The organism is Streptomyces sp. NPDC049954 (genome assembly GCF_040656295.1).
GTDB lineage: Bacteria > Actinomycetota > Actinomycetes > Streptomycetales > Streptomycetaceae > Streptomyces.
On sequence record NZ_JBFALS010000004.1, the window covers coordinates 1 to 57671 of the forward strand.

The window sequence follows — 57671 nt, forward strand, 5'->3', positions numbered from 1 at the left end:
CCCCCCCCCCCCCCCCCCGCCCCGCACCCCCCCCCCCCGCCGACGACCGACGGCCCCCCCTCCCGCGCCCGCCGCCCCAACCACGGCACGCCCTCGCCGGCCATCCAGGCCAGATCCTGCCGCCAGCTCGTCGGCAGCCCGCCGCTCGGCTCCAGCGACGGCGGCTCGAAGGTGAAGCCATGCGACACCAGCTGCTCCCCGAACGCACGGGCCATCCGCCGATGGCCGAGCTCGGAGGGATGCAGCCGGTCGGCGGCCCAGAACCTCCGCTCGTGCAGGTCGGGCACCGCACCCAGGTCGAGCCGCAGACCCCCGTAGGTGGCATGGGCCTCGTCCCAGATGGCGTTGAGATCAGCGGTCCGCCGTTGGATCGACCGCTTCATCCAGCCCGGCATCGGCCACATCACCGAGTGGTCGTGGAAGCGCGCCGTCATCAGCAGCGCACCCTGGCCGGCGAGCGCGTCGGCGCAGGTCATCAGGTCGTCCCGCAGCCGCACGGTGTCCCAGGACGAGCGCATCACGTCGTTGACCCCGACGATCAGCGAGGCCACGTCGGGCCGGTGCGCCACGGCATCGGCGAGCAAACATCGACCGCATCGACCACCTCTCAGAGCGCTCTGCGTCCCCCCGGTCGCGGCAGCGATACGAGCCGTCCTGGGCGCCCTGGCCCTGGAAGAGCGCCCAGGGCTCGTCCGTCCGTGCGCCGGCACCGCCGTCGCCTGGCCATCGGCGGGGTGGCGGCTGCCGCCCTCGGTTTCGGATCCCTCCTCGTCACATCGCTCATGGGTAATGACGAGCCACCCGCTGGACGGCCTTCCGCGCAGAGCCCGCTGTTCTCGGGGCGGTCCCTGCACTCACGAGTCGACTCGATGCTGCGCGAGACCGCCCCACTGCAAACGCCTCCGGACAGCGGCAGCGGTTCAGCCGGGACAGCTCCGGACAGCAGCACCAGCAAGACCGATGGTGCTCCGGAACCCGGCATGGCCAGCAACACACCCATGCGGGCTCTGACGCCCCAGGTTCCCTCGTGCGTCATGGTCGGCATTGGCCGCAGCGAGTCGGCTCTGGCCGTGGACAAGGGCACGTATCACGGCCGTGGCGCCTACCTCGTGCTGTTGCCCCATACCTCCGATGCCACCCGGGTCGCCGCCTACGTCGTGGACGCGTCCTGCGTACGCAACCACACGACCACCCCGGGCAAGGTCCTGCTCTCCGCCTCCTACACGCGTCGCTGACGACACGGGCTGCTTCGCAACGGCGGGCTCTCACAGCGCTTCGGCGCACCTCCTCGGCGTCCGTCATCGTGGACTGGTGCCTGCGCGATCTGCGAGCACCGTCGGCGTGCGTGGCGAAGCCCGTGAGGCACGGGCTTCGCGGGAATGTGGGCCCCGTAGGATCGGTTGGGTGGGATAGGAGGCTTGAGAAAGCCTCCTTCAGGCAGTAGGAAGCAGTCGGCAGAGACGAGGAAGCAAGCCGTGAGCGACGTGCGAAACGTGATCATCATTGGCTCGGGGCCCGCCGGTTACACCGCGGCGCTGTACACCGCCCGTGCGTCGCTCAAGCCGCTGGTGTTCGAGGGCGCGGTGACAGCCGGTGGGGCACTCATGAACACCACGGAGGTCGAGAACTTTCCCGGCTTCCAGGACGGGATCATGGGTCCGGAGCTGATGGACAACATGCGGGCGCAGGCTGAGCGCTTCGGCGCGGAGCTGATCCCCGACGATGTCGTCTCGGTCAACCTGACGGGTGAGATCAAGACCGTCACCGACACCACCGGCACGGTGCACCGCGCCAAGGCCGTCATCGTGACGACGGGTTCGCAGCACCGCAAGCTCGGTCTCCCGAAGGAGGACGAGCTGTCCGGACGCGGCGTCTCCTGGTGCGCCACCTGCGACGGCTTCTTCTTCAAGGACCAGGACATCGCCGTGATCGGGGGTGGCGACACCGCGATGGAGGAGGCGACCTTCCTCTCCCGGTTCGCCAAGTCCGTCACCATCGTCCACCGTCGTGACACGCTGCGTGCCTCCAAGGCCATGCAGGAGCGCGCCTTCGCCGACCCGAAGATCAAGTTCGTCTGGGACAGCGAGGTCGCCGAGATCCACGGAGAGCAGAAGCTCTCGCACCTGACCCTGCGGAACCTCAAGTCGGGCGAGACCTCCGAGCTTCCTGTCACGGGTCTGTTCATCGCGATCGGCCACGACCCTCGCACTGAGCTGTTCAAGGGCCAGCTGAACCTGGACGACGAGGGCTACCTCCGCGTCGAGGCGCCCTCCACCCGCACCAACGTCACCGGCGTCTTCGCCGCCGGCGATGTCGTGGACCACACCTACCGCCAGGCGATCACGGCTGCCGGGACGGGGTGCTCTTCCGCCCTGGACGCGGAGCGCTACCTGGCAGCTCTCTCCGACGCGGAGGAGACCCCCGAGCCGGAGAAGACTCCCTCGGCCGAGCAGACCGCCGCCGTCTGACCTCTCCCTCCCCCGACCGCACCACCAAGCAATGAAGGAGCCCGCTGTGGCCGGCAATCTCAAGAACGTGACGGACGACAGCTTCGAGCAGGACGTCCTGAAGAACGACAAGCCCGTACTGGTGGACTTCTGGGCCGCGTGGTGCGGTCCCTGCCGTCAGATCGCCCCCTCCCTGGAGGCCATCGCCGCCGAGTACGAGGGCCAGATCGAGGTCGTCAAGCTCAACATCGACGAGAACCCGGCGATCGCTGCCAAGTACGGCGTCATGTCGATCCCGACCCTCAACGTCTACCAGGGCGGCGAGGTCGCCAAGACGATCGTCGGCGCCAAGCCCAAGGCGGCGATCCTGCGTGACCTTGATGGCTTCATCGGGGACGCCAAGACTGCCTGACGGATGCCACAGACGGCATCACGTCCGTCGTGCCGATGTTTCACGTGAAACATCGCGTGGATGTTTCACGTGAAACATCGCGTGGATGTTTCACGTGAAACATCGCGTGGATGTTTCACGTGAAACATCAGGGGCTGCCCACCAGGGCAGCCCCTTTTCGTTTCTGTGCCGACGTCCGCTTCTGTGCCCGCCATCCGCCGAGCGAACCTCGCCGAACGTCCCTGCCTCAGAGCGGCCGCAAGGAGGGTTCCTTCTGGACGGCGCCGAGGAGACGGTCGAGCGCGATCTCCATGTCTTCCTTCCAGGAGAGCGTGGTGCGCAGTTCCAGACGCAGCCGCGGGTGCACGGGATGTGGCCGCACTGTCTTGAACCCCACCGACAGGAGATGGTCCGCGGGAAGCAGACAAGCGGGCTTCTCCCAGCGGGCCTCTCCAAAGACCTCGATCGCTTTGAAGTGTCGACGCAGGAGGTCCTTGGCGACGGCCTGCACCAGCACGCGCCCCAGCCCTTGCCCCTGGAACTCCGGGGTGATCCGGGCAGTCATGAGCTGCACAGCGTCCGGGCTCACCGGGCTGGTGGGAAAGGCCGTGGAGCGAGCCACATAGGCCGGCGGCGCGTACATCACGAAGCCTGCCGGCGTCTCGTCCACATAGACCACTCGACCGCAGGAGCCCCACTCCAGCAGCACAGCCGAGATCCAGGACTCCTTCTCGGACGGAGCGCTGCCGTCCCGGACCGCAGCCTCGCCGCGAACAGGATCCAGTTCCCAGAAGACACAACCCTGGCAGGGCGCAGGAAGGTCGGCCAGGTTGTCGAGTGTGAGCGGTACGAGCCGGCGCCCCATGAAGGCTGTTCCTCACTTCCTCGGCTATCGCTCGAAGGCGAGTGACAGGGCATCACGTTTCCTGCGCGGTCACTGACAACGCATCTTCCGGCGCCTCCGGCGCAGCGCTCCAAGCGCACCTGCTGCGACGCTCCACCTGGAGGCCGTCAGGCCTTCCTGTCCAGCCTGTCCCGGGTGCCTCGCCCGGCGCCACCAGGCAATAGCCAAGACCCGATCGCATCGTATCCACGATGCGATCGGGTCGATACCGCGAGAGGGCAAAGAGCGGCTCAGGCTTCGCTGTTCTCCTCGGCGCTGTTCTCTCCGTCGCTCTCCTCCGCCTCACCGGCGGGGAGAACAGGGCCTTCGCCCGGTGCGAGGGAACCCAGGATGCGCTGAAGATCATCCATCGAGGCGAACTCAACGACGATCTTTCCCTTCTTCTGCCCCAGGTCCACCTTTACCCGCGTCTCGAAACGGTCCGAGAGACGGTCAGCGAGTTCGGTCAGGGCCGGTGCGATACGCCCGCCCGCGCGAGGGCCCTTGGCCCTGACGCTGCTCTTGGGACGCGAGCGCATGAGATGAAGGATCTCTTCGACAGCGCGCACCGTGAGCCCCTCGGCCACGATCCGATGAGCGAGCCGGTCCTGTTCCTCGGTGTCCTCCACGGACAGCAGCGCCCGAGCGTGCCCGGTGGAGAGCACCCCCGCCGCAACCTTCTTCTGCACCGAAGGCGAGAGCTTGAGCAGCCTCAGCGTGTTGGTGACCTGCGGCCGTGAGCGACCGATGCGGTCCGCGAGCTGGTCATGCGTGCAGTTGAAGTCCTGGAGGAGCTGGTCGTAGGCAGCCGCCTCCTCCAAAGGGTTCAGCTGTGCCCGATGAAGGTTCTCCAGAAGGGCATCGAGGAGGAGCTTGTCGTCCTCGGTGGCGCGCACGATTGCGGGGATCGCTTCCAGCCCCGCTTCGCGGCTGGCCCTCCAACGCCGCTCCCCCATGATCAGTTCGTACTCGGCGTCCGCCACCTGGCGCACGACGACCGGTTGGAGCAGTCCCACCTCCTTGATGGAGATGACCAACTCCGAGAGAGCCTCGTCGTCGAAGATCTGTCGCGGCTGCCGCGGATTGGGCTTGATCTCGTCGATCGGAATCTCGGCGAAGTGTGCACCCATCGGCGCCGGAGGAAGTCCGTTCTCCTCAGCGGGCGCCGATGTTTCACGTGAAACATCGCTGTCGGAGAGCCCAGCCACCTTGGCTGCGGCCACTCCCCGTTCAGCCACCAGTACAGGGCCGGCGGCGGCGGGCACCCTGGGTCCGCCATGGTTTGCGGACGGGCCCACCTTCTCGCCGGTGGGCGCTGCCGGGATCAGCGCACCCAGCCCCCGGCCGAGCCCCCTTCGTCGTTCGCTCACTGTGTCCCCTCCACCATCGTGTGCTGGTCAGTCGGTACACCCACGGCGTGGGCGTATGTCGAGTCGTAACGCGCCCCCACCCCGCGCAGAGCGATCTCCTTCGCCGCTTCGAAGTAGGAGAGGGCGCCGCTGGAGCCCGGGTCGTAGGTCAGTACGGTCTGCCCGTAACTCGGAGCCTCGGAGATCCGCACGGACCGCGGGATGCTGGTCCGTAGAACCTCCTCGCCGAAGTGGCTGCGCACCTCGTCGGCGACCTGCGATGCGAGCCGGGTCCTGCCGTCGTACATCGTCAGCAGGATGGTGGACACATGCAGGGCCGGGTTCAGATGCCCTCGCACCAGATCCACATTGCGCAGAAGCTGCCCCAAGCCCTCCAGCGCGTAGTACTCGCACTGAATAGGGATCAGCACCTCCGCACCGGCCACCAAGGCGTTCACCGTCAGGAGGCCGAGGGAGGGAGGGCAGTCGATAAGGATGTAGTCGAGCGGCTGCTCGTAGGACTCGATGGCTCGAAGGAGACGGCTCTCCCGGGCCACGAGTGACACCAGTTCAATCTCCGCACCCGCCAGGTCGATCGTGGCAGGAGCGCAGAAGAGCCCCTCGACATCGGTGACCGGCTGGACGACCTCGGAGAGCGGCTTGCTCTCCACCAGGACGTCGTAGATGGACGGGACTTCGGCGTGGTGGTCGATCCCGAGCGCTGTGGAGGCATTGCCCTGCGGATCGAGGTCGATCACGAGGACTCTGGCCCCCAACAGGGCGAGCGATGCGGCAAGATTGACCGTGGTGGTGGTCTTCCCAACCCCACCCTTCTGATTGGCCACCACCATGATCCGAGTGCGCTCGGGTCGTGGCAGACCATCGCCGGTGCGTCCCAGGGAGTCCGCAGCCGCTTGGGCGGCAGCTGGATCAATGGGGGTGTCGTCTACCGGGGGCAATGTTTCACGTGAAACATCGTCCCCCGATTCAGTGCGGGGACCGGGGACCGGTTCGGTCATCGGTCCTGCGATATGGGCGTCGGACCGCAAGGATTCACTCTCCTCGGCTTCAGGCTCGCGATGCACAGAGCCTGCCATGCCATCGGGGTCGTGAACCAGCGAGGCCCTGTCTTCTGTGGATGAACGTGCCCTGACGGAAAATCCCGCCCCCCTTTCGGGGGACTTCTGCGGGGTTTTCCCCAGGGGCTTGCGGTCACGCGGATCTGCCGCTGTGCGACCGCGGCTGATGATGCCCTGCAGTAGTGAGCGACGTTTCACGTGAAACACGATGCCGAGCGCGGTCCGTCCTGGACGGAAGACACTCCGACGGGCGCACCCCGGCAGCTTGGCTGGAGTACACCCGCCGGTCGGCGGTGCCCCCGAATCGGATCAACGAGTATCGCCGGGATGGACCAGCGTCATCACCAGGACGGCGCAGGCGGCGGCCCTCCGGGCGGAGGACCGGACAAAGCGTGGCGCCTCCGGCGGCACCACAGATCCCGGCAAGCCGGCCCGTTCCGCAGATCGCCATCCCGATAGCGCCCACACAGCCGCGTCCCCAGAGGCGCTCCACCAGAGCTTCGACAACCGCTCGGACAACCGCACTTGAGCGACCACTCGGACAACCGTCTGCCACCGTCCCGAAGAAGGCCACGAAGAGAGCGAGTGCCACGAAGAGAGCGAGGAAGCAGAGGTTATCCAGCCGGCAGAGCGCCCCAGCCGAGGAACCGCTGACAGCCGAGGGACTGCCGACAGCCGAGGAACCGCTGACAGCTGAGAACTGCCGGCAGCCGAGGACCGTCGGTAGCCGGGCCCACCCGGATCAACGGCGGCGTCGGGTCCTTCCGGTACGGGCGGCCTTGGCCCTCTTCGCCGCGAAGCGCACCCCGCCCGGACTCTCGCCCACCTCGACACGGACCACGGTGGACAGCGGGTCCACGAGGCCCTCGCCGACCTGGACGACCGAGGTCCGCACCGCGCCCAGCTTGCTGAGGGCCGCGCCCGCGTTCTTCACCTCTTCCTCCGCCGTATCGCCCTTGAGCGCCAGCATCTCCCCGTAGGGACGCAGCAGAGGCACCCCCCAGGCCGCGAGCCGGTCCAGAGGAGCGACGGCCCGGGCAGTGACCACGTGAACCGGGGGGAGCGTGCCAAGAACTTCCTCGGCGCGGCCGCGCACCACGGTCACGTGGTCCAGGCCCAGGAGCTCCACGACCTCGGTGAGAAACGTGGTCCGCCGCAACAGCGGCTCCAGGAGCGTGATCCGCAGGTCAGTCCGCACAAGCGCCAGGGGAATGCCGGGCAGCCCCGCCCCGGAGCCCACATCGCAGACCGTGACTCCTTCGGGGACGACCTCGGAGAGCACCGCGCAGTTGAGGAGGTGGCGCTCCCACAGACGCGGGACCTCGCGGGGACCGATGAGCCCACGCCGCACCCCCGCGTCCGCGAGCAGTTCCGCGTAGCGCACCGCATCGGCGAAGCGCTCACCGAACACCTTTGTGGCTTCCTCCGGGGCCGGGGGGAGCTGTGCTGCCTCCGTCACGGGGACCGTCCTTCCGTACCGCGATGGGGGAGCGCCTTCCGAGGACCTGCCCCGGGGACACTCACTTGCTGAACAGCTTCAGTGATCATGCACGGCATCCGTGGGATGCCCCACACAGACCGGCCCCGTCTGAGAACAGACGGGGCCGGGTGCGCTTACTCCGGTCGGCTCCGGCGGACGATGGCCCTCCGGAGCGGCTGCCGGTTCAGGCGGGCAGAACGACGACGAACCGCTGCGGCTCCTCGCCCTCGGACTCACTGCGCAGCCCCGCCGCCTTCACCGCGTCATGCACGACCTTGCGCTCGAAGGGCGACATCGGCTTCATCCGGACCGGTTCACCGGAGTCCCTGGCCTCCTCGGCGGCGCGGGCCCCCAGTTCGGTCAGTTCCTGCCGCTTCCCGGCCCGGTAGCCGGCGATGTCGAGCATCAGCCGACTGCGGTCACCGGTCTCCCGGTGGACCGCAAGGCGCGTCAGCTCCTGCAGAGCCTCCAGGACCTCTCCGTCCCGGCCCACGAGCTTCTGGAGATCGCGGCTGCTGCTGTCGCTGACGATCGACACAGCGGCGCGGTCGGCCTCGACGTCCATGTCGATGTCGCCGTCGAGGTCGGCGATGTCGAGCAGACCCTCGAGGTAGTCCGCTGCGATCTCCCCTTCCTGTTCGAGACGGGTGAGGGAGTCGCCACCATCGATGGTGGCTTCCTCAGGGGCGGCGGAGGTGGCTTCCGTCACGGGCTGGGCTCCTTCTTACTTCTTGGACGGGTGCTTGGGCCGCTGCGGGCCCTTGCGCTGCCCCGACTTGGCTTGGCCTGCGTTACCCGACGCGGACTTGCTGCTCCCGCCGCCCGACGTCGACTTGCCCTTCGCGGCTGAACCCTGTGCGGGCTTGCCGCTGTCCTTCTTCTCCAGCGAGGGCTTGGCCTCCCCGGAGCCGGAGCCGGTGCCCGTGGCAGCGGCGTCGGAACCCGTACCACCGGTACCCGCGGTACCCGCTGCGGACTGGCGCTGCGACTTGCTCTGCCGCTTCGGCTGCTGCCGACGCGGGGCGCCGCCGACACCCGGGGCGCCGTCCTCGGTCTCCGCCGTGGCCACGGAGCTCTCGCTCTTCTGGACGGTGCCGTCGGCCTGGGCGGCGAGGCCCGCCTTGGTGAGCCCGTTGATGAACTTGCGCTCAGCCTCGTTGCGCTCGCGGCCCTTGGCGACGATGGCCTTCACGGCGCCACGCTCACGCTTGTTGCGGATCTTGCCGGTGTGCGAGACGTGCTTGAGCAGACGCTCCAGGAACGCGGCCTGGGCCTTGGAGCCGGGCGTCGGGTTCTGCCGGATCACGTACATCTGCTGGCCCATGGTCCACACGTTGGTGGTCAGCCAGTAGATGAGGACACCCACGGGGAAGTTGATGCCGAAGACGGCGAACATCACGGGGAAGACGTACATCAGCATCTTCTGCTGCTGCATGAACGGCGTCTTCACGGAGGTGTCGACGTTCTTCGTCATCAGCTGGCGCTGCGTGAAGAACTGCGAGGACGACATCAGGACGATCATGATGATCGTCACGACGCGCACATCCGTCAGCGAGGCGCCGAGCTGCTCGACCTTGTCCGCGCTGGTGGTGAACTTCGCGGCCAGGGGAGCACCGAAGATGTGTGCCTTCTGCGCCGAGGCCAGCAGATCGCCGTTGATGACCCCGATCTGCTTGTTCGAGGCGATGCCGTCGAGCACGTGGTACAGCGCGAAGAAGAACGGCGACTGCGCGAGGATCGGAAGGCACGAGGAGAGCGGGTTGGTGCCCGACTCCTTGTACAGCTTCATCATCTCTTCGGACTGTCGCTGCTTGTCGCTCTTGTAGCGCTCCTGGATGCGCTTCATCTCGGGCTGGAGGGTCTGCATCGCCCGGGTCGCCTTGATCTGCTTCACGAAGAGCGGGACCAGGCAGATACGGATGAGCACCACCAGCGACACGATGGACAGGCCCCAGGCCCAACCCGTGTCCGGACCGAAGATCCACCCGTACAGCGTGTGGAACTGCACGATGACCCACGAGACGGGTGTCGTGATGAAGCTGAACAAACTGGCAATGCTGTCCACTAATCAGGCTCCTTGAGCGTGGGACGGGGTCTCGGCGACCGGGCTGGGAGAGTCCGGGGCACTGACCCCGGCCGGGGCACCGCCCTCGGTGGGCGAGCTGTCGGCGGCGGGACCGCCCTTGCGGGCACGCCAGGCGGTGCGCAGCGCTTCGTGCCATCGCGGACGCTTGCGCTGCGGTACGTGATCGACTCCACCGAGCGACCAGGGGTTGCAGCGGAGGATGCGCCAGGCGGTGAGCGCCGTCCCCTTGACCGCGCCGTGGCGGTCGATGGCGGTGAAGCCGTAGTGGGAGCACGACGGGTAGTACTTGCACACCGGCCCCAGCAGAGGGCTGATGGTCCACTGGTAGAGCTTGATCAGCGCGAGCAGCGGGTACTTCATCTCTTGCCCCCTCCCAGCAACCGCGCGAGGGCGGCGTCGAGGTCTCGGGCCAGTTGTGCGTGATCGGCGTCGCCCGCCCCGGGCAACGCGCGTACCACTACCAGGCTACCGGGGGGGAACTGGGAGAGCCGGTCCCGCACGAGGTGACGTAGCTTGCGCTTCACCGATGTACGGACCACGGCGTTGCCGACCGCTTTGCTGACGACGAAACCCGCACGCACCGGGAGAGAGCTCTCCCCGGTGGCGTGCGGGTCCGTGGAACCGCTGCGTAGATGGACAACGAGAAGGGAGCGACCCGCTCGGCGTCCTCGGCGTACTGCGGTCGAGAATTCCTCGCGCCGCCTCAGCCTGTTGTCAGAAGGCAGCACGACGTCATGACCTGTACGAGATCAGGCGGACAGGCGGGCGCGACCCTTGCTGCGGCGGGTCGCCAGGATGGCGCGGCCGGCACGGGTACGCATACGCAGGCGGAAACCGTGGGTCTTGGCACGACGACGGTTGTTCGGCTGGAAGGTGCGCTTGCTCACTCGGGGGCTCCAGAGAAGATCGGTGGTGGCGGGGTGCCGGACCTGGCTGTCACCGTGCGCCCACGAGTAGCTCGCTCAACGCCCGAGTGCACCGCTTCCCGATCACCCGTGACCCGCGGCTCGCTGGAGCCGGGAGTTCGGACGCGATCTATGCCCATCGGAGGCAGGCGGCAGCAGCCATCGACAACTCGACCTGGTCACGGTACGCGCGGCCGGGTCCTTCGGTCAAACCCGCTGGAGGTGGTGGACACTGTGCACAGGCTGTGGACAACAACTTGAACCGCACTGGCCGCCCTGACTACCGTGGCTGGACTGGACCCCGTACGTCCTTCGCCTCGCCGTCACCTTCCGGTGACTCCGTGGTCCCCGCCGACCTCCGCCGACCGCCCCGGACACGCCGCGCCCGCCGCGCGACCGCAGCCATGTGTCCCTCTGACCACTGTCTTCGCTGAACTCCGTCTCCCGCTGTCCCCTGCTTCCCGCTGTCTTGTGTCCTCTTGTTCTTCTGATGTTTTCCGGTCGTTTCTGAAATCCGTCCCGGACCCACTGCGAGCAGTGCCCGGAACCCCCGTGAGAGAGCGTGCCCTGTGGCTGATGTACCCGCCGATCTTGCCGCAGTGTGGCCGCGAGTGGTGGAACAGCTCCTCGGGGAGGGGCGGGACGGTCGCCCGCAAGGAGTCGAGGCGAAGGACGAGCACTGGATCAGGCGCTGTCAGCCGCTGGCGCTGGTCGCCGACACCGCGCTGCTCGCCGTGCCCAACGAGTTCGCCAAGGGCGTCCTGGAGGGCCGGCTCGCCCCGGTGGTCAGCGAGACGCTGAGCCGCGAGTGCGGCCGGCCCATCCGCATCGCGATCACGGTGGACGACTCGATGGGCGATCCGCCGCCGTCCGCGGCCCAGCCGTCGCCTCCGCGTTACGAGGAGAACCAGCGCTACGAGGAGCCGCAGCGCTACGAGGACCAGGGCCGCGACTACGGCTACGGCCGCAGGCAGCCGCACGAGGAGGGCCCCTCCGGCAGGCCCGACGGCAGCGGCCGCCCCGACCAGGGCGGCGGTGATCAGCCGACGGCGCGCCCCGCGTACCCCGACTACCAGCGGCACGAACCGCAGGCGCCGGGCGGCTGGCCCCGGCCGCACGAGGACTACGGCTGGCAGCAGCAGCGTCTGGGATACCCCGAACACGATCCGTACGCCTCCCCTTCTTCCGCGATGCCAGGACACTCGGGCCACGACTACCGGCAGCCCGGCGCCGAACGCTCTCCGTACGAGCAGCGCTACGAGGAGCAGCCCCGGTCCTACGAGGAGCAGCGGCCCGAGTACGGACGGCACGACCGCCAGGACCGGCCGGGTGCCGACTACGCGCGGCCGTACGAGGAGCAGCGGGATCCGCGCGCGGACCGCGGGGAGGCCGGCCGCGCAGGCCCCGGCCGGCACCGGGGCCCCGCCGGAGTCCAGATGCCCACGCCGAGCGGCGCTCCGGGACCGCTTGCCGCGCAGCCCGCTCCGGCCACGGGACCGGGGGAGCCGACCGCGCGGCTGAACCCCAAGTACCTCTTCGACACCTTCGTGATCGGGGCCTCCAACCGTTTCGCGCACGCGGCGGCCGTCGCCGTCGCCGAGGCTCCCGCGAAGGCGTACAACCCGCTGTTCATCTACGGCGAGTCGGGGCTCGGCAAGACCCACCTGCTGCACGCGATCGGGCACTACGCGCGCAGCCTGTACCCGGGGACCCGGGTGCGGTACGTGAGTTCCGAGGAGTTCACCAACGAGTTCATCAACTCGATCCGGGACGGGAAGGGCGACAGCTTCCGCAAGCGGTACCGGGAGATGGACATCCTGCTGGTCGACGACATCCAGTTCCTCGCGGACAAGGAGTCGACGCAGGAGGAGTTCTTCCACACCTTCAACACGCTGCACAACGCGAACAAGCAGATCGTGCTGTCCTCCGACCGTCCGCCCAAACAGCTCGTGACGCTGGAGGACCGGCTGCGCAACCGCTTCGAGTGGGGGCTCATCACCGATGTGCAGCCGCCGGAGCTGGAGACGCGTATCGCGATCCTCCGCAAGAAAGCGGTCCAGGAGCAGCTCAACGCGCCGCCGGAGGTGCTGGAGTTCATCGCGTCCAGGATCTCCCGGAACATCAGGGAGCTCGAGGGAGCGCTGATCCGGGTCACCGCGTTCGCCTCTCTCAACCGGCAGCCGGTGGACCTCGGGCTGACCGAGATCGTCCTCAAGGACCTGATCCCGGGCGGCGAGGACGCCTCGCCGGAGATCACCGCACCGGCCATCATGGCGGCGACCGCGGACTACTTCGGGCTGACGGTGGACGATCTGTGCGGTTCCTCGCGCAGCCGGGTCCTGGTGACGGCGCGGCAGATCGCCATGTACCTGTGCCGTGAGCTGACGGACCTCTCGCTGCCGAAGATCGGGGCGCAGTTCGGCGGCAGGGACCATACGACGGTCATGCACGCGGACCGGAAGATCCGCGCACTCATGGCGGAACGCCGCTCGATCTACAACCAGGTCACGGAGCTGACCAACCGCATCAAGAACGGCTGACGGCGCCGGAGTAGCCGCCGCCGACGGGGCGTGGGCCACTGTGGCCCGCGCCCCGTCGCGTTCCTCTCGTTCTCGCCGCCTCTTCGCCGCCGCCGCGTCACTTCTCGTCGCGTCAGTGCGCCTGGGACGGGGCGATAACCCGCACGAAGGCGCGCGAACGCGCCCACAGGCCATCGCCACCGCCACCGCCATCGCCATCGCCATCGCCATCGCCATCGCCACCCAAAGACAAGCGGTCGGGCCGGTTTCGGCCTCCTTCCCCTTCCTTGTGTTCCTTCCTGTGTGCCGGCCGCCCCGCGCCGTCCTCCTCCCGGGCCGCGGCTCCCCCACGCGACGTCAGAAGCGTCTGCCGGCGGGTCACCGGACGCCTCGTCGGGCCTCCTCGGCGCACTCCGGCGGTGTTTCAGGGGTGCTTCCGCCATCCCCGGTAGTCGTGCACACCCGGGGGACAGCCGTTCAGGCCGTTCGATTCCGGTGCAGGTCACGGTGGTTCTCCACAGATGTGCCAACTTTTTTCCCTCCACACCCTGGGGACCGGGAAGTTGTCCAGAATCTGTCCACAGGTCAGGCTGTGCGTGGACAGTCGAAGCAGGTCAGGTGGTTGTGGATTCGTGGACAAACGTTATCCACAGGCTGTGGAGAAAGATTCTGTCCACAGCCCTTGATCAGCGTTGTCCACCGGGTTCGGGGTTCTGCCCACAGGTGGGGCCGTGTTGTGCACAGCTTCTCCACAGCGCTGTCCACTGTTCGGCAACACAACACCCGCTCTCACCGGCGCGAGTGAAAGCCGTCACATCAGGGGGTGGGAGAGGGCTGTGGGAAACCGTCGGAAATCTGGGGACGGTTCTGGGGACAACCGGGGGTTACCTGGGGACGCGATGTGCACAACTTTCGTCCGTCCACAGTTACCGCGGGTTCTCCACCGGTCCCGCCCACAGGCGCGGTGGATAAAAAACAGGCCCTGAGCTGGGGAAACGGGGTTATCCACGGTATCCACAGCCCCTACTACTACTCCCACCTAGAGTTAGCTGGGAATCCGTTTCGAAGTGGGTCCTGTGCACAACTCGCCCTCCGGAGCGTCGAGGGCTCCCCGAGCGATTTGACGGCCGAGCGCACCGAGTGTCGGCGCGGTGCGTCAGACTGGTCCCCGGTGTCCTTCCCCTCCTGGGGCTCTCGGACACCACCGACGAAGACCGAGCAGGGCACAGACAGCCAGCAACAAGCAGGAGGCGGGCTCAGGTGAAGATCCGGGTGGAACGCGATGTACTCGCGGAGGCAGTGGCCTGGGCGGCACGCAGCCTCCCGGCTCGCCCTCCGGCCCCCGTGCTCGCGGGCCTGCTGCTGAAGGCGGAGGAGGGCACGCTGAGCCTCTCCGGCTTCGACTACGAGGTCTCGGCGCGGGTCTCGGTCGAGGCGGAGACCGAGGAGGAGGGCACCGTCCTCGTCTCCGGCCGGCTGCTCGCCGACATCTGCCGCGCCCTCCCCAACCGGCCCGTGGAGATTTCCACAGACGGTGTACGGGCGACGGTCAGCTGTGGATCCTCCCGGTTCACGCTGCACACGCTGCCGGTGGAGGAGTACCCGGCGCTCCCGCAGATGCCCTCCGCGACGGGCACCGTCCCCGGTGACGTCTTCGCCTCCGCCGCCGCGCAGGTCGCCATCGCCGCCGGCCGTGACGACACCCTTCCGGTGCTCACCGGCGTGCGTATCGAGATCGAGGGGGACACCGTCACCCTGGCCTCCACCGACCGCTACCGCTTCGCGGTCCGCGAGTTCCTGTGGAAGCCCGAGGAGGCCGACATCTCGGCCGTGGCGCTCGTCCCCGCTAAGACCCTGCTGGACACGGCCAAGTCGCTGACCAGCGGTGACAGCGTCACGATCGCCCTTTCCGGCACCGGTTCCGGCGAGGGCCTGATCGGCTTCGAGGGCGCGGGCCGCAGGACCACCACCCGGCTGCTGGAGGGCGACCTCCCGAAGTACCGCACGCTGTTCCCGACGGAGTTCAACTCAGTCGCCGTGATCGAGACGGCCCCCTTCGTGGAGGCCGTCAAGCGTGTCGCCCTGGTCGCCGAGCGCAACACGCCGGTCCGGCTGAGCTTCGAGCAGGGCGTCCTGATCCTGGAGGCCGGCTCCAGCGACGACGCACAGGCTGTGGAGCGCGTCGACGCCCAGCTGGAGGGTGACGACATCTCGATCGCCTTCAACCCGACCTTCCTGCTGGACGGCCTGAGCGCGATCGACTCGCCGGTCGCCCAGCTCGCCTTCACGACCTCGACGAAGCCCGCCCTGCTGAGCGGCCGTCCGGCGGTGGACGCGGAGGCCGACGACGCCTACAAGTACCTGATCATGCCGGTACGCCTGAGCGGCTGAGCCCACAGGTGTGCGAGGCCTCCCCGCAGTAGGCTCGGACACCGGTACGAACGCCAGTCGCAACTTAAGGAACAGTGATGGAGCTCGGTCTCGTCGGCCTCGGCAAGATGGGCGGCAACATGCGCGAGCGCATCCGCCGCGCAGGCCACACCGTCATCGGCTACGACCGCAACCCGGACGTCGCCGACGTCCACAGCCTGGAAGAGCTGGTCAGCAAGCTCAAGGGCCCGCGTGTCATCTGGGTCATGGTCCCGGCGGGCGCCGCGACGCAGTCCACCATCGACGAGCTGTCCGTCCTGCTGTCGCCGGGCGACGTCGTGGTCGACGGCGGCAACTCCCGGTGGACCGACGACGAGAAGCACGCCGTCGAGCTGGGCATCAAGGACATCGGCTTCGTGGACTGCGGAGTCTCCGGCGGGGTGTGGGGCCTGGAGAACGGCTACGCGCTGATGTACGGCGGTACCGAGGAGAACGTCGCGAAGGTCCAGCCGGTCTTCGACGCGCTCAAGCCTGAGGGCGACTTCGGCTCCGTCCACGCGGGCAAGGTCGGCGCCGGCCACTTCGCGAAGATGGTCCACAACGGCATCGAGTACGCCATGATGCAGGCCTACGCCGAGGGCTGGGAGCTGCTGGAGGCCGCCGACTCGGTGACCGACGTCCGGGAGGTCTTCCGCTCCTGGCAGGAGGGCACCGTCATCCGTTCCTGGCTGCTCGACCTCGCGGTCAACGCGCTGGACGAGGACGAGCACCTGAAGCAGCTGCGCGGCTACGCGGCGGACTCCGGCGAAGGCCGCTGGACCATCGAGGCGGCCCTCGACAACGCGGTGCCGCTGCCCGCGATCACCGCCTCGCTGTTCGCCCGGTTCTCCTCCCGGCAGGACGACTCCCCGCAGATGAAGATGATCGCCGCGCTGCGCAACCAGTTCGGTGGGCACGCGGTCGAGAAGAACACGAAGTAAGCACGTAGCGTCGCGGGGCGAGGGGCTGCGGCCGCTCGCCCCGCACGCGTCCACGCGCCACCCGCGCACCGGCGTCCGTGAGGTGACGGGGCCGGCGGCTCGCGCGACCGCAGCCGAGGGAGGCTTGCTGTCCCCATGCACGTCACGCATCTGTCGTTGGCTGATTTCCGCTCCTACGCCCGGGCCGAGGTCGCTCTCGAACCGGGCGTCACCGCGTTCGTGGGACCCAACGGCCAAGGCAAGACGAACCTGGTCGAGGCCGTCGGCTACCTCGCGACGCTCGGCAGCCACCGGGTCGCCGCCGACGCGCCGCTCGTGCGCAGCGGCGCCGAGCGGGCCTTCGTCCGCGCCGCCGTCAGCCAGGGCGAGCGCTCGCAGCTCATCGAGCTGGAGATCAATCCCGGTCGCTCCAACCGCGCCAGGATCAACAGGTCCTCGCAGGTCAGACCCCGTGACGTGCTGGGCATCGTCCGCACGGTGCTGTTCGCCCCGGAGGACCTGGCCCTGGTGAAGGGCGACCCCGGCGAGCGGCGGCGCTTCCTCGACGAGCTGCTCACCGCCCGGCATCCGAGGATGGCCGGGGTGCGCTCCGACTACGAGCGTGTGCTCAAGCAGCGCAACACCCTCCTCAAGTCCGCCGCCCTCGCCCGGCGGCACGGTGGACGGACCCTGGACCTGTCGACCCTCGACATCTGGGATCAGCACCTCGCACGGGCCGGGGCCGAACTCCTCGCGCACCGGCTGGATCTGATCGCCACACTCCAGCCCCTCGCCGACAAGGCGTACGAGCAGCTCGCCCCCGGTGGTGGCCCGGTCCTGCTGGAGTACAAGGCATCGGCGCCGGGCACGGCGCACAGTCGCGAGGATCTGTACGGGCAGCTCCTGGAGTCCCTCGCCGAGGTCCGGAAGCAGGAGATCGAGCGCGGGGTGACCCTGGTGGGCCCGCACCGCGACGATCTCGTCCTGAAACTCGGTGAGCTGCCTGCCAAGGGCTACGCGAGTCACGGTGAGTCCTGGTCGTACGCACTGGCCCTGCGCCTGGCCTCCTACGACCTGCTGCGCGCCGAGCCCTGGGGCGCCGAGGAGGCCACCACGGCGGACGGCCGGCGGGCCGGTGAGCCGATCCTCGTCCTGGACGACGTCTTCGCCGAACTGGACGGACGCCGAAGGGAACGCCTCGCCGAACACGTCGCCCCCGGGGAGCAGATCCTGGTGACGGCCGCCGTCGAGGAGGACGTGCCCGGACTGCTCAGAGGGGCCCGCTTCGCGGTGTCCGGGGGGACGGTGGAGCGCGTATGAGCGAGGACCAGGAGCGACCCGGCGCCGAACAGGGCGCCCCGGCCCGCCCGCCCGCCAAGGAGCCCTCGGGGGTCGATCTCGCCCGGGTCGCCCTGCGGGCCGCCAAGGAACAGGCGCGCGCCCGCGGGGCCGCAGCCCAGCAGCACAAGCCCGCCCGGCGTGGACAGCGCTCCGGCCGGCGCGGTGAGGGACGTGATCCGCTGCCGCTCGGCGCCGCCATCAACCGGCTCATCACGGAACGCGGCTGGGAGGCCCCCGCGGCGGTCGGCGGCGTCATGGGGCGCTGGCCCGAGATCGTCGGTGAGGACCTCGCCCGGCACTGCGTCCCGCAGCGGTACGACGAGGACGAACGGGTCCTGAGCGTCACCTGTGACTCGACGGCCTGGGCCACCCAGCTACGCCTGCTGGCCCCGCAGCTGGTCGCGCGCCTGAACAAGGACCTCGGCCGGGACAGCGTCCGCTTCCTCAAAGTGCAGGGTCCCGGTGCTCCGGCACACCGCTACGGACCCTTGCGCGCACCCGGCAGCAGGGGCCCCGGGGACACCTACGGCTGAGCCGTCCGGGCGGCGGATGAAGGCGTTCTCGCAGGATTGACACCCCGGAGCCGCTTCGAAGCGCTGAGTGCCACTGTGAGCCGCCTGGAGCCCTGGCCCCCATATGGGGAGTCGGAAGAGGAGGGTTCAGGGCGGCACATGCGGACTCAGCTACCCGCAAACCCCCATCACTGTCGCCGCTACCGGTAGACTGGCGAGTAATCCCGCCGTTATGGCGGGAGGTTGCTGAGTGACGGGCGATCGACGCTCGGTGACCCCTTGCACCGCCGACTAACGCCGACAAGAACGACGCAGCCGCGCCCGCCCCCGGGTTCAGGTCTGTGCTGTGCCAGAAAGGGCGCTTCGTGGCCGATTCCGGCAACCCCAACGAGAACAATCCGTCGACCCCCGCTGAGGGGACCGGCGAGAACAGCGCGGCCGCCGCAAGCTCCGGCGGGGAGTCCGCGGCCACCGAGGCGCAGCAGCCGAGCGATGTTTCACGTGAAACATCGGCGGCAGGGACCGAGGAGGCCGCAGCCGATCCGGCCGTTGTTTCACGTGAAACATTGGCCGACGCGGAGCGCTCGTACGACGCAAGCGCGATCACCGTGCTGGAGGGTCTGGACGCGGTCCGTAAGCGTCCCGGCATGTACATCGGTTCGACCGGTGAGCGCGGTCTGCACCACCTCGTGCAGGAGGTGGTCGACAACTCGGTCGACGAGGCTCTCGCGGGGCACGCCGACACCATCGACGTGACGATCCTGGCCGACGGCGGGGTCCGCGTCGTGGACAACGGCCGCGGTATCCCGGTCGGCATCGTGCCCTCGGAGGGGAAGCCGGCCGTGGAGGTCGTGCTGACCGTCCTGCACGCGGGCGGCAAGTTCGGTGGTGGCGGCTACGCCGTCTCCGGTGGTCTGCACGGGGTGGGCGTCTCGGTCGTCAACGCCCTGTCGAAGCGCGTCGAAGTCGAGATCAAGACGGACGGCTACCGCTGGACCCAGCAGTACCGGCTCGGTGTGCCCGTCGCTCCGCTGAAGCAGGAGGAGCCCACCAAGGACACCGGCACCTCGGTGACCTTCTGGGCCGACGGTGACGTCTTCGAGACCACCGTGTACTCCTTCGAGACGCTCGCCCGCCGCTTCCAGGAGATGGCCTTCCTCAACAAGGGCCTCACCATCAAGCTGACCGACGAGCGCGAATCGGCGAAGGCCACCGCGGGCGCGGACAGCGCGGATGTCGCGGAGTCGGCCGAGGAGGCGCCGGAGGCGCGCACGGTCACGTACCACTACGAGGGCGGCATCGTCGACTTCGTGAAGTACCTCAACTCCCGCAAGGGCGAGGTCATTCACCCCTCGGTGATCGACGTCGAGGCGGAGGACAAGGAGCGGCTCCTCTCCGTCGAGGTCGCCATGCAGTGGAACTCGGGCTACAGCGAAGGGGTCTACTCCTTCGCCAACACCATCCACACGCATGAGGGCGGCACCCACGAGGAGGGCTTCCGCGGCGCACTGACCACGCTGGTCAACAAGTACGCCCGCGACCGGAAGCTGCTGCGCGAGAAGGACGACAACCTCACCGGTGACGACATCCGCGAGGGTCTGACCGCGATCATCTCTGTCAAGCTCGGCGAGCCCCAGTTCGAGGGGCAGACCAAGACCAAGCTCGGCAACACCGAGGCGAAGACCTTCGTGCAGAAGGTCGTCTACGAGCGCCTCGCGGACTGGTTCGACCGCAACCCGAACGAAGCGGCCGACATCATCCGCAAGGGCATCGCGGCCGCCACCGCGCGCGTGGCCGCGCGCAAGGCGCGTGACCTGACCCGCCGCAAGGGTCTGCTGGAGACGGCCTCGCTCCCCGGAAAGCTCAGCGACTGCCAGTCCAACGACCCGACCAAGTGCGAGATCTTCATCGTCGAGGGTGACTCCGCCGGTGGCTCCGCGAAGTCCGGCCGTGACCCGATGTACCAGGCCATCCTGCCGATCCGCGGCAAGATCCTGAACGTCGAGAAGGCGCGGATCGACAAGATCCTGCACAACCAGGAGATCCAGGCGCTCATCTCGGCCTTCGGCACCGGGGTCCACGAGGACTTCGACATCGAGAAGCTGCGGTACCACAAGATCATCCTGATGGCGGACGCCGACGTCGACGGGCAGCACATCAACACGCTGCTGCTGACCTTCCTCTTCCGCTTCATGCGCCCGCTGGTCGAGGCCGGTCACGTCTTCCTCTCCCGGCCCCCGCTGTACAAGATCAAGTGGACCCGGGACGACTTCCAGTACGCCTACTCGGACCGCGAGCGGGACGCTCTCATCACGCTCGGCCGCGAACAGGGCAAGCGCATCCGTGAGGACTCCGTCCAGCGCTTCAAGGGCCTCGGCGAGATGAACGCCGAGGAACTGCGCATCACGACGATGGACCAGGAGCACCGGGTCCTCGGCCAGGTCACCCTGGACGACGCCGCCCAGGCCGACGACCTCTTCTCCGTGCTCATGGGCGAGGACGTCGAGGCCCGCAGGCAGTTCATCCAGCGCAACGCCAAGGACGTCCGCTTCCTCGACATCTGAGGCGGCAGCCGCGTGATCTGCCGCGACCGCTGAGTCGTACGCCAAGGATTCGAGCAGGCCGAAAGGACCAGAACGGCACATGGCCGACGAGAACACCCCCACCCCCGGCGAGGAGCCCACCGGGCCCGTGAACCCCGGTCTGGCGCTGAGCGCCTCCGGACTCGCGATGCGTGTCGAGCCCGTCGGGCTTGAGACGGAGATGCAGCGCTCCTACCTCGACTACGCGATGTCGGTCATCGTCTCGCGTGCGCTGCCCGACGTACGGGACGGGCTCAAGCCCGTGCACCGCCGCGTGCTCTACGCGATGTACGACGGCGGCTACCGGCCCGAGAAGGGCTTCTACAAGTGCGCCCGCGTCGTCGGTGACGTCATGGGTAACTACCACCCGCACGGCGACTCCTCGATCTACGACGCCCTGGTCCGTCTCGCGCAGACCTGGTCGATGCGGATGCCGCTGGTCGACTCCAACGGCAACTTCGGTTCCCCGGGCAACGACCCGGCCGCCGCCATGCGGTACACCGAGTGCAAGATGGCCCCCCTCTCCATGGAGATGGTGCGGGACATCGACGAGGAGACCGTCGACTTCTCGGACAACTACGACGGCCGCTCCCAGGAGCCGGACGTCCTCCCGGCCCGCTTCCCGAACCTGCTGATCAACGGCTCCGCCGGAATCGCGGTCGGTATGGCGACCAACATCCCGCCGCACAACCTGCGCGAGGTCGCGGCGGGCGCCCAGTGGTACCTGGAGAACTTCGAGGCGTCCACCGAGGAACTGCTCGACGCGCTGATCGAGCGGATCAAGGGCCCCGACTTCCCGACCGGCGCCCTCGTGGTCGGCCGCAAGGGCATCGAGGAGGCGTACCGCACCGGTCGCGGCTCCATCACGATGCGCTCGGTGGTCGAGGTCGAGGAGATCCAGAACCGGCAGTGCCTCGTCGTCACCGAGCTGCCGTACCAGGTCAACCCCGACAACCTGGCGCAGAAGATCGCGGACCTGGTCAAGGACGGGAAGGTCGGCGGCATCGCCGACGTCCGCGACGAGTCCTCCTCGCGCACCGGACAGCGCCTCGTCGTCGTCCTCAAGCGCGACGCGGTCGCCAAGGTCGTGCTGAACAACCTCTTCAAGCACACCGATCTGCAGACGAACTTCAGCGCCAACATGCTGGCCCTCGTCGACGGTGTGCCGCGCACCCTGTCGCTGGACGCCTTCATCCGGCACTGGGTGACGCACCAGATCGAGGTCATCGTCCGGCGCACCAAGTTCCGGCTGCGCAAGGCCGAGGAGCGCGCCCACATCCTGCGCGGTCTGCTCAAGGCCCTCGACGCCATCGACGACGTCATCGCGCTGATCCGGCGCAGTGACACCGTCGAGGTCGCCCGCGGCGGCCTGATGGACCTGCTCCAGATCGACGAGATCCAGGCGAACGCGATCCTGGAGATGCAGCTGCGTCGCCTCGCGGCCCTGGAGCGGCAGAAGATCGTCCAGGAGCACGACGAGCTCCAGCGCAAGATCGACGAGTACAACGCGATCCTCGCCTCCCCCGAGCGGCAGCGGCAGATCGTCAGCGAGGAACTCACCGCGATCGTCGACAAGTACGCCGATGACCGGCGTTCCCAGCTCGTGCCCTTCGACGGCGACATGTCCATGGAGGACCTGATCGCCGAGGAGGACATCGTCGTCACGATCAGCCGCAGCGGCTATGTGAAGCGCACCAAGACCGACGACTACCGCTCCCAGAAGCGCGGCGGCAAGGGGGTGCGGGGCACGAAGCTGCGGGAGGACGACATCGTCGACCACTTCTTCGTGACGACCACCCACCACTGGCTGTTGTTCTTCACCAACAAGGGCCGTGTCTACCGCGCCAAGGCGTACGAGCTGCCGGACGCCGGCCGGGACGCGCGCGGCCAGCACGTCGCGAACCTGCTGGCCTTCCAGCCGGACGAGTCCATCGCGCGGATCCTCGCGATCCGCGACTACGAGGCCGTTCCGTACCTGGTGCTCGCCACCAAGGCGGGCCTGGTGAAGAAGACCGCGCTCAAGGACTACGACTCGCCCCGGTCCGGCGGTGTCATCGCGATCAACCTGCGGGAGACGGCGAACGGGGACGACGACGAGCTGATCGGCGCCGAACCGGTCTCCTCTGACGACGACCTGCTGCTGATCAGCCGTAAGGCCCAGTCGATCAGGTTCACCGCGACGGACGAGACGCTGCGCCCCATGGGCCGGGCCACCTCGGGTGTCAAGGGCATGAGTTTCCGCGAAGGAGACGAACTGCTCTCGATGAATGTCGTGCGGCCCGGTACGTTCGTCTTCACCGCAACTGACGGTGGGTACGCCAAGCGCACCCCCGTCGACGAATACCGCGTCCAGGGGCGTGGCGGACTGGGCATCAAGGCTGCCAAGATCGTCGAGGACCGGGGCTCGCTCGTCGGTGCGTTGGTGGTCGAGGAGACTGATGAGATCCTCGCCATCACGCTCGGGGGCGGTGTGATTCGTACGCGAGTCAATGAGGTCAGGGAGACGGGCCGTGACACCATGGGCGTCCAACTGATCAACCTGGGCAAGCGCGATGCCGTCGTGGGCATCGCGCGGAACGCCGAGGCCGGACGCGAGGCGGAAGAGGTCGACGGCGATGTCGACCCGGAAGCCGAGGCGGACACGGCCGACGGTACGGCGGAGGGCACGGAGTCCTCGGCCGAGTAAGCGCGAGGAGTGAGTCAACGTGAGTGGAGCCACGGGCGCAGGAGCCAGTGGAAACGCAGCGGACGGCGTCCGTGGCCCCGCTACCGGAGCGCAGGGACAACACCGAGCGCGAGACTCCCAGGGGGGAACTGTGACGGACACCCGAGGCCCGCAGGCGCAGCAGTACGGCGGGCCTGACCCCTACGCGGCCGGCACTGTGCCGGGCGAGGGGCAGCACACGCAGGGCGGCCGGCCCGCGCAGCCCGTTCAGGGCAGCGGCCAGCACGCCCAGCCGGGGCGGCACTCGACGCAGACGAGCGGCGGTGCTCAGCCCTATCAGCCGCCTCAGGCGTACTCCGCCCCGACGACGGGCGGGCAGCAGCCGGGCGCGGTGCGCAGGGCGCGTACGGGGGCTCGTACGGTGCCGCGTACGCGCAAGGCGCGGCTGCGGGTGGCCAAGTCCGACCCGTGGTCGGTCATGAAAGTCAGTTTTCTGCTCTCCATCGCCCTGGGCATCTGCACGATCATCGCGGCGGCCGTGCTGTGGATGGTCATGGACGCCATGGGGGTCTTCTCGACGGTCGGCGGGACCATTTCCGAGGCGACCGGTTCCGGGGACGGAAGCGGTTTCGACCTGGAGACGTTCCTGTCGCTGCCGCGGGTGCTGATGTTCACGTCGATCATCGCCGTTATCGACGTCGTCCTCATGACGGCGCTGGCGACCCTCGGCGCGTTCATCTACAACCTCTCCGCCGGCTTCGTGGGTGGTGTCGAGCTGACGCTCGCGGAGGACGAGTAGGTCTTCGGTTCCTTGTCCCGCCTCGGGTCCTGCGACCTGCCTGCCGTTGGTGCGGCGGTGCGGTCGGGGGCCTCGGCCGGACGGCCCGGGTATCGATTTTGGGACTGGCCCGGTCGTGCGCTAATCTTCAGAGGTCAGCGCGCGAGCGCGCGGGGCTATAGCTCAGACGGTTAGAGCGCTTCCCTGATAAGGAAGAGGCCACAGGTTCAAGTCCTGTTAGCCCCACTTCGTTGGACCCCCTGCCGGTAACGGTGGGGGGTTTCTTCGTGTGGGCTCATCCGCGGGTGTCGCTGTGTTGCCGTTGTTGCCGTTGTCTCTTGGGTGTCGGCGCGGTCTTCAGGCGCTTCGCACGGTCTTGGGCGACCTGCGCGGCCTTCAGGTGACCGGCACCGGTGATACGTCGTGGTGTGCGTGGTGCTGAGGTGTCGTGTTCCGCGCGGTGCGCAGTGTCCCGGTGCTGCTCCTGTGCCGCGCAGGCGATGCAGGCGGCGTACGGGCGTGTGGAGCGCGTACGGGCCGGCTCACGGCGCCGCGGTGGCGTACCGCGCGGTGTCGTGGTGGTCGGCCGGGGCGTGCGGGGCCGCGGCGCGCTCGTGGTGCCCACGGGCGGCGGGGATGCCGGCTCCGGCGCGCGCGGTGGTGGCGAGCGGCGTGGTTTCCTCGCGCTGCGGCAGAACGGTGTCCTCGAAGGTACTCGCCGGGCCGGGGACGCCCGGGGTGGCCGGGGTCGCCGAGCCGGGCCCGGGCTGTACGGGGAGCGCGGGAATCGCGGGCGCGGAGGGGATCTCGCGGGGGCCGCCCGGGTGACGGGGGGCCTGCGAACGGGTGGTGCGGTCGGTGTCGGCCGGTGCCGCGGCCGGGAGTTCGGCTCGCGCGGCGCTCTGCAGGGGGACCTTCGTGAGCTGTGCCAGCTCTGTCAGGCCGGGATCGAGCGGGGCGAGACCCGTGGGTGCGGCCAGTTGGCGGCACGAGGGCGAGGAGCCGTGCTGCTCCGCCCTGATCCGCTGTTTCATGGTCGGTGGCAGTGACTGCTCCTTGACCCGGGCCGGCGCCGTGAGGCGGTGCGGAACGGGCTGGGGCTGCGCGGTGGCCTGCTCGCAGTCGTTGCTCTGCGGGCGGCCGGGGGCGGGGGAGACGGGGGCGGCGGCAGCGTTGGCGGCGGGGGCCGCGAAGCCGAGCGCCGCGAACAGCGCGAGGAAGGCGCCGACGAGCGCCTTCCACAGCGTGGTGAAGGTCTGGGAAGCCACGGTGTCCTCACTTTCAGCTTGGTCGATTTGCGTACTTCCTCATGATGTGGATCGATGGGGGAGAGTCCCGGACCGACGCCCAGGGCGCGTAGATCTTCTGATGAACACCACCCGTACGGACGAGTCGGGTGCGGCGCGAGGAAAATCACACCGCTCGACGGCCCCCGATGAGCGCGGCCGAGGGCCCGACGAGGCGGTGGCGGAGGGCCCCGGCGAGGCGGTGGCGGAGGGCTCCGACGGGCCGCGAGCGGGGCGCCGGACACCGCTTCTCGGGGCCCCAGTTGGGGGCCGGAACGGGGTCGCCGAGTGATATGAGCCGGTGTGTATAGTCGGGCCGCAGAGGTCCCCTTACGTCAAAGAAGGACGAGGTCGCGCGGTGAAGAAGCTTCTCCTGGTCGCACTGGCCGCCATCGGCGGGCTCCTCGTGTACCGCCAGATCCAGGCGGATCGCGCCGAGCAGGATCTGTGGACGGAGGCGACCGACTCCGTGCCCACGGGTTCGTGAGTATCCACTCTCTTCGCACTGGGCCCCGGCCGCTTCGAGCGGCCGGGGCCCAGTGCTGTGCGGGGTGGCCGCCCGTTTCGGCGGTCCCCGGGACAGGGGTGGTGCCGGAGGGGCAGGATGGATCGCGTACCGGTCCGGCCGGGCCGGTGCACGGCGGGCCGGGGCGGGGGCGGATCATTCATGCGCGGCGGGTCGGCGGGCATCTCGGCGGCGCTGAGCGCGGTACTGCTGCTCGTGCCGGCACCGGACGGAACAGCCACCCCCGGGCCCGCGCGCCCGTCCGCTGACGGAGCGTCTGCGCAGCAGCTTCACACCGCACTTATCGCCGCAGCCTCCTCCTCATCGTCCTCCGACTCCTACGGATTCGCTCCCGGCACGCGGCCGGTGGAGGGGCGCAGCAGCAGCACCGAGGCCCCGGAACTGCGGGCGGACGGGACGCCGTACCGCAGCAGCGTGGCGCTCGTGGACGGGGCGCTCTACTACCGGCTGGAGCTGACCGCGCGCGAGGACACGTACGTCTCGGCGGTGGCGATCCCGGGGGCCGGTTCCCCGGTGGAGTACGCGGACGGGGTGCGGCTGACCCTCCAGGACCGCGAGGGCAACCGCTGTGACACGGCGGACGCCACGCTGGGGGCCGCCGCGTACCCGCGACCGCTCGGTGTCTCCGTCGAACGTGCTGTGCGGGCCGGTTCGGTGCGCTGCCAGGAGGCCGGCACCTACTACCTCGTCGTCGAACGGCGGGCCGGCCGCACACCCGGAGCCGAGCCCTGGGATCTGGACGTGCGGGCCTTCGCGGAGCCGCCGCTGCGCGACGCTCCCGCGACCGCCACCCCTGCCCCGCAGCCCTCCGTCTCGCTCCCGCCGCCGGGCGGCACCCCGGTGCGGCGCCCGGGCGGGACCGGGTTCGCGATGAGCGGCACGGAGGGCGAGGTGGGCGAAGGGGTGTGGCGGGACACGCTGCGCCCCGGGACGACGCGGTTCTACCGGCTGCCGCTGGACTGGGGCGAGCAGGTGTCGGTGACCGCCGAGCTGGGCAGCGCGGTCGCGAGTGGTACGGGGCGGCCGTTCGTCAGTTCGGCGCTGACCGTGTCGTTGAGCAATCCCGCCCGCGCGCAGGCCGTTTCCGACGGGGTGACGTACACGGGCCGTCCGGTGAGCGCCGAGCTGGACCCGGGGGCGCCGGTCGCGTACGAGAACCGTTTCGTGGCCCGGAGGGCGCAGAACGCCATGCGGTTCCCCGGGACCTACTACGTGGCGGTGTCCCTCAGCCCGGAACTCGCCGGCGCCTTCGGGGACGGACCGCTCGGGGTGACGCTGCGGATCGCGGTCCGGGACTCGGGCGCGACCGGGCGTACGCCGGTGTACGCCGGTGACCCGGGGATCTTCCGGGCCGGCGGCGGGGACCGGGCGTCCGCCGGTGCGGAGGGGACGGGGGCCGCCGGGGGGACGAAGTGGCGTCTGCTCTCCGTCGGCGGCTTCGGGACGGGGACCGCCCTGGTGCTGTGGATGGCCGGGTGGGCCCTGCTCGCACGGCGTCGCGCGGGCGGCCGGACCCGTTCGAGGAGCGCGCCGCCTCGCTTCTGAGCGGACTGGGGTCGACGGCACCTGTCCGCCCCGGCGGCCTCCTGGGACTCAGGCGCCGCCCTGCACGAGCGCCCAGGCGCCCGTCGCGAAACACACGAGGGCGAGCAGCAGCACCGGGATCGCGACCTTGGCCGGCGGGCCGGGCCTGCGCGCACGCCTGTGGACAGGAGCGGACGGTTGCAAAGGCGGCATCACTTGGTACTGCGGGGCGCCTTGGACGGTGTACGGGCGGGTGGGGACCGAGGGCGGGAGCGGGGCGTCGCTCGTGGTCTCCTCGGCTGGTGCCGGTGCGGACGCGATCCCCTCGGGCGGGAGGTGGGGGTGCGGCGGGGCTGTCGGCGGGGGCGGCACGGGTGGCTGTGCGACGGGCTGGGCAGGCGTCGCGGCCGCGGCGGACGCCGCGGTGAACACTTCGGGCGCGGGGCCGAAACCGGTGGGGGCGGAGGACGGCCCGGTGGCTGTGTGCGGGGCCGGGGCGGCAGGGGGCGCCGGGGCGGCCTCCGCGGGGCGCGACGGGAGACCCGAGGGCGGTGGAGGAAGGGGACCCGGCCGGCGTACCGGATCCGCGTGGGCGGAGGGCCTGGGCTCCGGGCCCTCGGGACCGAAACCGGTCGGCAGCGGGCCGAGTTGGTCGAAGACTTCGATCAGCTCGTCGTCGGGTCCCGGCTCGGGCAACAGAGCGGCCGCCGTGGCGAGTGCCTTGCGGGCACCCGTGGCGGTACGGAACCGGGCCTGCGGATCGGGCTGGAGGAGCGGTCCGAGTACTTCCCACAGGGGGGCGGGGACGTCCTGCGGTGCCCTGGGGGTGCCGTACTGCGTGAAGCGTTCGACGAGCCCTTGGATGTCGGGCCGCGAGCCGCTCAGCAAGTAGAGGGCGACGAGGCCGACGGCGTAGAGGTCGGCGGGGAAGTCGGGTTCCGCGCCGAGCATCTGCTCGGGGGCGAACCAGCCCGGGGTTCCCACGACGAAGTCGGTGTCGGTCAGGCGGGCTTCGCCCTTGTGCAGGGCGATGCCGAAGTCGGCGACCCGCAGGTGCGGCCGCCCCGTGCCGGTCGCCTCCAGCAGGAGGTTGGCGGGCTTGATGTCGCGGTGCACGACGCCTTCCGCGTGCACCGAGGCGAGACCGGAGAGCAGTTGGTCGAGCAGGACGCACACGAACTGCGGTGGCAGCGGCCCGTAGTCCCCGACGAGGTGGGCGAGGGAGCCGCCTCTGACCAGGCCCATCGTGAACAGCACCTGGTCGTCGTCGGCGGCCCAGCTCTCGGGGGCCAGGACGTGCGGGTGGTCGAAGCGCAGGCCCTGCTCCCTGACGAAGCGGAGCAGGGCGTGGGCATCGCTCTGGCGCAGGACCTTCGCGGCGACGTAGCGGTGCCTGCGGTGGTCCCACGCGCGCCAGACGGAGCCCACCCCGCCGCGCCCGATCGGATCTGCCAGTTCGTAGCGGCCGGCGAACATCTCACCCATGGTCGTGCTCGGCTCCCCCGTGCGGCGATGGGCGGCCGGGCGGGCCCCGGCCGGGTACTGCCGGTGGGGCGGGCCCCGCCGCGGTCGTGGCTGGGCTGGCTCAGTTCTGGTGGGCCTCGTAGTGCGCGACGGCGTCGGCGGTGCGGCCGGCGCCGTAGACCCGGAGGAACTCTGCCAGTTCGGGGTGCTCGGGCGCGAGGGTCGCGGCGGCGTCGATGATGTCGCCCGCCGCGGCGACGGAACGCAGCAGGGACTGGATCTCGCGTACGACGCGCCGCACGGTGGGCGCCCCGGACGTCGTCCCCACGGACTGGCCGGAGGTCGACAGCACGGAGCCGCCCTGCGATTTCTTGATCTCGTCCATGCGCGCGGTCGCCTCCGCCGCGCTGACGCTGCCGTCGGCGACCTGCCCGGACAGGTCCTGGAGGAGCTGCACCCGCTGGACGACCGCCGGATTGCCGATCTTGGCCCGCTGTCCGCTCATGAGCTGGGACAGCATGGGAGCGGACAGGCCGAGAACTCCGGCGAGCCGGGCCTGGTTGAGCCCGAGATCGTCGATCAGGCGCCGGAAGAGCGCCCCCAGAGGCTCCCCGTACCAGTTGCGCTGGAGTTCCCTGGCTCTCGCCGTCGCCTCCTGCTGTGCTGCGTCCATGGCGCGTCTCCCCTTAGCTTCCCCACACGTCCCCACGAGCGCGGTTCGCTCCGGCGAACCCCGTAGCGCATCCTACGGAGCGGGCTCGCGCGCCGGGACCCCCATTCCTTTTGCCCAACCCCCGGGGGGAACCGGTACTCTGTCCCTGGCACCCGAACCGCGCTACAGCGGCCGGGACCATCTTTCCGGGGCCTTAGCTCAGTTGGTAGAGCGCTGTCTTTGCATGGCAGATGTCAGGAGTTCGACTCTCCTAGGCTCCACATATGTGCACCCTCCTGACCTGCGGAAACGTGGTCAGGGGGGTTCTTTTGTCCCAGTTTTCTGTGCTGACACGCCAGCACGTTGGTGCTGACGTGAGATTCGTGGGCCCAGCGATTCCAAGGGTCTTCCCGGTTCTCGTTCTCCTGATGGATCTCCTGGTATCGGGAGGGTGGGGGTGGGGAACTGCAGGATGGGCCAGGCGTTCGGGCCGCCGTATGTGGACCGGCGGTGGGCCGTGCTAGGCCCGTACGATGGCGGTGTCTCGGGACGGGCTGGGAGGCGTGATGACCGCGATGTATCCGGAGTACGCGCAGTGGCTGCGGCAGGTGCGCAGTTCGATGAGGTTGCCCAAGGCGGTCAAGCTGCTGTTCGACCAGGGGCGTCTGTACATGTCTCCGGTGACGGAGGCGCACAGCGAGGCGGACGACTCGATCCGGTCGCAGCTGGCGGAGCAGCTGGGCGGGGAGTCCGGTCTGCACGTCACGCGGGACAAGGGTGTGCTGCCGGAGATGGACGGCTATACGCCCGAGCCGGATGTGCTGGTGGTGGATGCGGGTGTGCTCGGTCCGGCGGACGCCTACGTCGATCAGAAGCATGTCCACTTCGTCGCCGAGAGCGTCTCGCGCTCGACGGTCGGGCAGGACTACGGGCGCAAGCTCAACCAGTACGCGGCGCGCGGGATTTCTACGTATCTGATCGTGGACGTGCTGACCGGGGAGTGTGTGCTCTACCGGGAGCCGAAGAGGGATGAGTACACCTCGGCGGTGCCGTACCGGTTCGGTGAGGAGATCGGGTTCTCCATCGCTGGGGTTTCGGTGACGGTGCGGTCCGACTTCAAGAAGATTCGCTGAGGTCGACACGTGAGGACGCGAGGCTCCTCTGGGTGTCTGGCCGGGCACGGCGGTTGCGAGGCCCGCACCTGGCCTGTGCGCGGTGCGGTTCGGTAGCGGTGAGGGGGTCGGCCGCGCGTCGGCCCTTGATCGTTTCGATACGAGAAATTAGATGGTGCTGGCCGGGACGTTATTGACGGAGTGCGACCGGCGATCTGGCGTCGATATCAGCGAGGAGGTGACGGCCATGCCGTCAGGTTCGCTGCTCCTTCAGCGGTGATGTTGACGCTGCGGGGGACTGTGCCTCGCGTGATCCAGCCGAGCTGGAAGAGTCTGTCGGTGATCGCTGTGTCGTGCGGCCCTGCGAGGTGATGTGCCTGCTCGGTCCAGTCGATGCAGTAGCGCAGCGGTCGCACGGTCGAGAGCCGCTCGGGCGCTACGCCCCACGCCACCAACGCCTCGGCTCCGTCGGCGGTGAGCCGGTACTGGTCGCCTTTCCCCGATGAGGAGAGCCGGTCATCCGTGGTCTCCGGGTGGTGGAGCCCATCACCTCCGGCGATCCAGCCGCCCGTGATGAACCGCTGGAACAGGGCAACGCCGGCCTGCCCGGCGAGATGGTGGTAGCAGGTCCGGGCGCTCCGGACCGCATGGGCGCGGGTGTGGGCACGCAGGGAAGTGATCGGAGTACGTGGCGCGAGGCGAGCGAGAGCTTCCAGGACCCCTCAACATCGTCGGTCGCCAGGCGTAGTAGCGGTGGCGTCCCTGCTGCTCGACGGCGACCAGTTTGTGGTTCAGCAGCACTGTCAGGTGGTTGCTGATCGTGGACGCGGACACGCACGCCTCCTGGGCAAGGCGTCCGGCCGGGAGGGCACGCCCATCGGCCAGCGCCATCAGCACACGGGCGCGTCGGGGGTCAGCGAAGGCCGAGGCGACGCCGGCGATGTCCAGCTCACCCGGGGGTTCCGATCCTGGCTCATACCTCGACGCTACGAGCAAAACGCTTCGACGCCCGCTGAAACGTCCTAGGCCGAGGATAGGGGGCATGGCACGAAATCCTTGCCGGTGGCCCCTGACCCTTGCACTGTGCGGTGGCTACTTCCTCGTCCTGCTCGACGTGACCGTCGTCAACGTCGCGCTCCCGCAGATCGGCGCTGAGCTGCATGCGGGAAGCGGCGGACTGGCGTGGACGGTGGACGCTTACTCGGTGCCACTGGCTGCGCTCCTGCTGGCCTCCGGCGCGATCGGTGACCTCATCGGCCACCGCAGAGTCGTCCTGCTCGGCCTCATCGGCTTCAGACCCGGGCCCCAACCACATTCCAGGACGTCTTCGTCCTCGACCAGCAGCACATCCCCGCTCGATGCCCTGGCGGATCGCCACCCACCCCTCAGCCTGAGGAGATTGCTCTCAGGGTGATGGCCACCGCCTCCGCCGGGCCGACGCAAAGATCGACCCAAGTTCGCTCGACGGCGTCAGGCGGTCACCAGGGCAGCGTGCCGTAGCCGCCGTCTCCGTCGCCTTCGGTGGTCCAGATGTGGCCCCACAGGATTCCGGACGGGCCGTCGTCGGGCAGGGTGGCCAGGTGGACGCTGGGCTCGGCTCCCTGGGCCGCCGTGCGCAGGCCCCGGTGCCCGTTGAAGTCCGTGGCGGTGAAGCCCGGATTGGCGGCGTTGACCTTGATCGGGGTGTCCCGCAGTTCTTTGGCGTACATCGCGGTCAGCATGTTGACCGCCGTCTTGGACGAGGGGTACTGGGCCGAAGCCGGCATCGCGCCGAGCGGGCTGCTCGTACCTGTCTGCATGGAGATCGAGCCGACCTCGCTGGAGACGTTGACGATCCGCGCGGCCTCGGCGCGGCGCAGGAGCGGGAGCATCGCGTTGGTCACCCGTGCGTGCCGCCTCGGTGGCTGCGCATGCGGCGCGGCGGTCGAGTTTCGATCCGACCGCGTTTGAATCCGCTGCGTCCTCACAGGATCGGGCGAGGTGCGCGGCCGCGTAGAGGTGCTGCTGGTGGTTACGCTCATCACCACAGGACGCCGAGCAGAGAGGCCGCGGCCGAAAAGGCCAGACCGACGGTCACGGCTCTCCGGGACATTCCGGCGGAAAGTCTGGAAAACGCGATGTCTCCGAGGCGCCAACCCAGGGGCATGCCGACCAGGCCCGCGAGGACCAGAGGCAGGCAAGCGGCATCAGCGTGACCGAGGGCCGTCAGAGCCGTCAGTGCCACAGCCCCTTGGGTGCAGAACACCGCCTGCAGGGTGCTGCGCAACGCCTTCGGTGTGAGTCCCGAGCCTTGCAGGGTGAGGACTATCGGCGGCCCGTTCATCCCGACCGAGGTCTCCAGGGCTCCTGCGATGATTCCTGCGCCTATCTCGGCACGTGGTCCTGTTGGCAGTCGGACCCGGCCGGTCAGGGCGAACACGACCAACAGCGCCACGGCCGCGATCAGGAAGGTGAGGCTGCGCGGGCCTCCGTAGGTGAGTGCGATGATCCCGAGAGGCATGCCCGCGATCCCGGCGATCGACAGCCGCCGAGCCTTCGCACCGACCACGTGGTCGCGCTCCCGCCACCAACCGAGTGCCGATATCGCGCAGCTGACTGCGACAGTGACGATCACGGCGCGAGGCGACCCGATGAGGGGGGCGAGCAGAGGGACGGTGACCAGTGCGCAGCCGAAGCCCGTGACAGCCTGTGCCGCGGCACCGAGCGTGAACACACAGGCGACCGCGCCCATGAGGACGACGAGTTCCATGCGTATCTCCACGAGTGGCACCGGGCGGCTGTCTTGTGTCACGCCTGCTGTACAACAGCGGTGTGCGGGTCGACATTCAACGCCCGGAGCATTTCCTGTGCGATGCCTGCCGGTACGCCTGGAGCGCGAGTAGCGACGAGGACGATTCCGAGGTCGGGATCCGAGGCGCACCACGCACCGTCGTCCGTGATCTCGACGCGGTGGCCGACCAGGTGGATCGCCGTCCGACGGTCCGGAGCCTGCCGGGTACGCAGCACGCCTTTGCCGCGAACGACTGCATCGGGGAGTTGGGCGAGGAAGATTCGCAGTCGGTCCAGGTCGATGGGCGCCGACGTCGCCACCGACCATGTGCGGTGGACGACGGGGTCGTGCGCGGTCGGTGTATGGTGCCGTCCGTGCGGCCCTTGGCCCTCCTGCGAAACCGTCGTCCGTGCGGCCAGACCGGAGAAGAGGTCTGGGGCGGTAGTCACCGGCGTCCCGCCAGTGACGTCATGGATCCAGGCCTTCACCGTGTCCCTCTGCGTCTCACTCACAAGATCGGACTTGGTCAGAAGCACCACGTCGGCAGAGTGCAACTGTGCCAGTACGGTGTCGGAGACCCAGCGGTCCCTGGCCCGCTCCTGGATGGTCTCGGCGTCGGCGCAGACTGCGATACCTCCTGGTGTGAAGCCGGGGAAGCTGCCCCACCTCGCGACACCGGCCGGGTCGCCGACGCCACTCACCTCGACGATGGCATGCCCGAGGTCGGGCATCGCGGCGAGGCGCTGCATCACGGTGGTCATGCCGTCGGAGAGGCTGCAGCATACGCAGCCGTTGTGCAGTTCCATCACGTCGGTCCCACGAGAACGAATGAGGGACGCGTCGATGTTGATGGTTCCGAAGTCGTTGACGACGATGCCGATCGGGTCGCCTCGCCAGGATTCCAGCAGCGCGTTGATCCGCGTCGTCTTGCCTGAGCCGAGATAGCCGCCGACGACGGTGAGAGGTGTCGGACTCATGAGGAGACGGGGAAGTGTCGGCCGCCGAGTACGGTCCCGGCGACCTGGACCGTGCGCAGGTCGTCGGGCGCGAGCACATACGGGTCCTGGTCGAGGACGGCGAAGTCGGCATACTTCCCGGCCTCGATGGTGCCGACCTCGTGATCCATCTTGAGTGTGTACGCGGCGCCGGTGGTCATCGCCTCCAACGCCTGAGGCACGGTGATCCGCTCATGCTCGCCCAGAACCCGCCCGCTCGGAGTCGTCCGCGATGCGGCGTAGGACGCGGTGGCCAGCGGGTTGAGCGGGGTGACCGGGGAATCGCTGTGGAGCGTGATGGGGACGCCGGACCGAAGTGCCGTGGCGGCAGCGTTCATTCGGTGCGCGCGGTCGGGTCCCAGGATGAGGTCGTGGTGCTGGTCACCCCAGTACCAGAGGTGGTTGGAGAAAATGTTCGCGCACATGCCGAGAGCCGCCATCCGGCGATACTGGGCGGCGGTCGTCAGTTGTGAGTGCGTCACGGTGTGGCGGTGGTTCCACCGGGGATGCCGTTCCAAAGCCCTCTCGACAGTGTCGATGAACAGCTCGGAGGCTTCGTCGCCGTTGCAGTGCACGTGGACGAGGAGACCGGCATCGTGAAAGGCCTGGAACGTCTGGACGAAGGTCTCTGGCGGGATGACCCAGGTGCCGACGCGGTTGTCCGAAAGGTAGCCGGGAGCCTGGAGGCGCGCGGTGAAGCCCTGGATCGACCCGTCGAGTACCAACTTCGCGTGGCCGAACCTGAGCTTGTCGGTACTGCTCCCCCTGCGCTTCGCGAGCGTGTCCGCTGCGGCGGCCGGCGTGGCGCTGCCACCGGGTCCATAGCCTGGGGTGGCCATGAGCAGGGACGAGATGCGAGCGGGGAAGTCCTCCGCGTCGACGATGTCGTGGTATCGCGCTACGACATCGTCGTCGAGCAGCCACGAGTTTCCGAGATCCGTGACGGTCGTGGTGCCGTGATTCCTCGCGTCGCGCGCGAAGTTGACGAGTGTCTGCGGAGCCAGCCCCATGGCGTTGCGATCCTGCAGCGAGGGGACGCTACGGACCAGTCCCAGCGCGGGAGCTTCTCGCAGCTCTCCGGTGGGTTCGCCCGCAGCGTCCTTCACGACGCCGTGCACGGGCGTGTCCCGGGTGATGCCGTCGAGGTTCAGTACAGCGGAGTTCACGGTCATCAGATGGCCACTCGCGTGGACCACGGAGATGGGCCGAACGGGGGAGACCGCGTCGAGATGGCGGCGGTCGAACCGCTCGCCCGGGAAGTAGATCGGGTCGAGCCCCCAGGCGACCAGGGGGCCGTCGGCCGGCAGTTTCGCCTCGGCCTCGCGAAGCCTGGCGACGATGGCGTCCATGCTCTGGCATCCGGGCCACACCCGGCCGTCCGGACTCATCGCCTCGTAGTACCCGACGTAGGTGAAGTTCCAGGCGACCCCGCCGAAGGGGTGCGTGTGTGCCTCGACGAAGCCGGGGAACAGCACTGAGTCGGCGAACCGCTCGTCGATCGTGATGTCGCCGTACATACGAAGCTCGTCCAACGAGCCGACGGCCCGGACCCGGTCTCCGACAACCGCGACTGCCTGAGCTGTGGGGCGTGCCGGGTCCATCGTGCGAACCAGGCGGGCCGGGTACACAACCGTCTCGGATGTGGGCATGAGCGTCTCCATGTTCGAGTTATTGAGACGAAGCTTTCCGTTAAGTGGAATCTTGGCGGAGACTAAGTCGCCCTCAGCTCGGCGGTCAAGAGCTGTATTCCGGTACCCGGAACGCTGTCGGCTATTTTGTGGGATCTGCATGGGATGGCTGGTAGTGAGAAAGAGGGCGCCGCATGGACAACCTCAAGCATCCGACGGGGTCGGGGGACGACCGGGCGGAGGCAGATCTGGAGACACCCGCCCTGCGTCTGTTCGCCCTCGTCGAATACGTCGTCGGTAAGGACACCTTCGTCTCCCTCCAGAGCCTTGCGACGGAGACGGGGATCCCCAAACCGACGTTGCACCGGATGCTCCAGCAGCTGGAGGGGGCGGGCATGCTGATCCGGCAGGCTGACGGTCGCCACTACGGGACCGGTGCCCGGTTGCGCCGGTTCGCCGAGACGTTGCTCCTGAACGCGACCCAGCATGGTGCGCGCCAGGCCGTGCTTCGTGATCTCGTGAAGTCGGCTGGCGAAACGTGCTTTGTCGCCGCTCTCTCCGGCAGCGAGCTCCTCTACGTCGATCTGGTCGAGACCCGTCATCGGCTCCGGTTCTCCCTGGCAGCCGGGGACCGTATGCCGCTCCACTGCACGGCCGGCGGGAAAATGGGGCTGGCCGGGATGCCGCCGGCTCAGTACCGCAAACTCCTCGCCCACGCACCGCTCGCGGCGTTCACCCCCCGTACATGCACCGATCTGGAGGACCTGGAGGCGGAGCTGCGCGTGACGCGTCAACGTGGCTGGGCGCTGGAAGTGGAGGAGTACAGCACGGGTCTGGTCGGTCTGGCAGTGCCTGTGCCGGTCGGCCAGGGGCGTTCGAACTTCGTCCTCGGCCTGCAGGCCCCGACGCTACGGTTGCCGGCCGATCAGGCCGTGAGTGTCCTGCCTCTGCTTCGCCATGCGGCCCAGGCCATGGCGGAGATCGATGGCGAGGGGGCCGGTGAAGGCTCCGGTACCGCTCCCGTTTCAGACGTGTAAACGGAAACTTGCACAATGTGTAACTCCCGTGGCAGGAGGACGTGCGGGACGCGTACGTTCCCGTGACCCACGTCACGAGAGGACACCTCGCATGGCCGAGCTCAACATTCCCGAGGCCCCTCCGGCCGGGATCGAGTCGCCGCCGCAGAGTGATTCCCGCGGATTGTTGCTCACCCTGGCCGGTTCTCAATTCGGGTTGTACGTCGTACTCGGAGCGGTCCCTTCCGTGCTGCTCGCGCTCCAGTTGTCGAACGCACTCGGGGACGTCCGCAAGGCGGGAGCCCTCGCGGCGATCACCATGTGTGGTGCCGTCGCCCACATGGTGGCCCAGCCACTCATCGGCCTGCTCTCGGACCGGACCCGGTCCCGCTGGGGTAGCCGGACGCCGTGGGCGGTCGGGGGCGTCGTCGTCGTGATGCCGCTGTTGTGGGGCATGGGACTCACCGATTCGATCGTCTCGCTCGGGGCGTTGTACACCTGCAGCGAAGTGGCGCTCTGCGCTGCGGAGGGGCCGCTGGGAGCCGTAATCCCCGACCGTGTCACGCCGCAGGCCCGAGGGCGGTTCGGGGGAGCGAGAGGTCTTGGGCTGATGCTGGGGACGGTCGCGGGCCAGGCCTTCGCCGGCCTGCTCGCCGATCACATGACGCTTGCCTACTTCGTGATCGGAGCGGTGCCTCTGGTCTTCGTCTCCCTTCGCATCTTGGTCGATCCCGACCCTGACAACCGTGGCGTGGCGCTGGAATCCGCCGATCTTCGTGCGCTCGCGGCGAGCTTCAAGGTGAGTCCTCGCCAACACCCGGACTTCTGGTGGGCTTTCGTCGGCCGGCTCCTCACCTACATCGGCTTCTTCACGGTGTACGGCTACACGCTCTACCTCTTCGAGGACTACGTCGGGCTGGGTGACGACGCGGCGGCGAAGATGCCGGTCTTCGCGCTCATCGCGGCGGTCACTCTCTGCGCGATCACGCTGCCGGCCGGCGCGCTGTCGGACCGGCTCGGCCGCCGAAAGATCTTCATTCTGGTCAGCTCCGTCGGGCTGGCTGTCGCGTTCATGATTCCTCTCTTCTTGCCGACCGTGAGCGGGATGCTGGCGCTCGGGGCCCTTGCGGGAGCTTCTTTCGGGTGCTATCAGGCGGTCGACATCGCTGTCATCACCGACGTCCTTCCTCGGGCCGAGTCGTACGGTCAGGACTTCGGTACCTTCACCATCGCCTCGCTCCTCCCCCAGGTCCTGGCTCCCGCTGTCTCGGGAGGCATCGTCCTGCTCACCGGCGGGTACACGGCGCTGTTTCCGGTGGCAGCGATCTGTATCGTCCTCGGAGGCCTGGCGATCTTGCCGATCAAGGCCGTGCGATGAATGAGGAGTGGTGACGACCTGGTCCCGGTCGGTAGGCCTGAGCTCACTCCTGGTCGGCCGGTTCCTGACGGCTCACTGCCACGTCGCGGCCGCGTCGCCCGCGTGCGCTGCTCGGCCCCAGTAGCGCGGAGAGTTGGGGGCCGAGGTCGGCGCATGCTCTCAGGAGGACGGGGACGTAGCTCATGAGCATGGTCTGCGTGGTCTGGTCGCCCAGCGCCGCGATGGTCAGTGACCCCAGAGGGGCGCCGCTCGCCGGGTCGAGCAGTGGGGCCGAGATGCCGCGCATAGAGGCGTTGCTGCGCCGCTCTCCCACCAGAAAGCCGTCCTCCCGGATCCGTGCCAGCTCCTCCGGGGCAGGACGTCGTTCTTCTGCCGGACGAGTCGCGGTGACGGCTTCGGCCTCGCTGTCGGGTAGGTGGGCCAGGATGGTCAGCCCAGCTGATCCCGACGTCAGTGGCGCCCTCTCCCCGATGGCTGCCTCGTCACGCAGGGGGTGCGAAGGAGCGGGCACGCCCGCGGTGAGGATGCGGTGCGTTCCCGAGCGCAGGTGCATTGCGGCGGAATGGCCCGTGATGGTCACCAGCCGTGTCAGTACTCGGTGAGCGGCGCGCAAGAGCGGCGGTTCCGGCCCGACCAGGACCGCCAGGGCCACCGACCGGCTGCCCAGACGATAGCCGGAGCGGGGTACGTGATCGACGTATCCCTGCTCCTCCAGGCGCCGCAGCGTTCGGTATGCCGCGGCTTCGTTGTACCCGGCACGGGCCGCGATGCGCACGAGAGTCGCCGGCTGTTCCAGTCCCGCCAGCACCTCAAGGATCTCCAGCCCCCGGAGCACACCCTCAGCTCCCGATCGTGACACTGCGACACCCTTTCCCCGGCCTTCTCACATTGTGCAAGTTGCCTTGTGGCGACCGTAACGCCGGGTTTGCAATCTGTCTGCCGCCCCGCAGCGGACCGTCGAAGGAGTTCACCGTGACCAGCCGCAAGATGAAAATGATCGCTTTCCTGCAAGCCCAGAACTGTTCCAACTACGCCGGGTCCTGGCGGCACCCCGCGAGCGTCCCCGACTTCCTCACTCCCGCCTACTACCAGCGCATCGCCCGCACGCTGGAAGACGCCCGCTTCGACATGGCGTTCTTCGACGACCGTCTGGCCATGCCGGACATCTACGGTGGCAGCGCCGACCTCGCGGTCGCTCATGGCATCCGGACGGTCAAGATGGACCCCACAGTCGTGCTCATGGCCATGGCTGCCGTGACTACGCACCTGGGCCTCGGCGCGACCGCGAGCACCACCTACTACGAGCCGTTCGACGTTGCGCGGCGTTTCATGACGCTTGACCAGATGTCCGGCGGTCGGATCGCCTGGAACATCGTCACCTCGCTCAATTCGGCCGAGGCCAAGAACTTCGGGGCGGCTGTTCACCTGGAGCACGACCGACGCTACGACCGCGCCGACGAGTTCGTCGAGATCGTCAAGGACTTCTGGACCGCCTGGGACCCCGACGCCATGGTCATCGACAAGGAGTCCGGCGTCTTCGCCGACCCCGCGAAGGTGCACCGGACCACCTTCAACGGTGACTTCTTCGACGTCGACGGCACCTTCACCGTGCCGGCGTCGCCGCAGGGCCACCCGGTGCTGTTGCAAGCGGGCCAGAGCGGCCGCGGTCTCGCGTTCGCCGGGCGGTGGGCCGATGTGGTCTTCACGGCGTTCCGCGACGTCGAGAAGGGGACGAAGGCCTACCGAGCCATCAAGGACGCCGTGAGTGCCGCCGGCCGGGATCCGGAGCAGGTGGCGGTGACCCCGGCCATGGGCGTCATCGTGGCCGAGACCGAGGAACTCGCTCTGGCCAAGGAGAAGGTCGTCCGCGGGCTCGCCCGTCAGGAGGACGGACTGGCCCTGCTGTGCGAGACGCTCAACGTCGACTTCTCCGGGCGCCCCGTGGACAAGCCCTTCTCGGACGAGGAGCTGGCCGCCATGTCCTGGCAGGGGCTGCGTGACCGGGTGATCGCGGCAAGCGGGAAACCGAATCCGTCGGTGTCCGACTTCGTTACCTTCTCCGGCCGCGGCACCATCGACGAAGGGGGCATCTTCCGGGGTACTGCGAGCCAGGTGGCCGATCAGATGGAGGAGTGGTTCGGTACGTGCTGTGACGGGTTCGTGCTCGCGGCGGCCACCCTGCCCGGGTCGTACGAGGACTTCGCCCGTCTCGTCGTCCCGGAACTCCAGCGGCGCGGGCTCGTACGCACCGAGTACGAGGGTCCGACCCTGCGCGACCAGCTCGGCCTGTCCACACCGGTCCGCCACAACGCGCAGCACCGGCCCGCAGCCTCGGGCGGCGCCTCGTGACCACCACCCCCCTGACCACCGTTCTGACGCCCACAGGAATGCTGGGCTACGGCTACCCGGTCCCCGACTTCTGGGCAGCCCTCGACGAAGGCGTCGACATCATCGTGGTGGACGCCGGATCGACCGACCCCGGCCCCTACATGCTGGGCCTCGGCTCAACCCTGTGCACCGAGGACGCGGTCACCCGCGACCTCACACCGATGCTGGAAGCAGCGGCCACCAAGCACGTCCCGGTGATCGTCAGCAGCGCCGGCGGAGCCGGCACCGATGCCCAGGTCGACGATCTGGCCCGGCTTGTCGACAAGATCGCCCAAGAGCGCGGCTGGCGGCTGCGCGTCGCCACCGTCTACGCCGATCTTGCCGAGGAGACGCTCCTCGACTTGCTGGAGCACGAGCGTGTGCAGCGCAACGTGCGTGGAGAGCTTCCCACCGCCGACGACGTCCGGGCCTCGAACGGGCTGGTCGCTCAGCTCGGAGCGGAGCCGTTCCAGAGGATCCTGGAGTTCACCGAGCCGGTCGACGTGATCATCGCGGGCCGGGCCTACGACCCCGCCCCGCATGCAGCCTGGAGCATGAGCCAGGGGGTGGACCCCGCCCTGGCCTGGCACAGCGGCAAGATTCTCGAATGCGGTGGGGCGTGCGCCGAGCCCAAGGGCGGAGGCGTCGTCGCCCGGCTCCACGCTGACTCATTCACCGTCACACCGATGAGCCCGGGGGCACGTTGCACCCCCTTGTCCGTGGCGGCCCACACTCTGTACGAGAAGAGCCGTCCTGACCTGCTGCCCGGGCCGGATGGCGTTCTCGACGTGAGTCAGTGCCACTACGAGGCGGTCGACGAGCGCACCGTCCGTGTTACGGGCAGTCGGCACCACGAGAACGAGCACCCCACGCTGAAGGCCGAGGGAGCGGCCGTTGTCGGCCACCGGGCGGTCTTCATGGGCGGCGTCCGCGACCCGATCCTCATCGGTCAGATCGACACGTTCCTCGACTCGCTCCGCCGGACCCTCGGCGGCTTCCACCCCGAGCTGAACACAGGGGAGGCCGAATTCCACGTCCACGTCTACGGGCGCAACGGGGTGATGGGTCCCTTGGAACCCGAGACGGCCGTACCGTTCGAGATCGGCGTTCTGGCCGAGGTGACCGCGCCCACAGCGGAGAAGGCGAAGTCGATCGCCTCCCTGGCACGTATCGGCATGCTTCACCTGCCCTATGAGGGGCAGATCGCGACCGGCGGCAACTTCGCGCTGCCTCTCAACCCGATGGAGGCGTCCATTGGTCCGGTGTGCCGGTTCAGCGTCTATCACGTGCTGGACGTGACCGGCCTTTCCCCCTTTCCCGTCCGAGTGATGGAGGCAGGCCGATGAGCTCGCTGACACAGCGTGACCCGATCGGGACCGTTGCCCTCAAGGATCTCGCCGCGGTGATCCGCAGCAAGAACGCGGGTCCCTACGAGATCACCTTCGACGTCATGTTCAAGGATGGTGCGACGTACGCCCACGTACGCGACGCGGATGTGCTGAACCGCGCCGTACTCACCGACCTGTTCCGTGTCCCGGACAGTGACGTCGTGTACTGCGACTGGTTCGAGCCCGCGCTGGCGTTCAAGTTGACCTTGCTGCGGTGGGGAAACCAGGGCGGTGTAGGCGAGCGCGACACATTCGGAGCTCAGCAGCATGCTCCTCTGCTGGACATCCAAGTGCCCCGACCGGAGCAGGACTGAGGTGCCGGCCATGACAACGACCCACGTCCGACAGAACACGGAAACCGGAGAGCGTGTCCGAGACCCTCACCGGTTCCGACGGGTGCTGGGGCACTACCCGACCGGTGTGACCGTGGTGACCGCGATCGCCGACGACGGGCAGCCGGAAGGCATGGTCGTCGGCTCGTTCACGAGCGTCTCCCTCGACCCGCCCCTCGTCGCCTTCCTTCCTTCGGCGAGCTCCCGCAGCTGGGCCCGGCTGCGTGGCGCGGGCCGGTTCTGCGTCAACATCCTCGGAGCCGAGCAGGAGCACCTGTGCCGGCAGTTCGCCGTCAGCGGCGGTGACAAGTACGACGGGGTCGGCTGGCGCGCCGCCCCCAGTGGATCCCCCGTCCTTGACGGTGCTGTGGCCTGGATCGACTGCGAGACCGACACCATTCACCGAGCCGGCGACCACGACATCGTCATCGGCCGGGTCCTCGACCTCGACACCGCGGCCGAGAACCTTCCGCTTCTCTTCTTCCAGGGCGGGTACGGCAGCTTCACCCCCCACCTTCTGACCGCCTCCGACGACCGCTTCAGGGAGCAGCTCGATCTGATCGACCGGGCACGGCCCTTGCTGGAGGGAACGGCCCGCAGCACGAGCGGCCAGATCGCCGTCGCCGGCTGCGACGGGAAGACACTGACCGTGCTGGCGACGGCGGGGCAGACCGGGGACGACCACGTTGCGCGGGCCACGATCGGCGAGAGCGTCCCTCTGAACGCCCCCATCGGGATCTGGTGGATGGCGTACGCGGCCCCCGACACGGCCGAGGAATGGTTGGGCGGTATCGACGACAAAGGCCAGCGCGAAAAGGTCCGCGAGGCTCTGCGGCTGATCCGCGCCGACGGCGGCCTGACTGTAGGACTGGCCTCGGTCCACGAGGGACTCGGAGAGCTGCTCGCCGAACGGACCTCCGGGCGGAAACGAACCCCGGCCGAGGAAGCGGCGGCACTGTCGCATCTGGTCCAGCGCCCACTGGACTTCGTGGCGTCGCGTTTCGCTGTGGACGAATCCGCAGCCGACCATCCCGAGGTAGGCAGCATCTGGTCACCCGTACTGGACGGGGAAGGCCGGGTGGCTCTGGGAGTACTGGCTACCGGTTTCCCGAGCGACCATTCTCTGGGCGACGTGACCCGTGCGGTACGCCACCTCGCGGACGGCATCGGCGCGCTGGCCCGGGCCACCACCCGCGGCGACCGCCAAGGTTCGGCAGACGCAGCATCGACCGAAGGAGCATCGTGACAACTGCTGAGACCGCCGAGAGCCTCGCCACGCCGCTGGCCACGCAACTGGCCGAGGCGGTTACCGCCCTTCAGTGGGACGACATCCCCCCCGAGGTACGGGAGACAGCCAAGGAGCATCTCCTGGATGCTGTGGGGCTCGCCCTGGCAGCGACCACCATGGACTTCGGTAAGGCCATCCATGATGCCGGTCAGCGCCTCGACGGTTCCGCAGGCTCCGGCACAACTACAGTCTTGGGCTTCGGCACCCGGCTCACGCCTGCCTACGCAGCCCTCGTCAACGGCACGCTCATCCATGGCCTCGACTTCGACGACACCCACATCGGGGCGATCTACCACGCGACCGCACCGGCCGCCGCAGCAGCACTCGCGATCGGTGAGGAGGTCGACGCCTCGGGCGAAGAACTGCTCCTGGCCTACGTGACAGGGCTCGAAGTCGGCTGCCGACTCGCCAAGGCGGGTGCCGGACACTTCCACCTGCGTGGCTTCCACCCCACGGGCATCATCGGTACGTTCGCCGCTGCCTGCGTGGTGGCCAAACTCCGCGGAATCGACGCGCAGACCCTGCAGAGCGCACTGGGCCTGTGTGGCAGCCAGGCAGCCGGCATCCTCGAACTGAACGACTCCTGGCTCAAGCGCATGCACCCTGGCTGGGCAGCGCACGCCGCCATCTCGGCCGTCACCATGGCACAGGCCGGATTCATCGGCCCCGCCACAGTCTTCGAAGGTGAGGGCGGCCTCTACAAAGCCCACGTGGCACTCAAGCCCACAGCGACCGTCCTCGGCATACCCGACATCGGCAGCGAGTGGCACACCACGGACATCGCGCTCAAGCCCTACCCGTGCTGCCACTTCACCCACGCGTGCATTGACGCGGTCGCCAACGTCCTCAAGAACCTCGGAACCGACCGCCTGACGGCGGACGACGTGGAGCAGATCACCTGCACGGTCCCGTCCATGATCATTCCCATGGTGTGCGAGCCCCGGGAACGCAAAACGGCGCCCCCCACCATCTACGACGCGCTGTTCAGCGTGCCCTACGTGACCGCTGCCCGGTTGCTCGGACGGCCGATGGACCTTGCCATGTTCTACGACGAACCACTCGACGACCCCGAGATCCTGGCGCTCGCCGCCAAGGTCACGTGCGTGGGTGACCCGGACACAGAATTCCCGTGGCACTTCCCGGGTGCGGTCTCCGTCACCACAACCACCGGAAGAGTCGTGCAGTCCGCCGTCGCCGACAGTCGCGGAACCAAGGAAGACCCTTTGCTCCGCGACGAGATCCTCACCAAGTACCAGCGGGTAGTCGCTCGCGCCCTGCCGCGGCACCAGGCAGACACAGTCGCGGACATCTTGCTCGAACTGGAGAAGCACTCCGCCGCTGTGGTGACCGCCGCGACATGCCCCCCTCGTGGCGATCAGTACGCTGCTCCTTGCTCGGACTAGGTGTACGAGCTTGGCATGAACACCGGGGCGGGCCTGCTGACCTCAACGGCGATACTTGTCGGCCTCCTCCGATGCTTTGCTTGCGCAATGCACTTTGGGGGCGCGTTTATCGGCCGTCTGGCAAGGTGTGTAAGAGCTTGGTCGAAGTCCAATATTCTCTTCAGCAACGCGGGTGAGGCCCGTGCTGACGTGTCAGCACGGGAGCCTGATCGAGGCGGATGGAGCAGGACGCAGGGGGATGGAAACAGGGTCTAATGTCCGATTATCCGGCGTTTCCGCAGGTCGGAGAGGTAACAATTTCGGGTTCGACTCTCCTAGGCTCCACATCGATAGACCCCTCTGGCCTGCGGAAACGTGGCCAGAGGGGTCTTTTGTTCCGATTTTTTATGCTGATACGTCAGCACCACGGTGCTGACACGGTGGGGACAGAGGCCCGAGATTCCGGGGTTTCTCGGGGTTTGCTGCCACGCGTCGCTCTCCCGTGGCTCTCCTAGGCCGGGCCAGAGGCTCTGGAGGAGGGACGCCTTCAGCTCGCACCGGGGTCCGGCGCGGGCCCGCACCGCTGGTGTAGCCGACCCCGTCAGCTCAGGCGTCTGCGCGTCCACCAGACGCACAGCGCACCGAGGGCGACGGCGAGACCGAGGAAGACGCCGGTCTCCGCCCATTGCAGGACCCAGAAGTTGCCTGCGGCCTGGTAGGTCACACGCTGGTGGTAGTCGGCCTCGGCGAGGGCGTCGACGCATGCCTTGATCGAGTCGCAGTCGGTGTACGCGGGTGGCATGGCGTGGGCGGGGCGTCCGGTGGCGTCGAGGGTCTGCTCCGCGATGGTCCAGGTGTCGGGTTTGTCGATGTCGACGTGGGAGACGGAGCCGAGGAGGTAGTTCGCCATGCGGTCGTGAGTGAAAGGGACCGTGATGGCGGTGGCTGGGGCCAGGTGAGCCCGGATCCACAGCGGCATCGACAGGAGAACCGCGGTGTACGTGGCGAGGGTGGCGGCCATGGCGGGGAGCGTGCGGCGGATGATGACGCCGAAGGTGACACCCAGGACGAAGGCGAAGACGGCGTAGCCGAGCGGAACGATGCCGCGGGCGCTGAAGATCGCCGGGTCGATGCGTGGGACGAAGTTGTCGGTGTTGTCGGATCCGCCCGCGGCGACGGCCTGGTCGACGGGGCTGCTCCACCAGGTGACCGCGAGGCTGGTCAGGCCGCTCGCGACCACGGTGGTGAGACCCGTGAGGGTGAGTTTGGTCAGCAGCCAGCGGGTGCGGGTGACGCCCTGGTTCCAGGCGAGGCGGTGGGTGCCGTTCTCCAGTTCGCGGGCGACGAGCGGGGCGCCCCAGAACATGCCGATGAGGGCCGGTACGAGGAGGACGGCCATGCCGCCGACGAAGTAGAGCGTGGTGTCGGTGCTGGTGAGCTGCGACACGAGGCCACGCCCCGCGGTGGTGTGCAGGCCGGCCAGGTGGGGGCCGGTTGCGGCGAGGAGGGCGGCGAGGGCGGCCAGTGGGGCGATGCCCGCCGTTGCCTGGGTGCGCAGTTGGCGCCAGGTCAGCCAGATCATCGGTGGGTCTCCAGGTCGGCGGCCGGTCGGGAGTCCGGGGTGGGGGTGGTGGTCGTGCGACGGCTGATGTAGGCCAGGACGATGTCTTCGAGGGAGAGCGGGCCGGTCGTCCAGGCGGGGTCGCCGGTGACCGGACCGTCGCCCTGTACGACGAGGGTGGTCTGTTCACCGGCGCGGGAGGCCGAGATGACGTGGTGCTCGGCGGGCAGGTCGGCCGGGGTATCGGCCGGTCTGGTGAGGCGGTGGTGTCCGACAATCAAGTCGCCGATGCCGGAGCTGACTTGGACCCGGGAGTCAACGAGCACGATGACGTGGTCGCAGACTCGCTCGACGTCGGAGACGAGGTGGGAGGAGAGCAGGACGGTCATCTCCTGCCCGGTGATCGCGTCGGTGAGGTCGTCCAGGAACTCGCGGCGGGCCAGCGGGTCGAGTGCGGCGACGGGCTCGTCGAGGATGAGGAGTTCGGGGCGTTTGGCGAGGCCGAGAGTGAGGGCGAGCTGCGCGCGCTGCCCGCCGGACAGGCGTCCGGCGCGCTGGCCGGGGTCGAGGCCGATGCGGCGGATCCGGTCGCGGGCGAGGGCGGCGTCCCAGCGGGGGTTGAGGCGGGCGCCGAGCGCGAGGTGGTCGGCGACGGTCAGAGCGGCGTAGGTGGGAGTGTCCTGGGCCACGTATCCGACCTTGGCGAGCTGGGCCGGGCCGGCGGCCGGGCGGCCGCCGCAGACCTCGATGGTGCCCGTGGTCGGGGCGAGCATGCCGGAGGCGAGGCTCAACAGGGTTGACTTTCCTGCCCCGTTGGGGCCGACCAGACCGACGACGCGGCCCGCGGGGACATCGAGGGTGCACTCCGACAGGGCCCAGCGCTGTCGGTATTTCTTGCCCAGGCCCCGGGCTCTCAGTACGGCAGGTGCGGCAGTCGCGGAAGTCACGCGTCGTCCTCCTCAGCGGTGCCGGTCCGTGTGACTGGCACCGCTGGACGCTATGGGCGGCGGGCGGGCGAGCGCGTCCGGCGCCCGACCCCTTTCCGCTCCTGCGTGCGGAGGACCCTGGCCGGGGTCCTCCGTCAGATGTAGACGAGCGAAGTACGCGAGCGCGCGATCACGGTCTGAAGGGAGGACGCCGCGGGCCGGCGCCGCCTGTGACAATCGGTGGGTGACGAACGCATCGGCGGCGGACCGCCTGCGGGACGGGTTCGCGGCGCTGAAGCGGCCGACAGGCCCCTTGCCCCGGCCCACCAGACGTGACCTGATCCTCGACGGGGCCTTCGCCCTGTTTGCCGTGATCGCCGCGGTCAACTCCGGCCTGAGTGTCGGCATGGACCGCACGTACAAGATCGTCGACGGTACCGTGCGCCTGGTCGAGGGCTCCGGCAACTACGTCGGCGCGCTGGCACCGATGCTCCTGTGCTCGCTTCCGCTGGCGCTGCGCCGCCGCTACCCGCTGGCCGTGCTGTGGGTAGTGATCGCAGCGGGGCTGATGGCGCCGGGCAGCGAGGCGCGGGTGATCCTCTTCGCGACGCTGGTCGCGACGTACTCCGCCGTCATGCACAGCCCGTACCGGATACCCACCCTGGGGAGCGTCGCAGTGGCACTGCTCGTCCTGAACGGGGCCAGGACCCCGGACGTGCCCACCATCCAGAACGAGTACGTGCCGCTGCTCATCGTGCTGCCGCTCGCCGTCGTCGCGGACGGCATGCGCCAATGGCGGCTGCGCGCCGACGCACGACAAGAACGCATGGCGGCCCTGGAGCGGCAACGGGCCGAGGAACTGCGCCGCGCCGCCGAGCGCGAGCGGGCCCGCATCGCCCGCGACCTGCACGACGTGGTCACCCACAACGTCTCCATGATGGTCATTCAGGCCGGCGCCGCGCGGAAGGTCATGGACGCCGAACCGGGGATGGCCCGCGAGGCGCTCCTCGCAGTGGAAGAGGGGGGCCGCTCGGCGATGGCGGAACTGCGGCACACCATGGGACTGCTCGCCATGAACGCCGACGATAACCCCGCCGCCCCCGCCAAGGCCCTCGCCCCGCAACCCGACCTGGACCGGCTCGACGCCCTCGTCGCCCGGGTGCGCGAGACGGGCCTGAGCGTCGAACTCACGGTGACCGGCACCCCCTGTCACGTCTCGTCCGGCACCGGCCTGGCCGTCTACCGGGTGGTCCAGGAGGCGTTGACCAACACCACGAAGCACGCACAGGGCGCGCGTGCGACCGTGACGCTCACCTACGCAACCGATGCCCTACGGGTCGAGGTCACCGACACCGGCGGCACACCGGGCGCCGGAGCGGCAGGCGGGGGCGGCCACGGGCTGATCGGTCTGCGGGAGAGAATCGCGGTCTACGGCGGCACCCTCGACGCCGGACCGCTACCCGACGGCGGCTACCGGACCGCCGCCACGATCCCCCTGGAGACGTCGTGACAGGCCACCCGCTGCGCGTCGTGGTCGCCGACGACCAGGCACTCGTCCGCACCGGCTTCCGCATGATCCTCATGGCCGACGGCATCGACGTCGTCGCCGAGGCCGCCGACGGAACCCAGGCGGTGGAGGCAGTACTGCGCACCCGCCCCGACGTGGTGCTGATGGACATCCGGATGCCCGACCTCGACGGCCTGGAGGCCACCCGCCGCATCCTGCGCGATTCCCCGGACACGGCCACCGCACCCCGCGTGATCATGCTGACCACCTTCGACTTCGACGACCTCGTCTACGAGGCGCTGTCGGCAGGCGCCAGCGGCTTCCTCCTCAAGGACGTCACCCCGGAACACCTCGTCGCCGCCGTCCGCCTCGTCCGCACCGGGGACGCGCTCCTGGCCCCCGTCATCACCCGCCGCCTCGTGGAACGTCACGCCCGTCAGGCGTCCGAAGCGCCGGCGCCCGCCGCGCCCCATCCGGGCGTGGGCGCACTGACCCCACGCGAACTGGACGTCCTGCGCCTGCTCGCCCAGGGCCTGAGCAACACCGAACTCGCCGCCCGGCTCCACCTCTCCGAGACCACCGTCAAGACCCACGTCTCGCGCATCCTCGCCAAGCTCCAGTTGCGCGACCGGGTCCAGGCGGTGGTCCTGGCCTACGAGACCGGTCTGGCCAGGGCGGGGGACTGGGCTACGCCTTCGGCTCCTGACCCGAGGCCCCCGGGGGAGGAATCACCGTTTCACCGGGGTTGACGTGTGCCGATCCTGGTGGCCGCGCAGCACTTCCTCGCGGACCACGGCTTGACAGCAGCCGAGGCGTGGCTGGTGACGGCCGTAGCCGCTGTGGGCGCCGCCTTGGCTGTGGCGTCCGGGCGGACGGTTCGACGAGTGGGCGAACTTCCGTCGGTGGGATCCTTCGACTCGGAAATCTGATGGCTCGGAGCCGGCCGCCGTATCCTGATTTCACACGGGAAGGAGCCGTTCATGAGTGTTGCCGCGATCGTGCAGACCGAGTTCCCCGAGGGATACGCGGTCTTCTTCGGTGCCGACGGGAAGGTGATCATGACCCCGCAGAGCGAGGAGCACTCCAGCACGATCCGCTCGATGCAGATCGACACGCTCGCTCTGGGCCGTCACGCGAAGGTGACGTCCGACGTGTACATCGACTTCCCGGCCGACGAGAACTCCGCCCCCGATCTCGCGATCCTCCGCGAGGACGCGCAGAAGCAGGGCAAGCGGTACAGCTTCGATGACGTGCTCCTTATCTCTGAGGTTGTCTCGACGTCTTCGGCCCGCAAGGACTACGACGACTGCACCGCAAAGTACGGCCGCTACGGCATCCCGATCTACCTGATCGTGGACCCATATGCCCAGGAAGTCGTCGTGCACAGCCAGCCAAATGGCACCGGCTACATTGCCGCGCACACCCACAAATACGGCACCGGCAAGCTCCCGATCGAGCTGGCCGACGGCCGCATCTTCACCGTCGACCTGGATGAGCTCCCTCGCCCCGAGTCCGGGTCTGAGGCCCGCTGACACGTCGTGCTGACGCGTCACTCGCTTTGCCGTAAACGCAGTGGCTGAATCCTTTTGCCGAGGGGTTGAGCAGCGGTTATGTCGGTGGCGCCAGGCCTCGACTTCGCACCTGCGTTGATCGAGAGTCCCGTGCTGACATGTCAGCACGGGACGAGGGCCGAGGCGGATCGAGCGGGATCGAGCAGGATGGAAACGGGGTTGTTTGGCCCGATTCTCCGGCGTTTCCGCAGGCCAGAGAGGTAACAGTTTCGGGTTCGACTCTCCTGGGCTCCACAGAAGAAAAGCCTTTCTGACTCGCGGAAACGTAGGCCAGAAGGGCTTTTGGTGTCTGTCGGTGGGCGCATGGTGTCCGGGTCCTTCCCGCTTGCCTACGTCGACCGCGTCACCGGTGTCCAGGGGCGACGCGCGGAGTAAGTACAAGAAGGAGATCAGGGAAGACACGGCTCCCTGGTTCGGCTCCTACTGGCGCACCAGGAGATCGATCGCGACCTTCAGCCGGTCACGGTAGAACTCCCGGGACGCGGCTTGATGCTTGAGGCCGATCGATGCGCTGATCATCGTCTGTGCGACCAAGGGGGCCGCGTCCTGTCCTGACTCGACGGCGATGGTGTCTGTGATCAATTCCTCGAAACGTCGCGGTGTGGTTTCGGTGATCTCTCCCAGGAGGTCGGGGTTGTCCTCGATGACCGCCGCGACGTCGCGCGTCAGCGGGCCGATGTAGCGGCCTGCCCACTGGTCGAACGCTTCAACGAGGCGCTCTGAGAGGGGGCGTTCGGTCTCGGCCAGGAGGTGTTCGACCGCTGTGATGTCCCGCTCCAGGGCCTGGGTGACCGCAGCACGGAACAGGCTCTCCTTGGAGGAGAAGAGGAAGTAGAGCCCGGGCCGGGAGATGGCCGCCGCCCGCGCCACTTCCTCCATCGAGGTCTTCCGGTAACCGAATCGCGCGAACGTGACCATCGCGGAGTCCAGAACCAGGGTCCGGCGATCGGTATCGGCGGCCGTCGACGGCGGGTGGCCGGTATCAGAACTGCTCATGGAGCGAGCGTACGAGCGGGGAACTAACTAAACAAGTCAAGTCTAGTGCGTATAGTCGATGTCGTGACTCACGCACTCATCTCCACACCCTTCAATGCCTCCAGCGCCGCGGGCGAGGTGCTGCGGGGTGTCGATCTCGGCGGCGTCCGCGCGATCGTGACGGGAGCTTCTTCCGGACTCGGGATCGAGACGGCTCGTGTGTTGGCCGCCGCCGGGGCGGAGGTGACGCTCGCTGTCCGGAACACGACTGCGGGTGACGCCGTCGCTGAGACGATCGAGAAGTCGACCGAAGGGATCCGTCCCCGCGTCGTCCGGCTCGACCTTGCCGACAGGAGCTCCGTCGCACGATGCGTCGACGCGTGGCGCGGCCCGCTTCATCTGCTGATCAACAACGCCGGCGTGGTCACCGGTGGCCTCGAACGGACGCATGAAGGCTGGGAACTGCAATTCGCGACCAACCATCTTGGCCACTTCGCCCTGGCCATCGGCCTTCATGACGCCCTGGCTCTGGGAGCGGCCGACCGCGATGGAGCACGGATCGTCTCGGTCAGTTCGACGGCGCACATGCGTGCCGGCATCGACTTCGACGACCTCCACTTCGAGCGTCGCAGCTACGACCCGCAGATTGCCTACGCCCAGTCGAAGACGGCGAACTCTCTCTTCGCCGTCGAGGCGACCCGTCTCTGGGCGTCCGACGGCATCGTTGCCAATGCGGTGAACCCCGGCGGTATCGCGACAGGACTGCAGCGGAACTTCACGACAGAACAGAAGGCGTCCCTCGCCGCGGCCGAGGCCGCCGGGGTCTTCACCTATAAGACGGTCGAGCAGGGCGCCGCAACCAGCATCGTCGCGGCCGTCGCGCCCGAGTTCGCTCACTCCGGAGGCCACTACCTCGACGATGCGCAAGAGGCCTACACCGTGCCGGACGACGCCGATCTCGCGCAGCACCCGCACGGTGTCAAGGAATGGGCGCTCGATCCCGCCATCGCCAAGCGCCTCTGGACTGTCTCGACCGACCTGCTCCGCGCCTGATCTCCCAGTCGCAGTGGTTTCTGGCAGAGGGACTATGACCTGTGAATCCTCAGGTCATAGTCCCTCTGTCCGTTCACGGCGGCCGGTGCGCGGGCTCAGTGCCGGTGCGCGGTGGTCCCGGCCGTCAGGCCGCCGTGGCCCGGTGCTCGGCGGAGGCCAGGCCGGGGGGTGCCGTGTCGATGGCGGTCTGGAGGGCCGTGATGAGGGCGCGGGCCGCCTCTTCCGTCAGCTCGACCGGGATGCGGGCCGAGGGGCCCTCCCCGGGGTTGAGGAAGTCGATGTTCACGGTGTGCTCGAACGGGGCGTGCTGCGGGTGGTCGACGTAGACCATCGCGTGGGTCAGCGGGAAGTAGCCGCCCGCGCCCTTGCCGCTGCCCTCGATCCCGATCTTTTCCGTGAGGTACGTGCACATGGTGGCTCCTTGATCAGACGTCGGCGTTCAGGTGCTCGCCGAAGAAGCGGAGGATCTTCGACCAGCCGTCCACGGCGGCCTGCGGGCGGTACGAGGGGCGGTTCACGGCGAAGAAGGCGTGGCCCGCGTCCTCGTAGCTGTGCAGCTCGTGGGGCTTGCCGTGCTGCTTGAGCAGCGCTTCCAGTTCGGCGACGGCCTCGGGCGAGGGGTACTGGTCCTCGGCGCCGAACAGGCCGAGCAGCGGGCACCGCAGGTTCTTGGTGAGGTGGCCGATCGGCTCCACCTGGAGCGGGAAGCCCTCGGGCGGGGTGCCGGTCACGAAGGCGCCGTAGCAGTCGACAGCGGCCTGGAGATCGAGCTCGCAGGCGGCGAGGAAGGACTGCCGTCCGCCGGAGCAGTAGCCGATCGTGCCGATGCGGGAGTTGGAGTTGGTCAGCCCGCGCAGGTAGGCGGCCGCACCGGACACGTCGCCGAGCAGTCGTTCGTCGGGGACCCCGCCGTTGGCACGGGCGGCGGCCGCCGCGTCGTCGGGGTCGGCCCCAGGGGCCTCCCGGGAGTACAGGTTCGGGCAGACCGCGTTGAAGCCCTCGGCGGCGAAGCGCCGGGCGATCTCCTTGGTCTCCTTGTCATAGCCCGGCATGTGGTGGATGACGACCACGCCGCCGCGCGGAGCGATGTCGAGAGGGCGGGCGGAGTAGCCCTCGATCAGGTCGCCCCCGTGGCCGGTGAGCGTGATGGTCTCCGCCAGCAGGGCGTCGTACGTCGGCATGGTGCGCGTCCTCTCCGCGAGGGCCCGGCCGAAAGCGGCAACCGGCTCCGGCTCGCGGTGTGATCGAAATGGTTCCGTGATCGATTAGGTCGGTGAGGCCGAGCCTAGGACCTGGCTGACCCGGTACGGCTCAGGGGGCTCGTGTATGCGGCAACGAGTCCTTCGGGGCTCCGGTCCGCTGCCTCCGCGTTTCCGGGCCCCGTGCTTCCGGGCCCCGTGTTTCCGGGCCCCGTGTTTCCGGGCCCCCGTGTTTCCGGGCCCCGGGGTCTCCGGGTCTCCGGGCCCCCGGGTCTCCGGGAGATGTTTCACGTGAAACACCCTGGCTGATCAGGAGTTGGCGTGCGGTCGGCGCGTCGTCGGCGTCGGCGGTACGCGAACTCGCCTTGTGAGTCGGCTCCTTCGCGTGGAGCCACCACGCGCGGTCTGTCGTTTCGTGGGGCTTACCGGCCCGCACGGTCCCGGCTTCCCGCGAAGCCCCTTCCGGCGTCCGATGTTTCACGTGAAACGGTCGGCGCCCACGCGGGTCGACTGCCGGGTGCCGACTGCCGGGCGTTCGGTGGGCTCGGCTCGTGACGCGCCTGTGGGGTGGGACGAGTAAGTCGCTCGTCCCACCCCACAGGCGGGTGTGTAGTGCTGAGGCCGAAGCGGACCTCAGTTGGCCGTGCGGCCCTCGCCCTCCGATTCGGCCTTGGCCTCGACCTCGGGGTCGAGGCCGTCGGCCTCGGCGGAACCGTCCACCGCGGTCAGGCTCGCCCCGGTCTCCGGAACCTCGGTCGCGGCCGGCGGTTCGACGAGCCAGTCCGGGTTGGCCTGCTTGTCCCACCACTTCCAGGCGGCGATGGCGCCACCGGAGAGGATGCTCAGGATCGCGAGACCCTTGACGAACTTCCCGGCCCGGCCCTTGCGCCGATGCTTCTTCGCGAGCCGCTCGATCTCCTTGGGGGAGACCTGGCCGCGCAGCGCGGTCAGAGCGGCGGCGCTGCGGGCGCTCGCCTCGTCACGGACGGGACCGGCCGCGGCCCTGACCTGCTCGATCCGCGGACGGGAGTACTCTGCGGCCTGCTTGGCCGCCTGGCGGCTGTGCTTGGCCGCCTGACGCGCCGCCTCGTCGAGCTTCGGCGGGACATGGGTGCGGGCCGACTCGATACGGGGTGCGAGATGGGCGTCGAACTGGAGCTTGGCCTGGTCCGCGGCTTGCGAGACCTTCGGTGCGAGCCGGGCGCGAGCCTCGCCCGCGTACTGCGTGGCGCGGCCCTTGGCAGAGTCGGCGTAGGGCGCCACCGCTTCCGCGGCGTGCAGCACGCTGTCCCTCGCCGAGCCCGTCGCGGCGCGCACGCTGTCGATGCGGGTCACGGGAATCCTCCTCCTCGGTGGCGTACGGTATTTCACCTTTCCACCCCTTCCGCGATCATGCCCGCTGGATCGCCGCGCGGCAGCTACGACGCGAGCATCCGGGTCACTTTGTAGGTATTCAGGATGATGTCGGAAGAGGGGCGGTTGTTGCGCTGGCGGCGGGCCGTCCACGTGGTCCGGCTCGCCGGGCGGGAGAACTTCTCCCGCGGACCTTGCCACGGCGGGTTCCCCGTCTGCGGGTGTTCAGCCATTACTCGTCCCAAACAGGTCCGTGGGAGGATCTGTGAACAGACAGCAGCGCCGCTGAGAGCTTCCCGAAGCGCTTCGCCCGCTTCATCAGCACGCTTCACAGAAGACAACGGAAGGCAGATCGTGGCTGAGCAGCTTTACGCCACCCTGAAGACCAACCACGGCGACATCGAGGTGCGGCTGCTGCCGAACCACGCGCCGAAGACGGTCAAGAACTTCGTCGAACTCGCCGAGGGCAAGCGCGAGTGGACCGACCCGGCCACCGGCCAGAAGACGAACAAGCCGCTGTACGACGGCACCGTCTTCCACCGTGTCATCAGTGGCTTCATGATCCAGGGCGGCGACCCGCTGGGCAACGGCACCGGTGGCCCCGGCTACCAGTTCGGCGACGAGTTCCACCCGGACCTGTCGTTCAACAAGCCGTACCTGCTGGCGATGGCGAACGCGGGACCGGGCACCAACGGTTCGCAGTTCTTCATCACCGTCGGCGCCCCCGACTGGCTGAACAACAAGCACACCATCTTCGGTGAGGTCGCCGACGCGGCCAGCCAGAAGGTCGTGGACTCGATCGCGACGACGCAGACCAACCCGCGCACCGACCGCCCGGTCAAGGACGCGGTCATCGAGAGCGTCGTCGTGGAGCAGCGTCAGGGCTGAGACCGGGACTCGCCGCCGGACAGGGCGACGGTTCGCCGCCGTCCGCTCCGGGAGCGCTCCGGGAACAAAACCGCCCCGCTCGTCCGTCAGGATGGGCGGGGCGTGTGCGTGGGTCGCGCGCCTCGTGCACGGCTCAGGGAGGAAGAGGCCCGATGGACCCGTTGGATCCCAAGGACCAGGTGCCCGGTGGCCCGCAGGAGCCGGGTGGGGCGGCGGAGACCTCCGGCCTCGCCCCCTGTTACCGGCACCCGGACCGCGAGACCGGTATCCGGTGTGTGCGCTGCAAGCGGCCCATCTGCCCCGAGTGCATGATCAGCGCCTCGGTGGGCTTCCAGTGTCCCGAGTGCGTGCGGCAGGGCTCGGCCTCCTCCGGCCCGGCCTCCGGGAGCAGCGGTGGCGGAGGCGGTGCGCGTCGCTGGAGCGGTGTCCGGGCGGACAACCGGCCGCGTACGGTCGCCGGCGGTGTCGTCACCCGGGACACCCGGCTCGTGACGAAGATCCTGCTGGGGCTGAACATCGCGGTGTTCGTGCTCGTGCACGTCGTGTCGGACCCGAACCGTCTGCTCTCCGACCTGTTCATGATCGGTGCCTGGCCCCATCCCGACACCGGGATACATCCCGTGATGGGTGTCGCGGACGGCGAGTGGTACCGGCTGCTCACCGCGACGTTCCTGCACGAGGAGATCTGGCACATCGGGTTCAACATGCTGAGCCTGTGGGTGCTCGGCGGGCCTTTGGAGGCGGCTCTCGGCCGTGCCAGGTTCCTCGCCGTGTACCTGTTGTCCGGGCTCGGCGGCAGCGTCCTGACCTATCTGATCGCGAGTCCGACGGAGGCCTCGCTCGGCGCCTCGGGCGCGATCTTCGGGTTGTTCGGGGCCACGGGTGTCCTGGTGCGTCGCCTGCGGGCCGACTTCCGGCCGTTCGCCGCGATCCTCGCGATCAACCTGATCTTCACGTTCACGTGGAGCGGGATCGCCTGGCAGGCCCATGTCGGCGGGCTGATCGTGGGGGCCGCCCTCGCGTGGGCCATCGTCTACGCGCCGCCGGAGCGTCGCCGTCTCGTGCAGTGGGGGAGTTGCGCGCTCGCACTCGTGGTCCTGGTCGCCGCCGTGGCCGTCCGTACGGTGCTGCTCGTCTGAACACGCTCCTCCCGGGCTTCTGTTCACCAGTCGGCTTCGTCGGCC

The 57671-nt window shown here is 68.8% G+C and carries 53 protein-coding genes and 2 tRNA genes; 30 read left to right on the plus strand and 25 right to left on the minus strand.

Going from position 1 to position 57671, the window contains the following annotated elements:
* Window positions 1-854: GDSL-type esterase/lipase family protein (locus AB0J21_RS09245; RefSeq protein ID WP_363145239.1), on the minus strand; the 854-nt coding region annotated here is incomplete at its 3' end.
* Window positions 855-980: 126 nt separating this feature from the next.
* Between AB0J21_RS09245 and AB0J21_RS09250 the strand changes: the two genes are divergently transcribed.
* The 3 genes from AB0J21_RS09250 to trxA all read left to right on the plus strand — a co-directional run bounded on the left by AB0J21_RS09250 (window position 981) and on the right by trxA (window position 2859).
* A complete protein-coding gene (locus tag AB0J21_RS09250) occupies window positions 981-1235 on the plus strand; it encodes a hypothetical protein (protein ID WP_363145240.1) in 255 nt (84 codons plus the stop codon).
* 240 nt (window positions 1236-1475) lie between these two features.
* Entirely contained in the window at window positions 1476-2468 is a 993-nt protein-coding gene (trxB, locus tag AB0J21_RS09255; RefSeq protein ID WP_363145241.1) for a thioredoxin-disulfide reductase, read from the plus strand.
* Between the two features lie 46 nt (window positions 2469-2514).
* Entirely contained in the window at window positions 2515-2859 is a 345-nt protein-coding gene (gene trxA / locus AB0J21_RS09260; RefSeq protein ID WP_363145242.1) for a thioredoxin, read from the plus strand.
* A gap of 226 nt (window positions 2860-3085) precedes the next feature.
* Here the strand turns inward: trxA and AB0J21_RS09265 are convergent, their stop codons facing one another.
* The 9 genes from AB0J21_RS09265 to rpmH all read right to left on the minus strand — a co-directional run bounded on the left by AB0J21_RS09265 (window position 3086) and on the right by rpmH (window position 10602).
* Window positions 3086-3703: a GNAT family N-acetyltransferase gene (locus AB0J21_RS09265; RefSeq protein ID WP_363145243.1), complete on the minus strand. Its 618-nt coding sequence runs from the start codon at window positions 3701-3703 to the stop codon at window positions 3086-3088.
* Window positions 3704-3972: 269 nt separating this feature from the next.
* Window positions 3973-5091 (minus strand): ParB/RepB/Spo0J family partition protein, encoded by a 1119-nt coding sequence (locus AB0J21_RS09270; protein WP_363145244.1) that lies wholly within the window; start codon window positions 5089-5091, stop codon window positions 3973-3975.
* The gene (locus tag AB0J21_RS09275; RefSeq protein WP_363145245.1) at window positions 5088-6167 is read right to left on the minus strand and encodes a ParA family protein; all 1080 of its coding nucleotides are present in this window, start codon (window positions 6165-6167) and stop codon (window positions 5088-5090) included. The genes AB0J21_RS09270 and AB0J21_RS09275 overlap by 4 nt, the downstream gene beginning before the upstream one ends.
* Window positions 6168-6891: 724 nt before the next feature.
* Entirely contained in the window at window positions 6892-7608 is a 717-nt protein-coding gene (gene rsmG / locus AB0J21_RS09280; RefSeq protein WP_363145246.1) for a 16S rRNA (guanine(527)-N(7))-methyltransferase RsmG, read from the minus strand.
* Window positions 7609-7813: 205 nt separating this feature from the next.
* Window positions 7814-8338, minus strand: coding sequence for a R3H domain-containing nucleic acid-binding protein (locus tag AB0J21_RS09285; RefSeq protein WP_363145247.1), 525 nt, complete (start codon window positions 8336-8338; stop codon window positions 7814-7816).
* Between the two features lie 15 nt (window positions 8339-8353).
* Complete coding sequence (gene yidC / locus AB0J21_RS09290) at window positions 8354-9694, minus strand: membrane protein insertase YidC (protein WP_363145248.1); 1341 nt, start codon at window positions 9692-9694, stop codon at window positions 8354-8356.
* Window positions 9695-9697: 3 nt separating this feature from the next.
* Window positions 9698-10075: a membrane protein insertion efficiency factor YidD gene (gene yidD, locus AB0J21_RS09295; protein WP_363145249.1), complete on the minus strand. Its 378-nt coding sequence runs from the start codon at window positions 10073-10075 to the stop codon at window positions 9698-9700.
* On the minus strand, window positions 10072-10443 hold the full coding sequence (rnpA, locus tag AB0J21_RS09300; RefSeq protein ID WP_363145250.1) for a ribonuclease P protein component: 372 nt from the start codon (window positions 10441-10443) through the stop codon (window positions 10072-10074). Before rnpA ends, yidD begins: the two co-directional genes overlap by 4 nt.
* Window positions 10444-10464: 21 nt before the next feature.
* Window positions 10465-10602: a 50S ribosomal protein L34 gene (rpmH, locus tag AB0J21_RS09305; protein ID WP_003975051.1), complete on the minus strand. Its 138-nt coding sequence runs from the start codon at window positions 10600-10602 to the stop codon at window positions 10465-10467.
* Window positions 10603-11189: 587 nt separating this feature from the next.
* Between rpmH and dnaA the strand changes: the two genes are divergently transcribed.
* From dnaA to AB0J21_RS09350, 9 genes are all read left to right on the plus strand, one after another.
* Window positions 11190-13160 carry a chromosomal replication initiator protein DnaA gene (dnaA, locus tag AB0J21_RS09310; protein ID WP_363145252.1) on the plus strand — a complete coding sequence of 657 codons (1971 nt, stop codon included), beginning with the start codon at window positions 11190-11192 and terminating at the stop codon, window positions 13158-13160.
* Window positions 13161-14399: 1239 nt separating this feature from the next.
* The gene (gene dnaN / locus AB0J21_RS09315; RefSeq protein ID WP_363145253.1) at window positions 14400-15530 is read left to right on the plus strand and encodes a DNA polymerase III subunit beta; all 1131 of its coding nucleotides are present in this window, start codon (window positions 14400-14402) and stop codon (window positions 15528-15530) included.
* Window positions 15531-15607: 77 nt separating this feature from the next.
* On the plus strand, window positions 15608-16489 hold the full coding sequence (gene gnd / locus AB0J21_RS09320; RefSeq protein ID WP_363145254.1) for a phosphogluconate dehydrogenase (NAD(+)-dependent, decarboxylating): 882 nt from the start codon (window positions 15608-15610) through the stop codon (window positions 16487-16489).
* 135 nt (window positions 16490-16624) lie between these two features.
* The gene (gene recF, locus AB0J21_RS09325) at window positions 16625-17788 is read left to right on the plus strand and encodes a DNA replication/repair protein RecF (RefSeq protein ID WP_363145255.1); all 1164 of its coding nucleotides are present in this window, start codon (window positions 16625-16627) and stop codon (window positions 17786-17788) included.
* Window positions 17785-18342: a DciA family protein gene (locus AB0J21_RS09330; RefSeq protein ID WP_363145256.1), complete on the plus strand. Its 558-nt coding sequence runs from the start codon at window positions 17785-17787 to the stop codon at window positions 18340-18342. The genes recF and AB0J21_RS09330 overlap by 4 nt, the downstream gene beginning before the upstream one ends.
* Before the next feature lie 545 nt (window positions 18343-18887).
* A complete protein-coding gene (gyrB, locus tag AB0J21_RS09335; protein ID WP_363145721.1) occupies window positions 18888-20885 on the plus strand; it encodes a DNA topoisomerase (ATP-hydrolyzing) subunit B in 1998 nt (665 codons plus the stop codon).
* 166 nt (window positions 20886-21051) lie between these two features.
* Window positions 21052-23589 (plus strand): DNA gyrase subunit A, encoded by a 2538-nt coding sequence (gyrA, locus tag AB0J21_RS09340; protein WP_363145722.1) that lies wholly within the window; start codon window positions 21052-21054, stop codon window positions 23587-23589.
* A gap of 19 nt (window positions 23590-23608) precedes the next feature.
* Window positions 23609-24367 carry a DUF3566 domain-containing protein gene (locus tag AB0J21_RS09345; RefSeq protein WP_363145257.1) on the plus strand — a complete coding sequence of 253 codons (759 nt, stop codon included), beginning with the start codon at window positions 23609-23611 and terminating at the stop codon, window positions 24365-24367.
* Between the two features lie 151 nt (window positions 24368-24518).
* Window positions 24519-24592: transfer RNA gene (locus AB0J21_RS09350), tRNA-Ile, on the plus strand.
* Between the two features lie 296 nt (window positions 24593-24888).
* Here AB0J21_RS09350 and AB0J21_RS09355 read toward each other — a convergent pair.
* The gene (locus AB0J21_RS09355) at window positions 24889-25614 is read right to left on the minus strand and encodes a DUF6344 domain-containing protein (RefSeq protein ID WP_363145258.1); all 726 of its coding nucleotides are present in this window, start codon (window positions 25612-25614) and stop codon (window positions 24889-24891) included.
* 376 nt (window positions 25615-25990) lie between these two features.
* Here AB0J21_RS09355 and AB0J21_RS09360 point away from each other — a divergent pair, with 376 nt between their 5' ends.
* Entirely contained in the window at window positions 25991-26119 is a 129-nt protein-coding gene (locus AB0J21_RS09360) for a DLW-39 family protein (RefSeq protein WP_003999697.1), read from the plus strand.
* 180 nt (window positions 26120-26299) lie between these two features.
* Window positions 26300-27703, plus strand: a complete 1404-nt coding sequence (locus AB0J21_RS09365; protein ID WP_363145259.1) for a hypothetical protein — start codon at window positions 26300-26302, stop codon at window positions 27701-27703.
* Window positions 27704-27751: 48 nt separating this feature from the next.
* On the opposite strand, the gene AB0J21_RS09370 is transcribed toward AB0J21_RS09365, so the two are convergent.
* Window positions 27752-29167 carry a serine/threonine-protein kinase gene (locus AB0J21_RS09370; protein ID WP_363145260.1) on the minus strand — a complete coding sequence of 472 codons (1416 nt, stop codon included), beginning with the start codon at window positions 29165-29167 and terminating at the stop codon, window positions 27752-27754.
* Between the two features lie 100 nt (window positions 29168-29267).
* The gene (locus AB0J21_RS09375) at window positions 29268-29819 is read right to left on the minus strand and encodes a DNA-binding protein (protein WP_363145261.1); all 552 of its coding nucleotides are present in this window, start codon (window positions 29817-29819) and stop codon (window positions 29268-29270) included.
* Between the two features lie 187 nt (window positions 29820-30006).
* Here AB0J21_RS09375 and AB0J21_RS09380 point away from each other — a divergent pair.
* A tRNA-Ala gene (locus AB0J21_RS09380) sits at window positions 30007-30079 on the plus strand.
* Between the two features lie 285 nt (window positions 30080-30364).
* A complete protein-coding gene (locus AB0J21_RS09385) occupies window positions 30365-30931 on the plus strand; it encodes a Uma2 family endonuclease (RefSeq protein WP_363145262.1) in 567 nt (188 codons plus the stop codon).
* A 525-nt stretch (window positions 30932-31456) separates the two neighbouring features.
* On the opposite strand, the gene AB0J21_RS09390 is transcribed toward AB0J21_RS09385, so the two are convergent.
* Complete coding sequence (locus tag AB0J21_RS09390) at window positions 31457-31954, minus strand: helix-turn-helix transcriptional regulator (protein ID WP_363145263.1); 498 nt, start codon at window positions 31952-31954, stop codon at window positions 31457-31459.
* Here AB0J21_RS09390 and AB0J21_RS09395 point away from each other — a divergent pair.
* Window positions 31953-32324 (plus strand): MFS transporter, encoded by a 372-nt coding sequence (locus AB0J21_RS09395; protein WP_363145264.1) that lies wholly within the window; start codon window positions 31953-31955, stop codon window positions 32322-32324. The two genes, AB0J21_RS09390 and AB0J21_RS09395, sit on opposite strands and share 2 nt — an antisense overlap.
* A gap of 64 nt (window positions 32325-32388) precedes the next feature.
* On the opposite strand, the gene AB0J21_RS09400 is transcribed toward AB0J21_RS09395, so the two are convergent.
* From AB0J21_RS09400 to AB0J21_RS09415, 4 genes are all read right to left on the minus strand, one after another.
* A complete protein-coding gene (locus AB0J21_RS09400) occupies window positions 32389-32793 on the minus strand; it encodes an SDR family NAD(P)-dependent oxidoreductase (protein WP_363145265.1) in 405 nt (134 codons plus the stop codon).
* 137 nt (window positions 32794-32930) lie between these two features.
* Window positions 32931-33659, minus strand: a complete 729-nt coding sequence (locus AB0J21_RS09405; protein ID WP_363145266.1) for a sulfite exporter TauE/SafE family protein — start codon at window positions 33657-33659, stop codon at window positions 32931-32933.
* 38 nt (window positions 33660-33697) lie between these two features.
* Window positions 33698-34657 carry a GTP-binding protein gene (locus AB0J21_RS09410; RefSeq protein WP_363145267.1) on the minus strand — a complete coding sequence of 320 codons (960 nt, stop codon included), beginning with the start codon at window positions 34655-34657 and terminating at the stop codon, window positions 33698-33700.
* Entirely contained in the window at window positions 34654-36336 is a 1683-nt protein-coding gene (locus tag AB0J21_RS09415) for an amidohydrolase (RefSeq protein WP_363145268.1), read from the minus strand. Before AB0J21_RS09415 ends, AB0J21_RS09410 begins: the two co-directional genes overlap by 4 nt.
* Before the next feature lie 161 nt (window positions 36337-36497).
* Here AB0J21_RS09415 and AB0J21_RS09420 point away from each other — a divergent pair, with 161 nt between their 5' ends.
* Window positions 36498-37340: an IclR family transcriptional regulator gene (locus AB0J21_RS09420; RefSeq protein WP_363145269.1), complete on the plus strand. Its 843-nt coding sequence runs from the start codon at window positions 36498-36500 to the stop codon at window positions 37338-37340.
* A gap of 91 nt (window positions 37341-37431) precedes the next feature.
* Window positions 37432-38697, plus strand: coding sequence for an MFS transporter (locus AB0J21_RS09425; RefSeq protein ID WP_363145270.1), 1266 nt, complete (start codon window positions 37432-37434; stop codon window positions 38695-38697).
* A 43-nt stretch (window positions 38698-38740) separates the two neighbouring features.
* On the opposite strand, the gene AB0J21_RS09430 is transcribed toward AB0J21_RS09425, so the two are convergent.
* On the minus strand, window positions 38741-39532 hold the full coding sequence (locus tag AB0J21_RS09430) for a helix-turn-helix domain-containing protein (protein WP_363145271.1): 792 nt from the start codon (window positions 39530-39532) through the stop codon (window positions 38741-38743).
* Between the two features lie 137 nt (window positions 39533-39669).
* On the opposite strand from AB0J21_RS09430, the gene AB0J21_RS09435 reads away from it, so the two are divergent.
* From AB0J21_RS09435 to AB0J21_RS09455, 5 genes are all read left to right on the plus strand, one after another.
* Window positions 39670-41046, plus strand: a complete 1377-nt coding sequence (locus AB0J21_RS09435) for an LLM class flavin-dependent oxidoreductase (RefSeq protein ID WP_363145272.1) — start codon at window positions 39670-39672, stop codon at window positions 41044-41046.
* Window positions 41043-42410: an acyclic terpene utilization AtuA family protein gene (locus AB0J21_RS09440; protein WP_363145273.1), complete on the plus strand. Its 1368-nt coding sequence runs from the start codon at window positions 41043-41045 to the stop codon at window positions 42408-42410. The genes AB0J21_RS09435 and AB0J21_RS09440 overlap by 4 nt, the downstream gene beginning before the upstream one ends.
* Complete coding sequence (locus tag AB0J21_RS09445) at window positions 42407-42766, plus strand: DUF4387 domain-containing protein (RefSeq protein WP_363145274.1); 360 nt, start codon at window positions 42407-42409, stop codon at window positions 42764-42766. The genes AB0J21_RS09440 and AB0J21_RS09445 overlap by 4 nt, the downstream gene beginning before the upstream one ends.
* A 106-nt stretch (window positions 42767-42872) precedes the next feature.
* Window positions 42873-44030, plus strand: a complete 1158-nt coding sequence (locus tag AB0J21_RS09450) for a flavin reductase family protein (protein ID WP_363145275.1) — start codon at window positions 42873-42875, stop codon at window positions 44028-44030.
* A complete protein-coding gene (locus AB0J21_RS09455; RefSeq protein WP_363145276.1) occupies window positions 44027-45475 on the plus strand; it encodes an MmgE/PrpD family protein in 1449 nt (482 codons plus the stop codon). Before AB0J21_RS09450 ends, AB0J21_RS09455 begins: the two co-directional genes overlap by 4 nt.
* Window positions 45476-46055: 580 nt before the next feature.
* On the opposite strand, the gene AB0J21_RS09460 is transcribed toward AB0J21_RS09455, so the two are convergent.
* Together AB0J21_RS09460 and AB0J21_RS09465 are read right to left on the minus strand one after the other, a co-directional pair.
* A complete protein-coding gene (locus AB0J21_RS09460) occupies window positions 46056-47036 on the minus strand; it encodes a transporter (protein WP_363145277.1) in 981 nt (326 codons plus the stop codon).
* Window positions 47033-47962: an ABC transporter ATP-binding protein gene (locus AB0J21_RS09465; protein ID WP_363145278.1), complete on the minus strand. Its 930-nt coding sequence runs from the start codon at window positions 47960-47962 to the stop codon at window positions 47033-47035. The genes AB0J21_RS09460 and AB0J21_RS09465 overlap by 4 nt, the downstream gene beginning before the upstream one ends.
* Window positions 47963-48185: 223 nt before the next feature.
* Here AB0J21_RS09465 and AB0J21_RS09470 point away from each other — a divergent pair, with 223 nt between their 5' ends.
* From AB0J21_RS09470 to AB0J21_RS09480, 3 genes are all read left to right on the plus strand, one after another.
* Window positions 48186-49451, plus strand: coding sequence for a histidine kinase (locus AB0J21_RS09470; RefSeq protein WP_363145279.1), 1266 nt, complete (start codon window positions 48186-48188; stop codon window positions 49449-49451).
* Window positions 49448-50197 carry a response regulator transcription factor gene (locus tag AB0J21_RS09475; protein ID WP_363145280.1) on the plus strand — a complete coding sequence of 250 codons (750 nt, stop codon included), beginning with the start codon at window positions 49448-49450 and terminating at the stop codon, window positions 50195-50197. The genes AB0J21_RS09470 and AB0J21_RS09475 overlap by 4 nt, the downstream gene beginning before the upstream one ends.
* Window positions 50198-50428: 231 nt before the next feature.
* Window positions 50429-50980 (plus strand): Uma2 family endonuclease, encoded by a 552-nt coding sequence (locus AB0J21_RS09480; protein WP_363145281.1) that lies wholly within the window; start codon window positions 50429-50431, stop codon window positions 50978-50980.
* A gap of 459 nt (window positions 50981-51439) precedes the next feature.
* Here the strand turns inward: AB0J21_RS09480 and AB0J21_RS09485 are convergent, their stop codons facing one another.
* Window positions 51440-51937, minus strand: a complete 498-nt coding sequence (locus AB0J21_RS09485) for a helix-turn-helix domain-containing protein (protein WP_363145723.1) — start codon at window positions 51935-51937, stop codon at window positions 51440-51442.
* 141 nt (window positions 51938-52078) lie between these two features.
* On the opposite strand from AB0J21_RS09485, the gene AB0J21_RS09490 reads away from it, so the two are divergent.
* Window positions 52079-53047, plus strand: coding sequence for an SDR family NAD(P)-dependent oxidoreductase (locus AB0J21_RS09490; RefSeq protein WP_363145282.1), 969 nt, complete (start codon window positions 52079-52081; stop codon window positions 53045-53047).
* A gap of 124 nt (window positions 53048-53171) precedes the next feature.
* On the opposite strand, the gene AB0J21_RS09495 is transcribed toward AB0J21_RS09490, so the two are convergent.
* The 3 genes from AB0J21_RS09495 to AB0J21_RS09505 form a co-directional block, all read right to left on the minus strand.
* Entirely contained in the window at window positions 53172-53459 is a 288-nt protein-coding gene (locus tag AB0J21_RS09495; RefSeq protein ID WP_363145283.1) for a DUF6295 family protein, read from the minus strand.
* Window positions 53460-53472: 13 nt separating this feature from the next.
* Window positions 53473-54228: a dienelactone hydrolase family protein gene (locus tag AB0J21_RS09500; RefSeq protein WP_363145284.1), complete on the minus strand. Its 756-nt coding sequence runs from the start codon at window positions 54226-54228 to the stop codon at window positions 53473-53475.
* A gap of 651 nt (window positions 54229-54879) precedes the next feature.
* Window positions 54880-55581 carry a DUF5324 family protein gene (locus tag AB0J21_RS09505; RefSeq protein WP_363145285.1) on the minus strand — a complete coding sequence of 234 codons (702 nt, stop codon included), beginning with the start codon at window positions 55579-55581 and terminating at the stop codon, window positions 54880-54882.
* Between the two features lie 372 nt (window positions 55582-55953).
* On the opposite strand from AB0J21_RS09505, the gene AB0J21_RS09510 reads away from it, so the two are divergent.
* Window positions 55954-56487: a peptidylprolyl isomerase gene (locus tag AB0J21_RS09510; RefSeq protein WP_363145286.1), complete on the plus strand. Its 534-nt coding sequence runs from the start codon at window positions 55954-55956 to the stop codon at window positions 56485-56487.
* Window positions 56488-56639: 152 nt separating this feature from the next.
* On the plus strand, window positions 56640-57626 hold the full coding sequence (locus AB0J21_RS09515) for a rhomboid family intramembrane serine protease (protein WP_363145287.1): 987 nt from the start codon (window positions 56640-56642) through the stop codon (window positions 57624-57626).
* Window positions 57627-57671: the final 45 nt, after the last annotated feature.

Coding starts and splice junctions, on each gene's coding strand:
- AB0J21_RS09250 (WP_363145240.1), top strand. CDS start 981: ATGGCCAGCAACACACCCATGCGGGCTCTGACGCCCCAGGTTCCCTCG.
- AB0J21_RS09265 (WP_363145243.1), bottom strand. CDS start 3,703: ATGGGGCGCCGGCTCGTACCGCTCACACTCGACAACCTGGCCGACCTT.
- AB0J21_RS09275 (WP_363145245.1), bottom strand. CDS start 6,167: ATGGCAGGCTCTGTGCATCGCGAGCCTGAAGCCGAGGAGAGTGAATCC.
- yidD (WP_363145249.1), bottom strand. CDS start 10,075: ATGAAGTACCCGCTGCTCGCGCTGATCAAGCTCTACCAGTGGACCATC.
- gnd (WP_363145254.1), top strand. CDS start 15,608: ATGGAGCTCGGTCTCGTCGGCCTCGGCAAGATGGGCGGCAACATGCGC.
- recF (WP_363145255.1), top strand. CDS start 16,625: ATGCACGTCACGCATCTGTCGTTGGCTGATTTCCGCTCCTACGCCCGG.
- AB0J21_RS09330 (WP_363145256.1), top strand. CDS start 17,785: ATGAGCGAGGACCAGGAGCGACCCGGCGCCGAACAGGGCGCCCCGGCC.
- gyrA (WP_363145722.1), top strand. CDS start 21,052: ATGCGTGTCGAGCCCGTCGGGCTTGAGACGGAGATGCAGCGCTCCTAC.
- AB0J21_RS09365 (WP_363145259.1), top strand. CDS start 26,300: ATGCGCGGCGGGTCGGCGGGCATCTCGGCGGCGCTGAGCGCGGTACTG.
- AB0J21_RS09370 (WP_363145260.1), bottom strand. CDS start 29,167: ATGGGTGAGATGTTCGCCGGCCGCTACGAACTGGCAGATCCGATCGGG.
- AB0J21_RS09375 (WP_363145261.1), bottom strand. CDS start 29,819: ATGGACGCAGCACAGCAGGAGGCGACGGCGAGAGCCAGGGAACTCCAG.
- AB0J21_RS09385 (WP_363145262.1), top strand. CDS start 30,365: ATGACCGCGATGTATCCGGAGTACGCGCAGTGGCTGCGGCAGGTGCGC.
- AB0J21_RS09395 (WP_363145264.1), top strand. CDS start 31,953: ATGGCACGAAATCCTTGCCGGTGGCCCCTGACCCTTGCACTGTGCGGT.
- AB0J21_RS09390 (WP_363145263.1), bottom strand. CDS start 31,954: ATGCCCCCTATCCTCGGCCTAGGACGTTTCAGCGGGCGTCGAAGCGTT.
- AB0J21_RS09405 (WP_363145266.1), bottom strand. CDS start 33,659: ATGGAACTCGTCGTCCTCATGGGCGCGGTCGCCTGTGTGTTCACGCTC.
- AB0J21_RS09410 (WP_363145267.1), bottom strand. CDS start 34,657: ATGAGTCCGACACCTCTCACCGTCGTCGGCGGCTATCTCGGCTCAGGC.
- AB0J21_RS09415 (WP_363145268.1), bottom strand. CDS start 36,336: ATGGAGACGCTCATGCCCACATCCGAGACGGTTGTGTACCCGGCCCGC.
- AB0J21_RS09420 (WP_363145269.1), top strand. CDS start 36,498: ATGGACAACCTCAAGCATCCGACGGGGTCGGGGGACGACCGGGCGGAG.
- AB0J21_RS09425 (WP_363145270.1), top strand. CDS start 37,432: ATGGCCGAGCTCAACATTCCCGAGGCCCCTCCGGCCGGGATCGAGTCG.
- AB0J21_RS09445 (WP_363145274.1), top strand. CDS start 42,407: ATGAGCTCGCTGACACAGCGTGACCCGATCGGGACCGTTGCCCTCAAG.
- AB0J21_RS09460 (WP_363145277.1), bottom strand. CDS start 47,036: ATGATCTGGCTGACCTGGCGCCAACTGCGCACCCAGGCAACGGCGGGC.
- AB0J21_RS09480 (WP_363145281.1), top strand. CDS start 50,429: ATGAGTGTTGCCGCGATCGTGCAGACCGAGTTCCCCGAGGGATACGCG.
- AB0J21_RS09485 (WP_363145723.1), bottom strand. CDS start 51,937: ATGGTCACGTTCGCGCGATTCGGTTACCGGAAGACCTCGATGGAGGAA.
- AB0J21_RS09495 (WP_363145283.1), bottom strand. CDS start 53,459: ATGTGCACGTACCTCACGGAAAAGATCGGGATCGAGGGCAGCGGCAAG.
- AB0J21_RS09500 (WP_363145284.1), bottom strand. CDS start 54,228: ATGCCGACGTACGACGCCCTGCTGGCGGAGACCATCACGCTCACCGGC.
- AB0J21_RS09515 (WP_363145287.1), top strand. CDS start 56,640: ATGGACCCGTTGGATCCCAAGGACCAGGTGCCCGGTGGCCCGCAGGAG.